Source organism: Cupriavidus sp. KB_39, assembly GCF_052114485.1.
Lineage (GTDB): Bacteria > Pseudomonadota > Gammaproteobacteria > Burkholderiales > Burkholderiaceae > Cupriavidus.
Map to the genome: position 1 here is coordinate 172,636 of NZ_JBFREV010000004.1, position 57,330 is coordinate 229,965.

The window sequence follows — 57,330 nt, forward strand, 5'->3', positions numbered from 1 at the left end:
AGTTTAGAGCAAATCTTCCGCGTGCCCTCGCGGAACGGGACGCCGCCATGCCCATTCAATCCTGCGACATCTTCTGCACGGTCGTCGATAACTTCGGCGATATCGGCGTTTGCTGGCGCCTGGCGCGCCAACTCTCACAGGAGCACGGCCACGCGGTGCGGCTCTGGGTGGATGACCTGGGCAGCTTCGCGCGGCTGGCGCCGGAGATCGACCCGGCGCGCGCCTGCCAGCACCTGGGCGGTGTGGAGGTGCGTCGCTGGGATGCCTCTCCCGGTGCCCCGTTCGAGCCGCTACCGCCGCACGACCTCGTCATCGAGGCGTTCGCCTGCCACCTGCCCGAGCCCTTCCTGGCCGCGATGGCCGCCGCGCCGCGCCCGCCGGTATGGATCAACCTGGAATACCTGAGCGCCGAGGCATGGGTCAGCGAGCACCATGCGCTGTCCTCGCCCCATCCGAAGCTGCCGCTCGTGAAGTACTTCTTCTTCCCCGGCTTTGCGCACGGCACGGGCGGGCTGCTGCGGGAGTCAATGCTGGGCGCGCAGCGCGATGCCTTCCTATCCAGCCGCGCCGCGCAATCGACACTCTGGTACCGGCTCGGCACGCAACCCCTGCCAGATGCGTTGCGCGTAAGCCTGTTCGCCTATACGAATCCCGCCCTACCCGCCTTGCTGGCCCAATGGCGCGACGGCGCCACGCCCGTGCAGTGCCTGGTGCCGCAAGGCCCGGCAGCGCAGCAGGCGGCCGCGTGGTTCGGCGCCCCGGCGGAGCAGGTGGCCCCCGGCACCTCGCTGACGCAAGGCAACCTGACCCTCCAGGTGATTCCGTTCGTGAGGCAGGAAAACTACGACGAACTGCTCTGGGCCTGCGACGTGAACTTCGTGCGTGGCGAGGATTCCTGCGTGCGCGCGCACTGGGCCGCGCGGCCCATGGTCTGGCACATCTACCCGCAGGACGACGTGGCGCACCATGTGAAGCTCGATGCGTGGCTCGAGCGATTCAGCCGGTGCGGCGTTTCGTCGGAGGCTGCCCAGGCCATGACCGCCTTTTGCCATGCCTGGAACGGCCATGGCGCCACCCCGCACGCGCCCGACTGGGCGCAGTTCCACGCACAATTGCCYGCTCTCGCTACGGCCATGGACCGCTGGCAGCGGCAATTGCAGCACTTGGGCGACCTCGCGGCAAATCTGGTGGYCTTTTGCGAAAATCGGGTAAAATAACRGGTTGATTTTGATGATGGCGAGCCAAAAAGAGCAACTGCCGGCCGCGCGCCTTCGCCATACCGCATATCGCGAATCGGGGTCATGAGCGCCCCGGATTACTTTTTTCAGGAAGATAGTTCAGATGAAGATCGCACAAGAACTCCGCGTCGGCAACGTGTTCATGATCGGTTCCGACCCGATGGTCGTGCAGAAGGCCGAGTACAACAAGTCGGGCCGTAACGCCGCCGTCGTCAAGATGAAGTACAAGAACCTGCTGACGGACGCCCCGGGCGAGTCGGTGTTCAAGGCTGACGACAAGTTCGAAGTGGTGATGCTGGATCGCCGCGAATGCACCTACTCGTACTTCGCCGACCCGATGTACGTGTTCATGGACACGGACTACAACCAGTTCGAAGTCGAGCAGGACAGCATGGGCGACGCGCTGAACTACCTCGAAGACGGCATGAACGTGGAAGTGGTGTTCTACAACGAGAAGGCCATCTCGGTGGACATGCCGACCACGCTGGTCCGCGAGATCATCTACACGGAACCGGCCGTCAAGGGCGACACGTCGTCGGGCAAGGTGCTCAAGGGCGCCAAGATCAACACCGGGTTCGAGCTGCAAGTGCCGCTGTTCTGCAACATCGGTGACAAGATCGAAATCGACACGCGTACCGGCGAATACCGCAGCCGCGCCAACTAAGGCGTCGCCGCGAGACAGCAAAAAGGGCAGCTTCGGCTGCCCTTTTTGTTTTTGCCCGCCGACGTCGACGTGTCAGGCGATCAGGTCATGCTCGCGCAGCAGGCGCAGTGCGGCACGATAGTCGGCATCCTGTTGCAGTTTGTTCCAGTCCAGCGGACGCTTGCGACCGAACAGCTTGCGGATGCGGCGTTGCGACACCTTGTCGCCCTTCAGATCGTCCAGTTCCTTCAGCAACTGGTCGGCGCGCTCCGGATGGTTGCAGATCAGCACCATGTCGCASCCCGCATCGAGCGCGGCTCGCGCGCCCTGGGTCACCGTGCCGGCCACGCTGGCGCCTTCCATGCTCAGGTCGTCGCTGAAGATCACGCCCTCGAAGCCGAGTCGCGTACGCAGTACATCCTGAAGCCAGAACGGCGAGAAGCCGGCCGGGTTCGGGTCGACCTTCGGATAGATCACGTGCGCGGGCATCACGGACGCCAGCGCATTGCCCATCCAGTCATACGGACGCGCGTCGAGGGCCAGAATCTCTTCGACGTCACGCTCGTCGACCGGCACGGCCACGTGCGAATCAGCCTCGACGAAGCCATGACCCGGGAAATGCTTGCCGCAGTTGCTCATGCCAGCCAGCAGCAGGCCGTGCGTGAGATGGTTGGCCAGCATCGTCACCACGCGTGGATCGGCGTGGAACGCGCGGTCGCCGATCACGGCGCTGCGGCCATGGTCGAGATCGAGCACCGGCGTGAAGCTCAGGTCGATGTCGCACGCGCGCAGTTCGGCGGCCAGCACGTAGCCGCACGCGATGGCGACCTTGGTGGCCGTCATCACATCGCGATCCCACAATTCGCCGAGTTTTGCCATCGCCGGCAGGTGCGTGAAGCCATCGGTCTTGGCGCGCTGCACGCGGCCGCCTTCATGATCGATGCAGATCAGCACGTCCTCGCGCACCGCGCGAATCGCCCGCGTCAACGCGGTCAACTGGGCGCGCGACTCGAAATTCCGTGCGAACAGGATCACGCCGCCCGTCAGCGGATGGGCGATGCGACGCATGTCCTCGGCGTCGAGCTGCTTGCCAACCACGTCGAGCACCACCGGGCCCGGATGCTTGCCGGAAACTTTCTTGATCATAGGAATATCTTGAGTTCAGGCTGCGTAGGTTCAGGATGCGGTGTCGGCCGGCTGGCCGCCCCGCTCCGCGATGGCGAACGCCACCGCGTACTCGTGTTCGTCACTGACACTGACCCGGATGGTCAGCCCGCGTTCCTGCACCCAGTCGGCCAGCTCACCGGTGCATTGCGGCGTGGGCTCGCCCGACGGCAGGTTCAGCAGTTCCATGGCGCGCCACGTCATCGGCCAGCGCATCCCCAGGCCGATGGCCTTCGAGAACGCCTCCTTGGCCGCGAAGCGCGTGGCCAGGAAGGCCAGCCCGCGCTTCTCCGAGCGCGCCTTGCGCGCGTGATAGACCTTCAGCTCACGCGGGCCGAGCACCTTCTCCGCGAAACGGCCGCGCGTGCGCTCCATCACGCCCTGCACGCGATCGATCTGGATRATGTCGGTGCCGATGCCGTAGATCACGCCGCCTGTCCCGGCACGGGATAGCGGGTGCCCAGGCGCGCGGCCACCATGATGGCCTTCATCTCGCGCACCGCGTTCTGCCAACCGACGAACACCGCATGCGCAACGATCGCATGGCCGATGTTCAGCTCCTTGATGCCGGGCAGTGCCGCGATCTGTTGCACATTGGTGTAATGCAGGCCGTGGCCGGCATTGACGACGAGGCCCTGGCGGATGCCTGCGTCCACGCCTTCGGACACACGACGAAATTCCGCCGCCTGCTCCTCGGGCGTATGGGCGTCGGCGTAGCGGCCGGTGTGGATCTCGATGACCGGCGCCTTGCACGCGGCCGCGGCCGCGATCTGGTCCGGATCAGGATCGATAAACAGCGAGACGCGGATGCCCGCATCCGCCAGTTGCCGGCAGGCAGCGCTGACCTGCTCGAAATGGCCGGCGACGTCGAGACCGCCTTCGGTAGTCACTTCCTCGCGCTTCTCAGGTACGAGGCAGACGTCCTGCGGACGGATTTCGCAGGCGATATCGAGCATTTCGCGTGTGATTGCGCACTCCAGGTTCATCCGGGTGGCGAGCTTCGGGCGCAGTGCGCGCACGTCCGCGTCGCGGATATGGCGGCGATCCTCGCGCAGGTGCAGCGTAATCACGTCTGCGCCGGCGATTTCCGCCTGGAGGGCGGCCTCGATCGGGTCAGGGTAGGCGGTGCCGCGCGCATTCCGCAGCGTGGCCACGTGGTCGATGTTGACGCCAAGGTCGATGACGCCGGGATTCGCGTGAAAAATCATGGCTTTACAGAAATTGCAGGTCGATAAGGATTTGCCGCGTTTTCAGCGGCGCACCCTGCAGATAATAATGCAGCAGGAAACGCATCAGGGCGCGGCTTTGTGTGGCGGTCTGGGCGCGGCCGTAGTCGTCCCGCCCCATGTCCAGCAAGGTCTGGCCGGACACCACGGGCCAACTCGACGGATCGCTCGGCTGCGCGCGGCGCACGCCGCGTTCGGGGTGATACACGTAGTCGAGGCCCGGTTGCACCGGCTCCCCGGTGCTCACGCACTGGTCGAACGCCACCGCGAACCCGGTCTCCTGCAGCAACACGCGCTCGAAGCTGCGTAGCACCAGACTGGCCGGCTCACCATGCGCGAGCCGCGTCAGCGTGATCATGTAGTGCTTGAACAGCGCCGGATGTGCATCCTCGCGCGGGCAGAAGCGCAATAGCAATTCGTTGAGATAGAAGCCCGATAGCAGCGCATCGCCGGCCAGCGGAAGCATGCCGCCCATGTATTCGGCCTTAGTCAGCGTCTTGACCTCGCCGCGGCCGGTCCAGGAGAGCGAAATCGGATGGAAGTGCTGAAGCACCGAGCGCAGCGCCGAATGCGGCCGCTTGGCGCCCTTCGCCACCATGGCCATGCGGCCGTGGTCGCGCGTGAAGACGTCCAGAATGAGACTGGTCTCACGATAGGGATAGGCGTGGAGCACGAAGCCGGACTCGTTGGTCACGCGYAGCTCGGTGCGCGCGGGCACGATCCGCATGGCCCGGTCCATCATCTCGCGGCCGGCGGCCACGGCCGGGGACAGCCCGGTACCGCCCTGCACYTCCAGCAGTTCGGCGGCCTCCTCGGCGATGGGATCGGCGCTCCGCGCGCGCCTGGGCGCGGCTCGGGGCGCGTCAGGCATCTTGCTCACTCGTAGCCGTAGGCCCGCAGTCCGGCTTCGTTGTCGGCCCAGCCGCTCTTGACCTTGATCCACATCTCCAGGTAGACCTTGCCGTCGAACAGCTTCTCCATGTCGAGGCGCGCCTCGGTGGAGATCTGCTTGAGCTTGGCACCCTTGTTGCCGATGATCATGGCCTTGTGCGCGTCGCGCTCGACCAGGATCGTCGCAAACACGCGGCGCAGCCGGCCTTCGGTCTCGAACTTGTCGATGATCACGGTGCTCGTGTACGGCAGCTCATCGCCAGTCCAGCGGAAGACCTTCTCGCGGATGATTTCCGAGGCCAGGAAGCGCTCGCTGCGGTCGGTCATCGCATCGGCGTCGTACATCGGCTCGCCTTCGAGCAGGTACGGACGGATGATGGCCAGCAGCCGCGTGATGTGATCGTGCGTCTTCGCCGACATCGGCACCACTTCCCGGAACGGGAACAGCTGTCCCATCTTTTCCAGGAACGGCATCATCACCTCGGCGCGGTTCTCGCCCAGGCGATCGAGCTTGTTGGTGACCAGTAGCACCGGCACGTTCTTCGGCAGCAACGACAGCACCTTCTCGTCATCGGCGCTGAAATAGCCGGCTTCCACGACGAACAGCACCAGATCCACCGTAGACAGCGTGGACGTGACTGCGCGGTTCAGCGAGCGGTTCAGCGCGCTGGCGTGGCGGGTCTGGAAGCCTGGCGTATCGACGAAAACGAACTGCGCGTCATCGGTGGTCTGGATACCGACGATGCGATGGCGCGTGGTTTGCGCCTTGCGGGACGTGATGCTGACCTTCTGGCCGACAAGTGCATTCATCAACGTGGACTTGCCCACGTTGGGGCGGCCAACAATGGCCACCGTGCCGCAGCGGAACGCCTTGGCATCCGAGGGTGCCTGGGCGTCCTGCTGCGGAGGGGTAGATTCGGTCATTCCTTCAACCTGAGAGACAACTGGGGATCCGGTGGCACCGGCTGCTTGCGGGTCTTGCCCGTGCGCTCGGCCCGGCTGCGCTTGAGCAGCTGGGGCACGAGCTTCTGCACCTCATCCAGCGCGAGCTTGGCCGCCGCCTGCTCGGCCGCACGGCGCGAGGCGCCGGTGCCGAACACGCGCACCTCCAGTTTAGGCACGGTGCATTCGACTTCAAACTGCTGGCTGTGTGCGGCACCGTGTGTGGCGATGACGTTGTACTGCGGCAGGGCGATCTTGTGGCCCTGCAGATACTCCTGGAGCAGGGTCTTGGCGTCCTTCCCCAGCGTACGGGGGTCCACCTGCTCCAGAATGGGGATATACAGCTTGCGGATCAGCGCCCGCGCGGCGTCAAAGCCGGCATCGAGGAACACTGCGCCGACAATGGCCTCCAGCGCATCCGCCAGAATCGACGGACGGCGGAAGCCGCCGCTCTTCAACTCGCCCTCGCCCAGGCGCAGGGCGTCGGAGAGCTGGAGCATCTGGGCGATCTCGTACAGCGCCTGCTGCTTGACCAGGTTGGCGCGCACGCGGGAAAGATCGCCCTCATCGAGCTTGCCGAACATGCCGTAGAGCATGTCGGCCACGGCGCAGTTCAGCACCGAGTCGCCCAGAAATTCCAGGCGCTCGTTGTGATGGGCGCTATGACTGCGATGGGTGAGCGCCTGCTGCAGCAATTCGGGCTTGCTGAATCGGTAGCCGAGACGTTGCTGCAAGGCGTCGAGGATCATGTCGTTACTGCGTTCCCGAATAGGTAATCAATAGACTCATCGGACCATAGACGGGAATCTCGGTCCGGTACGAAAAACCAATGCTGCGTATCCTGCCGGCTTCGTCCTCGATCACGTCGAGATCGTCGCCCTTGAGCGCCTCGATGCGATCGATCTGGGCCTGCTTGTCGAAGTTGGCCGCCACATCCTTGCGGTTGACCGACCGATCCTTCGCGTAATTCACTGCCCGCTTGACCGAGAAGTATTCGAGCATGCTGGGAATCGCCTTTACCGCCGGCAGCACCACCGCAATCACGATAATGATGACGATCAGCAACGACCCCAACGAAAATCCACGTGATCTTTCAAGCACACCCACGCGGATATTTCCCCTCTTCCCCGAAAAACCCAACTTCTGACCCATTTTGCGCTTCCCTCGTTTTTTGAGTGTATTTGCGCTGCGCGAGGCGTCCGACCGTTACTTGAACGACCCCACGCGCCCAAAATTGCCGAGGTTCATCCAGATCACGAACGCCTTGCCTACGACGTTCTTGTCCGGGACGAAGCCCCAGTAACGTGAATCCAGGCTGTTGTCACGGTTGTCGCCCATGACGAAATAGTGCCCTTCCGGCACTTTACACGTCAGCCCCTGCTGATTGTAAGTGCAGTTCTCGCGGAACGGGAAATCGGGATCCGCGCCCGCCACGAACGCCGGACGGTCGGCATCGTTCAGGATGCCATGCGCCACGCCGCCCGGCAGCGTCTCGGTGAAATGCTTCGAATAGGACAGCCGCTCCTCGTCGAGGTAGTCGGGCAAGGCGCTGTACTCGGCCGGCTTGCCGTTCACGGTCAGCTTCTTGTTCTCGTAGCGCACCATGTCGCCGGGCACCCCTACCACGCGCTTGATGTAGTCGAGCGACTCGTCCTTCGGGTAGCGGAACACCATCACGTCACCGCGCTGCGGCGTGCCAACGTCGAGGACCTTCTTGTTCACCACCGGCAGGCGGATGCCGTAGTCGTACTTGTTGACGAGGATGAAGTCGCCGATCAGCAGCGTCGGGATCATCGAGCCGGACGGGATCTTGAAGGGCTCCACCACGAAGGAACGAAGCACGAACACCGCCAGGATGACCGGGAAGAAGCTCGCCGAGTACTCGAGCCACCACGGCTGGCGCAGCTTTTCCTCGGCCAGCCGGGCGCGCGAGGCGTCCAGCTCGGTGCTACCGTGCACCGCCTGCATGTCGCCGCGGCGCGCGTCGAACTCGGCCAGGGCCAGATGCGCCACGCTACGGCGCTGGCGCTCGAAGACCAGCTTGTCGGCAACCCAGGCAATGCCTGTAATGACCACCAGCACAAAAAGGATCAGTGCAAAATTCATGACGGCTTGGCGTTGATTTTTTAGAAGATCGTCTTGTCACCCAGCCAGCGGACTTGGCGCTGGCCTGCGGCTTACTTGTCGTCCACCTGCAGGATCGCCAGGAAAGCCTCCTGCGGGATCTCCACGGTGCCCACCTGCTTCATGCGCTTCTTGCCCGCCTTCTGCTTCTCCAGCAGCTTCTTCTTCCGCGAGATGTCGCCGCCGTAGCACTTGGCCAGCACGTTCTTGCGCAGCGCCTTCACGTTCTCGCGGGCGATGATGTTCGCCCCGATCGCCGCCTGGATAGCCACGTCGTACATCTGGCGCGGGATGATTTCGCGCATCTTGGCAGCCACCTCGCGCCCGCGATATTGCGAGTTCGAGCGGTGCACGATCACGGACAGCGCGTCGACCTTGTCGCTGTTGATCAGGATGTCCACCTTCACCACGTCCGATGGGCGATATTCCTTGAACTCGTAATCCATCGACGCATAGCCGCGCGACACCGACTTCAGCCGATCGAAGAAGTCCATCACGATCTCGGCCATCGGGATCTCGTAGGTCAGCTGCACCTGCTTGCCGTGGTAGCTCATGTTGATCTGCGAGCCGCGCTTCTGCGTGCAGAGCGTGATCACGGAGCCAACGTAGTCCTGCGGCATGTACAGGTTGACCGTGACGATCGGTTCCAGGATCGCCTCGATCCGACTCGGATCGGGCATCTTGGCCGGATTTTCCACGGTCAGCACCGTGCCGTCGCGCATCTGCACCTGGTAGACCACCGTCGGCGCGGTGGTGATCAGGTCCATGTCGAACTCGCGCTCGAGGCGTTCCTGCACGATTTCCATGTGCAGCAGGCCCAGGAAGCCGCAGCGGAAGCCGAAGCCCAGCGCCTGGGACACTTCCGGCTCGTATTGCAGCGAGGCGTCGTTCAGGCGCAGCTTCTCGAGCGATTCGCGCAACGCCTCGTACTGGTTCGATTCCACCGGATACAGGCCGGCGAACACCTGTGGCTTGACTTCCTTGAAGCCCGGCAGCGGCTCGGTCGCCTTGCGCGCCATGGTGGTAATGGTATCGCCCACCTTGGCCGCCTTCAGTTCCTTGATGCCCGCGATCACGAAGCCYACCTGCCCCGCAGAGAGCGACTCGCGCGGCATCGACTTCGGCGAGAACACGCCCACCTGCTCCACCAGATGCTGCGCGCCCGTGGCCATCAGCAGGACCTTGTCCTTCGGGCGCAGCGTCCCATTGACCACGCGCACCAGCATGACCACGCCGACGTAATTGTCGAACCAGGAGTCGATGATCAGCGCCTGCAGCGGGGCCGCGGGGTCGCCCTTGGGCGGCGGCACCTTGGCAATCATCGCCTCGATCACGTCTTCCACGCCCTGGCCGGTCTTGGCCGAGCACGGCGTGGCGTCGTGGGCGTCAATGCCGATCACGTCCTCGATTTCCTGGATCGCATTGGCGGGGTCCGCCTGCGGCAGGTCGATCTTGTTGAGCACGGGCACCACTTCCACGCCCAGTTCGATGGCCGTGTAGCAGTTGGCCACAGTCTGGGCTTCCACGCCCTGCGAGGCATCCACCACCAGCAGCGCGCCTTCGCAGGCGGACAGCGAGCGGCTGACTTCGTAGCTGAAGTCCACGTGCCCCGGGGTGTCGATCAGGTTGAGGTTGTAGACCTGGCCATCGCGCGCCTTGTAGCTAAGCGCCGCGGTCTGGGCCTTGATGGTGATGCCGCGCTCCTTCTCGATGTCCATCGAGTCGAGCACCTGCGCTTCCATCTCGCGATCGGACAGCCCGCCACACCGTTGAATGATTCGGTCGGCCAGGGTCGATTTCCCATGGTCGATGTGGGCAATGATCGAGAAATTACGAATGTGGTCCATCTAGCGTTCTGGGGAGCGCCGGCGCGCCAGGTGGGACGGGGGCGCGGGAGCATAAATAAGGTGGGGCGCAATGCGTGCGCCAATCCGCGATTTTACCGGATTTTCAAGGACTTCCGGCGCGGTAAATGGTGTCGGAACCGTGATCGGCACTTTCCGTGCAGGCGCCCGAAAATGGCGTATCGCGCACCTGAAAACACATCGCGCCGGACATCGAGTCCGGCGCGATGGGTGGTTCTGGCCAGGGGACTCCCCCGGACCGTCTTACCGCGCCTGACTCGGGCGCAGCGTCAGCACCTGGGTAGCGTCGCCACGGCGCACGAACACGGCCGCCATCTTGTTCTTGTCCAGCGCCTTCACCATGTCGTTGAACTGGCGCGCGTTGGTCACGTCGGCGTCGCCCAGGCGCAGGATGATATCGCCCGGACGGATGCCGGCACGTGCCGCCGGGCCGTCTGCCGCCTCCACTTCCACGCCGGACTTGATCTTCAGCTCCTTGAGCTTGGTCTCGGCTATGTCGGTGACGATCATCCCCAGCGCGTTCGGCTTGGCGGCCGGCGCGGCTTCGTCCGCGCTACCGCCCCGCTTGTCGCCCCGGCGCGCCACGGCACGGGCATTGTCCGGCTCGAGTTCGGTCACCGTCACGGAAACGTCACGCGTCTGCCCCTTGCGCCACACCTGCAGCGGCACACGGGTGCCCGGCTTGGTGTCGCCGACCATGCGCGGCAGGTCCGACGCCTTTTCGATGTCGCGGCCGTTGAACTTCAGGATGATGTCGCCCGCCTCAATGCCAGCCTTCTCGGCCGGTCCGCCCGGCTCCACGCTGCCGACCAGTGCGCCACGCGCACGGCCCAGGCCCAGCGAGTCCGCCACTTCCTTGGTCACATCGCCGATGGCYACGGCGATCCGGCCACGGGTCACCTTGCCGGACGACTTAAGCTGCTCTGACACGCGCATCGCTTCGTCGATCGGAATCGCGAACGAAATGCCCATGTAGCCGCCGCTACGGCTATAGATCTGCGAATTGATGCCGATCACTTCGCCGCGCAGATTGATCAGCGGCCCGCCCGAATTACCGGGGTTCACGGCCACGTCGGTCTGGATGAACGGCAGGTAGTCGCCCGTGTCGCGGCCCTTGGCCGAAACGATACCGGCGGTCACGCTGTTGTCGAGCCCGAACGGCGAGCCGATGGCGAGCACCCACTCACCCGGGCGGATCTTGTCCGAATCGCCAAGCGGCAGCCGCGGCAGGTTGTTCGCTTCCACCTTGATCAGGGCCACGTCGGTGCGGCGGTCGGAGCCGATCAGCTTGGCCTTGAATTCGCGCTTGTCGGGGAGCGTCACATAGATGGTCTCGGCGTCCGCCACCACGTGGGCGTTGGTCATCACGTAGCCATCCTGGCTGATGATGAAGCCGGACCCTACGCCACGGCTCTGTTCCTCGCCCTGCGGCGGCTGGCCACGGCGCGGCGGGGTCGGCCCACCCGGTGCGCCCGGCATCGGCACGCCGAAGAAGCGRCGGAAGAACTCGGCCATCTCGTCGTCTTCGGGCGAATTGCCACCACGCGAGCGGATGCGCTCGGTGGTCCGGATGTTGACGACGGCCGGGCTGGCCTTCTCCACCAGGTCGGTGAAATCGGGCAGGTTGTAGTTCGAGGCAGCCGCCTGGGCATGCCCCACCTGGGCAACAGCCGGACCCAGCACGAGCATGGCAGCCATGACCATGGTTCGCACCAGGGCTGGGGATTTGGAAATCATCGACAACTCCCGGGAGATCAGCGAGAAACGGATGCCTTGCCGGACGTCGGAGCCGATCGACCCCGCAAGGCGGAACTTCAAGCGCTACTGGCCTGCACCAAGCGGCCGGCCCGGGGTTCGCTGCCCCGGCGCCAGCGCGCTCATGCGCTCAGTGTACCGTCTTGGGCGGGCGGTACTCCACGCCGGCGGCGAACTGCCTGACCGTGGCGGCCGGCACCTCGCCCACCACCGTGATCCAGTAGTCAGCCACGCGGCGCACCACGACCTGCGTGGCGCCGAGCGAAGCCACGCCTTCTCGGCGTGCGCGTTGTTCCGATACGGGTTCGATAAAGATCGACAACCCGGTCAGACCGTCGCTGTAGACGATCTGAAGCACCTCGAAGACCTGCCCCGGCTTGCTGCCCTGGGCGGGCGGGCGCAAATCGCCCAGCGGGCGGCGCACTTCGCGGATCTTCTGGAAACCCTTGAGCGGCGAACCGATGATCCACCCCTCGTCGGCCACATTGGCCGGCTGGTAGGTGACTTCGTAGCGGTTCCACGACTGCGAACTCTTGATGGCGGACAGGATGCGTTGCTTGTCCGACGGCACGCCGATATCGACCTGCGAGAACGCCACCTGCTCGAGCACCTTGCCGCCCTCGCCGATGGTCTGGGCGCGCATCAGCAGACCCGAGCCCTTGTCGGCCCACAGGCGCACCGCGTAGCGCGCGGCGTCGTGCGGTTCGAGCGAGAACACCTCGCACTCGACGCCCGCCACGCGCTCGCCGGGCAGCTTGCGCATGTCGTACAGCTCGAGCACATCGCTCTTGTTGGTGGCGAGCAGCGCCGGGAAGCGGTCCTTCGCCTCCTGTTTCTCCACGACCACGAGCTTGGCTTCCGGAATCAGGCTGTGCACGACGTCGTTCTGGCGCAGCACCTCGCGCGGTTTGCCGTCGAGCGTTTCCAGGCGTTCGTACTCGTTGTGGACGAGATCGCTGTAATGCTGGATTCGCGACGCATGCATGACGCTGCCCCGCTGATAGATCAGCGTGCCGACATAATTCTCGCGCTGGGCGGCACGGTGGATCTTGTTGAGCCACGCCGTGGCGTCGCGTCGGTTCAGCGTATTGTCAGACGGCTGCGCCGTTGCGGCGGCAGCGGTCAGACACAAGGCCAGAAAAAAGGACCTGCGCAGGCCCTTCCTTCTGTGTACGCCCGCTACGTCGGCGAGCGACATTCCTTTATGCATGTCCGGCATTATTCCTGCGAATTTTCCTGTGAGAAGTTTGCGCCATTCGCCACTGTGCGCATGGTCGGCACAAAGGCTTCGGTCGCGACCGACGTGCGATGGGCACGCAGGTATTCGTCAAGGCGCGGATCGCGAATCATCTGGGCGCTGTCAGCAGCCACGGTCACGATCGAACCGGCCTTGGCCGGCGTGGCGGATTGCTCGACGCGGGCCACGACGGCATCGGGCGTACCGATATCACCCGGACCACGCATCTGCGGCACCACAACCCAGCTCACGGCCGCCACAGCGGCGGCGATGGCCGTGCCCGGCATCACGCGGCGCACCCACGACGGGCGCACCAGCAGGCGTTGACGGCCAGCGGCAGCCACGGCGGGCACGAGCACATGGGGCTCGGCTTCCAGGCGTGCGGAGAATCGGGAAAGAAACGCATCGGTCGATCCAGCGTGCGTCAGCTCTTCCGAACGCAGCGTGTCACCGATCAGCTGGTAGACGGTCCAGTCCGTCATGCCGGTGTCGCTCTTCGCGAGACCCAGCACGGCGTCCACTTCGTTCGGCGCCAGCTCGCCATCCATCAAAACGGAGATTTGCTCCGATGCTTCCACTACATGAACCGACTGCTTATGAGCCTGACCCATTTCCCACCCCAAGAAATTCCATTGAACACCGATAAATCCCGTACTGCTGCTTGTCGTTTATCGATGCAGGAATTGGCTGCAACGCTGGCTGCACGACATTCTTCAACTTGCTACCTCTACCACCGCTTGCCCTCGGCTGTTCCCAGCAGGGGGCGCAACTTGTCGGCAATCGCCTCGCGGGCGCGGAAGATCCGTGACCGCACGGTGCCGATCGGGCAACCCATGGCTTCGGCGATTTCCTCATAGCTGAGGCCCTCGATTTCGCGCAGGGTGATGGCGGTACGCAATTCCTCCGGCAGCGCCTCCATCGCGCGGTTGACCGTCTCGGCCACCTGACGCGTGTGGAGCATGGACTCCGGCGTATTGATATCCCTTAGTTGCTCGCCGTCTGCAAAAGTTTCAGCCTCTTCGGCGTCAATATCGCTGGACGCCTCCGGGCGGCGGCCCTGCGTGGCCAGGTAGTTCTTGGCGGTGTTGACGGCGATGCGGTACAGCCACGTGTAGAAGGCGGATTCGCCCCGGAACTGGGGAAGCGCGCGGTATGCCTTGATAAAGGCATCCTGCGCCACATCCTCCACTTCAGCGGGATCGCGGACAAGGCGCGAAATGAGCCGGATGATCTTGCGGTGGTATTTGGCCACCAGCAACTCAAAGGCTCGTTTGTCGCCCTGCTGGACGCGTTCAACTAGAAGCTGATCGGCTTCGCGTTCGCTCACGAATGGTTCACCTGCAGTGTATCTCTTGGTTTTGTCGTCACGACAAACGTTGTATTTTACCTACGAATCGGGACCCACCGGGTGTCGCGAAGCGCATTCTGTGACCGCCCGTCCGCATGTTTGGTTCCGCATGCCGAAATGAAGCGGGGCTCGCCGTGGCGAGCCCCGTGATACCCGTCGCGGTCAGACGCGGCGGAAAACAAGCGTACCGTTGGTGCCGCCAAAACCGAAGTTGTTCTTCACGGCCACGTCGATCTTCATCTCACGTGCCGTATTCGCCACGTAGTCAAGATCGCATTCCGGATCCTGATTGAAGATGTTGATCGTCGGCGGCGAAAGCTGGTTGTGGATCGCCAGCACGGTGAAGACCGACTCGAGGCCACCGGCACCGCCCAAAAGGTGACCGGTCATCGACTTCGTCGAATTGACCACCATCTTGTAGGCGTGTTCGCCGAAGGCCAGCTTCACGGCGTCGGACTCGTTCTTGTCGCCCAGCGGCGTGGACGTGCCGTGCGCGTTCAGATACTGCACTTCGTCGGCATTGACGCCGGCGTTCTTCAGCGCGGCCACCATGCAACGGCGCGGGCCGTCGGTGTTCGGGGCGGTCATGTGGAACGCGTCGCCGCTCATGCCGAAGCCGATCAGCTCCGCATAGATCCTGGCGCCACGTGCCTTGGCCGACTCGTACTCCTCGAGCATCATCACGCCGGCACCCTCGCCCAGCACGAAACCGTCGCGGTCCTTGTCCCACGGACGCGAGGCCGTAGCCGGGTCGTCGTTGCGGGTGGACAGCGCGCGGGCCGCGGCAAAGCCGCCAATGCCCAGCGGCGAAACCGTCGACTCCGCACCGCCGGCCAGCATCGCGTCGGCGTCGCCAGCCTGGATCAGGCGGGCGGCCAGGCCGATGCTGTGCAGGCCGGTCGTGCAGGCCGTCACGGCCGCGAGGTTCGGGCCCTTCAGGCCGTGGTAGATCGACAAATGGCCCGAGATCATGTTGATGATCGAGCCCGGAACGAAGAACGGCGAAATCCGGCGCGGGCCGCGATTGGCCAGCTCCATCTGCGTATCTTCGATCATCGGCAGTCCGCCGATGCCGGAGCCAACCAGCACGCCGATGCGCTCGGCGTTTTCCTCGGTCACTTCCAGGCCGCTATCCTTCAGCGCCTGGGTACCCGCCGCGATACCGAAATGGATAAACGTATCCATACGGGGRGCTTCCTTCGCCGGAACATATTCCTCGACGTTGAAACCCTTCACTTCGCCAGCAAAATGCACGGCGAGCGCGGAGTGATCGAATTTGGTAATGGTGGCGATGCCGGACTTGCCGGCAACCAGGTTGGCCCAGCCTTCGGCAACCGTGTTTCCGACCGGAGACACAAGGCCAAGCCCAGTGACGACGACGCGACGACGGCTCACTATGATTTCCTACGAGTGCGTGAAGCGGAATTGGATTGATTCAGGATCTCGCCGATCGGGCCGTTAGTCATTGCATGCGGCGCGCAATACGGTTTGAGATCATTCCGATTCTGCTTCTTCGAACAGACGAAAGCCACAGAAAACAACCGGACAGGACCGTGACGGCCCCACCCTTGTGCCTTCTGTGGCTCGGAATACGAAGACGACGGCTTAGGCCTTGACGTGCGCGGTRGCGTAGTCGATGGCCTGTTGCACGGTCGTGATCTTTTCGGCTTCCTCATCAGGAATTTCCATGCCGAATTCATCTTCCAACGCCATCACGAGTTCAACCGTGTCCAGCGAGTCCGCGCCGAGATCGTTCACGAACGACGATTCGTTCTTGATGTCTGCCTCGGCCACGCCAAGCTGTTCAGCCACGATTTTCTTGACGCGTTGTTCGATATTGTCCATGTAACCCTCCAGGGAAGTTCGACAAAAAGTGGGCGCATTTTAGCAGGTTTGGACCACAAAAAATCCGCCTGCCATCTATTGCAAGAATCGCGCCCGTTCGGTTTGAAAAACAACTGCTTCGCCCGCCATCTTTCGGCTTCTTCGCCGAAATGTACGTCGGGTAATGCAATCAATTCATGTACATGCCGCCGTTCACGTGCAGCGTGGTGCCCGTGATGTAGGCGGCCTGCGGACCGGCCAGGAACGCCACCGCATGCGCGATGTCTTCCGGCTGGCCGAGTCGTCCCAGCGGGATCTGGGTCTTGAGCGCCGTATGCTGCTCGTCCGACAGGACCTTGGTCATGTCGGTGTCGATGAAGCCCGGCGCCACGCARTTCACGGTGACGTTGCGGCTGCCGATCTCGCGCGCCAGCGCSCGGGCCATACCCTCCACGCCGGCCTTGGCCGCCGCGTAGTTCATCTGGCCCGGGTTGCCCGTGGAGCCCACCACMGAGGTGATGTTGATGATGCGGCCGGTACGGGCCTTCATCATCGGGCGCAGCACGGCGCGCGACAGGCGGAACACCGCCGTCAGATTCGTGTCGATGACGCTCGTCCAGTCATCGTCCTTCATGCGCATCGCCAGCTGGTCCTGGGTAATGCCGGCGTTGTTCACCAGCACGGCCAGGCCGCCGTGGGCCTTCACAATCTCTTCGATCACGGCTTCGCAGCGTACGGCGTCGTTCACATTCAACACCACGCCACGGCCCTGCAGGCCCTCGGCCGTCAGGTATTCGCCGATGGCGGCCGCGCCGGACTCGCTCGTGGCGGTGCCGATCACGGTGGCGCCCTGACGCGCCAGTTCCAGGGCGATGGCCCGGCCAATGCCGCGCGACGCACCCGTCACCAGGGCGACCTGATTTTCCAGAGTCTTGCTCATGTTGCGATGCTCCTTGGCTTACTTCAGCAGCGCCAGCGTGTCTTGCAGCGATGCGGGGTCGAAGATCGCGCCGCCGACGAGGTTGCCGTCGATGCGCTTGGTCATGCCGGCCAGCACCTTGCCGGGGCCGCATTCGATCACATGGGTCACGCCTTCGGCGGCCATCTTCTGCACGCACTCTACCCAGCGTACCGGGGCGGCGGCCTGGCGCACCAGGGCGTCCTTGATCTGGGCCGGGTCGTTGGCGATGGCCACGTCCACGTTATTGATGACCGGGATCGACGGCGCCGAGAACGCCAGCCCTGCCATGCGCTCCTTGAGGCGGTCCGAGGCGGGCTTCAGCAGCGACGAATGGAACGGCGCCGAGACTGGCAGCGGCAGCGCGCGCTTGGCGCCCTTGGCCTTGGCAATCTCGCAGGCCTTTTCCACGGCGGCCTTGTGGCCGGCGATCACCACCTGCGAAGGGGCGTTGAAGTTGACGGCCTCGACCACGCCGGCGACGGACGCCTCGGCACAAGCCGCACGCACGTCGTCATCGGACAGGCCGAGAATGGCGGCCATGCCGCCCTGGCCCACCGGCACGGCTTCCTGCATCGCCTGTGCGCGGAAGCGCACCAGCGGCACCGCATCGGCGAACGGGATCACGCCTGCAGCCACCAGCGCCGAGTACTCGCCCAGGCTGTGGCCAGCCACCAGGGCCGGGGCCGGGCCGCCGCCGTCCAGCCAGGCGCGGTACACGGCCACGGCGGCGGTCAGCATCACCGGCTGGGTGTTGGTCGTCAGGTTCAGTTCTTCCGCCGGACCTTCCGCGATCAGGCGGCCGATGTCCTGGCCCAGCGCGGTGGAGGCTTCCTCCAGCGTGGCGCGGACCACCGGGTTGTCGGCGAACGCGTTGAGCATGCCGACCGATTGCGAGCCCTGGCCAGGGAAAACGAATGCGAATTTCATCGGGAATCCAGTCTTAACGATTCAGACGAGCGTGTCGGGGCGCACGCGCCCTCTCAGGCACGCCGCGCCGGACCGCATCTTACATGCGCAGCAGCACCGCGCCCCAGGTGAAGCCGCCGCCAACGCCTTCCAGCATCACGGTCTGGCCCGGGCGGATGCGGCCGTCGCGTACGGCCACGTCGAGTGCCAGCGGGATCGACGCCGCCGACGTATTGCCATGCTCGTGCACCGTGGCGATCATCCGCTCGGCCGGCAGGCCCAGCTTGCGCGCCGTGCCCTGCATGATGCGGATATTGGCCTGGTGCGGCACCAGCCAGTCGATTTCATCCGACTGGATCTCGGCCGCAGCCATGGCCTCGCGCGCCACTTTGTCCAGCACGTTCACGGCCAGCTTGAACACCGCCTGGCCGTCCATGTGCAGGAAGGCATTGCCGGTGATGGCGCCGCCCGAGACATTGCCCGGCACACAGAGGATGTCCACGTGGCTGCCATCGGCATGCATGGCCGACGACAGGATGCCCGGCTCGTCCGAGGCGGTCAGCACCACGGCGCCGGCGCCGTCGCCGAACAGCACGCAGGTCGTGCGGTCGTTGAAATCGAGGATGCGGGAGAACACTTCGGTGCCGATCACCAGCACGTTCTTGTGGGAGCCGCTGCGGATGAACTTGTCCGCCGTGGAGAGCGCGTAGACGAAGCCCGAGCACACGGCCTGCATGTCGAAGGCCGCACAATGGTTCGTAATGCCGAGCTTCTGCTGCACCAGGCAGGCGGTGCTCGGGAACACGAAGTCGGGCGTGGAGGTGGCCACGATGATCAGGTCGATGTCCTGGCGCTCGATGCCGGCCGCCTTGATCGCCTGCTCGGCCGCCTGCACGGCCAGGTCGCTGGCCGTGACGTCCGGCTCGGCCCAGTGCCGCGCCGAAATGCCGCTGCGCGAGACGATCCACTCGTCGCTGGTTTCGATGCCACGCTCGGCCAGCTGTGCTGCCAGCTCTTGATTGGTGACACGCCGCGGGGGCAGGTAGCTCCCGGTACCGATGATTTTTGCGAACTTGGTCATGTCTGTCGGATCGTGATGCTCACCCGGGCCGCCCTTGGACAGCCGCCACGGCCCCCGCCACTCAGGGGGCACGAAGCTTCAGGCGGCATGGGTATCGGGATGTGGGTCCGGTGCGTCGGTCTCCGGGCCGCCGGTCGCGGGCGCCGCGGCGCCGGACTTGTTGGCGAAGACCCTTGCTATACGTTCGATTACGCCGTTTCTGGCCGCATCATACCCGCGTTTGATCGCCCATTCAAAAGAGTGGGCGTCGGCGGAACCGTGACTCTTGATCACCAGCCCGCGCAGGCCCAGCAGCGAGGCGCCGTTGTAGCGCGCAGGGTCCAGCCGGCGCGCCAGGCGCGACAGCACGGGCATGGCCACGGCGGCCAGCAGCTTGGTGAACCAGGAGCGCGTGAACTCTTCCTTGATCATGCCGCCGATCATCTTGGCCAGGCCCTCGGTGCTCTTGAGCGCCACATTGCCGACGAAGCCGTCGCAGACCACGATGTCCGTCGTGCCCTTGAAGATGTCGTTGCCTTCCACGTTGCCGTAGAAATTCAGCTCGGAAGCGCGCAGCAACTCGCCGGCGGCCTTGACCACCTCGTTGCCCTTGATCACTTCCTCGCCGATATTGAGCAGGCCCACCGTGGGGTGATCCTTGTGATCCACCACGGACACCATGGCCTCCGCCATGCGGGCGAACTGGAGCAGGTGCCCCGGCTCGCAGTCGGCGTTGGCGCCCAGGTCGAGCACCGTGGTGCCCCAGCCCTGCTCATTGGGAATGGTAGTAGCGATGGCTGGCCGCTCGATGCCCTCGAGCGTCTTCAGCACATAGCGCGACACGGCCATCAGCGCGCCGGTGTTGCCGGCGGAGATGAGCGCGTCGGCGCGGCCTTCCTTGACCTGCGTGGCCGCCACGCGCATCGAAGAGTCCTTCTTCTTGCGCAGCGCCACTTCCACCGGGTCATCCATCGTGATGACCTCGGTTGCCGCCACCACGGTGACGCGCGGATGATCGGTGGCATGCAGCTTCTTGAGCTGCGCGCCGATGGCGTCGGGCAAGCCGACGAGGATCATCTCGGCGTCATCGTGACGGGAAAGAAAACTGATCGCCGCCGGCACGGTCACGGACACTCCGTGATCGCCGCCCATGCAGTCGATAGCGAGCTTGATCGTCATTGTTTCCAGATACGGAATGCGCACCGGCATCCGCCGCCTCGGTTTGCGGGGACGCAACCAGCCGGACGCGCGGATACGTTGCCGGGTGGGCGCCGAGCGCCCAACAAAAAAGCGGCAACGAGCTTGCCGCTTTCCTGTTTTACACCTGACAACGTGCGCGAGCGAGACACAGGGTCACGCCAGACGACCTGGTCAGTCGTTCTTGGTCTTGATGACCTTGCGGCCACGGTAGTAGCCGTTCGGGCTCACGTGGTGACGCAGGTGGGTCTCGCCCGTGGTCGGCTCAACGGCCAGGGGTGCGACCGACAGATGGTCGTGCGAACGATGCATGCCGCGCTTGGACGGCGACTTCTTGTTCTGTTGAACTGCCATGATGACTCCTTCGAGAATTTTCCGATATTAACACACGCATCCTGCGCGAGGCGTAGCCGGGGCCCGGCCGGATGCTTGACCTGCTACCCGAGGACGGGTGCGCCGGCCGCTCTGTTGCGGCGTCAGTGCTTCGTCTTCAGGCCGGCCAGCGCCGCAAAGGGCGATGGCCGCTTTTCCTCTTCGGGCGGAGCCTCAGGCTCCACCTCACCGTCCGCGCCGGTCACGAGCGACTCGTGCACGGCCGGACAGACCATATGCTTGGGTGCCGACGGCAACGCCAGCAGCACCTCGTCTTCCATCAGTTCCAGCGGCGAAAACTTCTTCGACCCGACGATCACGTCGACGTCGTCGTCATCCATGGGTGCCGAATCCGCCGCTTCTTCGCTGGCCATGACCTCGAAGCGCATCGACGTGTCGATCGGCTCCGGGTAGACCTGCAGGCAGCGCTGGCAATCGAGCCAGACCCGGCCTTGCACGGTCACGTCGACGAACAGCCGCTGCGACACCGCTGCGCCAACTTCCACAGCTTCCTCGCGCATGAAGCCGGTGAGCGTGTAGTGAAACGTCTCGTCCGGTGCCGATGCTGGCGCATCCGCGGCCGTCTCGGCTAAGATGCGCGGCAAATCGCGCGTCGCCACGTCGCCCGCCACGCTGCCACCCTTGCGGCAGAAGGCGAACAGATCGGTTTCGCGCAGATCGAATGCCGCGGCGGACGCCGCTGGCTGGGTCGGCTGACTCATGTACGCTGAATCGCTGGAAAAATGCCTTGTTTGCCACACCTGGGACGATCCACGCCATCGAGGGCGGATACGCCTGCCGCGATGGCTTCCGATCACGGCCGGGCACGAATGTGCCTGTGTGGCTAAACGCGCGATTATAAGCTGAAAAACGGGAGCCGGTCAAAGTATACAACCGACCATTCCCCTCTCCTTCCGACGCTACCTCTATATATATGTCGTCCTCCGCTATCCACCCGCCCCTGATCCTCGGGTCGAGTTCTCCATACCGGCGCGAACTGCTCGCGCGGCTGCGCATTCCGTTCGACGTGGCCGTGCCGGACATCGACGAAACCCCGCTGGCCGGCGAGGCGCCTGAAGCCACGGCCCTGCGCCTCTCGCGCCGCAAGGCCGAGGCGATCGCCGCGCGCCACCCCGGCGCGCTGGTTATCGGCTCGGACCAGGTCTGCACACTCGACGGCGCCCAGATCGGCAAACCCGGCAGCCACGAGAAGGCGCTGGCCCAGCTGCAGCAGATGCGTGGACGAACCGTCACATTTCATTCGGCGCTATGCCTGCTCGACAGCCGCACCGGCGAAGCCCAACTGGCCGATGTGCAGACCCGGGCGACCTTCCGCGACCTGCCCGATGCCGAACTCGACGCCTACCTGCGCCTGGAGACCCCCTACGACTGCGCCGGCAGCGCCAAGGCCGAGGGGCTGGGCATCGCCTTGCTCGCCCGCGTGGAATCGGACGACCCCACCGCGCTGATCGGCCTGCCGCTGATCGCGCTGACCGGCATGCTGCGCGCCGCCGGCTACCCGTTCTTCGGAGCCTGAACGATGGCYGGYACCCTGTTCCTGATYCCCAACACGCTCGGCAAGCGCGACGAATTCGATCCGCTGCCCGATGTCATCCCCGCCGGCGTGCAGCAGATCGCCGCGCGGCTCGACTACCTGGTGGCCGAGAACGCCAAGACGGCGCGCGCCTTTCTGAAGAAGCTGGGCGAAACCAGCCCGCTGGCGCACCCGATCCAACAGATCGAGATCCGCGAACTGAACGTGAATACGCGCGCCGAGGCGCTGGCCGCACTGCTGGACCCGATCGTCGGGGGCCGCGATGGCGGCCTGCTCTCCGAAGCCGGCGTGCCGGCCGTGGCCGACCCCGGCGCGGACCTCGTCCGGCTGGCCCACGCGCGCGGCGTGACGGTGCGGCCGCTGGTGGGGCCGAGTTCGATCCTGCTGGCGGTGATGGGCTCCGGGCTGAACGGCCAGAGCTTCGCGTTCAACGGCTACCTGCCCGTGGACGCCGACGAGCGCGCGCGCAAGCTGCGGGAACTGGAAGCGCATTCGCGCAAGGCGCGCCAGACGCAGGTCTTTATCGAGACCCCGTACCGCAACGCCGCGTTGCTGGAAGCGCTGCGCCAGCATTGCGCCGGCACCACGATGGTATCGGTGGCCGTCGATCTGACGCTGCCCACCGAAACCATCGTCACGCTGCCGCTGTCGGCCTGGCGGCCGGAGCGGGTTGCCCTGCAAAAGCGGCCGGCGATCTTCTCGCTGCTGGCCGCCTAGTCATGCTTACCGGAGCGACTGCGCGCCGGTCGACATCATCATGGTCTTCATCGCCGCGCTGCCCATGGCCGCGCCGAACCGCTTGGCCACGCGCTCGGCGATGTTTTCCTTGACCGTGTAGTCGACGATATCCTCGGCCTTGAACAGGTCACGCGCCACGTAGTCGGTGCTGCCCACGCCATCGGCCAGACCCAGCGCCACGGCGCGCTCGCCGGACCAGAACAGGCCCGAGAACAGGTCCGGATCGTCCTTCAGCCGGTCGCCGCGGCCTTCCTTCACCACGTCGATGAACTGCTGGTGGATCTCCTTGAGCATGGTCTCGGCATAGACCTTCTGGCGCGGCACCTGCGGCGAGAAGGGGTCGAGCATGCCCTTGTTGGCGCCCGCGGTGTACAGCCGGCGCTCCACGCCGAGCTTCTCCATCAGGCCGGTGAAGCCGAAGCCATCCATCAGCACGCCAATCGAGCCGACGATGCTGGCCTTGTCGACATAGATCTTGTCAGCCGCCGCCGCCACGTAGTAACCGCCCGAGGCGCAGATTTCCTCCACCACCACGTAGAACGGCTTGCCCGGATACACGGTGCGCAGGCGCTTGATCTCGTCGTTGATGATGCCCGCCTGCACCGGCGAGCCGCCCGGCGAGTTGATCTTGAGGATCACGCCGGCCGCATTCGTATCGGCGAAGGCGGCCTGCAGCGAGGCATTGATCGATTCCGCGCCGGCCGGCGTGCCCGCCGCGATCTCGCCTTCCAGCGACACCATCGCGGTATGGCGCCCCGTGGTGCTGGCGATACCATCGCCCTTGAAGTCGATCACCGCGTACAGGATCAGCGCCAGGATGCCCAGCCCGACCAGCCGGAAGAAGATCTTCCAGCGCCGCGCCGCGCGCTGCTCGCGCAGCGTGGCCATCAGCACCTTCTCCAGCACGTCGCGCTCCCAGCCGCCGGTGGCGCTGCCAGCGCCCACCGGGGCGGCAGTGCCCTGCCCGCTCAGCCGCGCGCGGCGCTCGTCGGCCTCGCGCCGCGCCGCGTCGTCCCCAGCGCGCAGCTCGTGCTCGAGTGGAAAATCGGCCTGCCGGGCCGTTTCCAGGCGCTGGCTATCGTCGGCCTGTTGTTCGTGTTCGTCTTGCGTTTGACCCGGTTCGACCGGCGGTTTTTGCTGTTCTGTCATGCGATGGACTCGATAAAGTCAGACGGCGGCYCGGCGGATCATTCAGGTGGCGTCGGGCGGGTAAAAAGGCGGTTCGGGGAGCCAGTAGACAGCACCCTCACGTTCCTCGGTCCGGAGCTTGGCCAGCGCGGCGCCCCGGCAAGGGCCGCCCACGCAAAGGCCGGTGTCTGGCGCATAAACCGCGCCATGTGTCGCGCACATCAAGTATAGGCCCGCGCTATCGAAAAACTGCCCCTCCTGCCAGTCCAGTTCCATCGGCACGTGCGCGCACTGGTTTAGGTAGGCATGCGCAACGCCGTCGAAACGGACCACGAACGCGCCGATCTCGCGCGCTTCCACGCGCACCGAGAACCGCACGCCGGCGCCGCCATCGACGAGTTCGTCGCTGGCGCACAGGCGGTGCGGCGGCAGGCTGGCCTCAGGCATGCGTGAGCAGCCATTCCTGGAGATCGGCGATCGACGTGGCGCAGTGCACCGGCGCCATCGCGCGCAGCGAATCGGCCGGATGCGCGCCGTAGCAGACGCCCAGCCCGTGCGCGCCGGCGTTGACCGCCATCTGCAGGTCATGGGTGGTATCGCCCACCATGACCGTGCGCGCCACGTCCTGGCCCAGCTCTCGCGTCAGTTCCTGCAGCATGGCCGGGTGCGGCTTGGAGAACGTCTCGTCGGCGCAACGCGTGCCATCGAACAGCTTGCCGAGGCCGGTGGCCGCCAGCGCCCGCTCCAGGCCCACGCGCGTCTTGCCCGTGGCCACGCCGAGGAAGTAGTGCTCGCCATGCAGGGCCTCGAGCATCTCGCGCACGCCATCGAACAGCACGAGGTCCGCATCGCGCGTGAGGAAGTGGTAGCGGTAGCGCTCGGCCAGGCGCGGATAGTCGGCCGGGTCGAGCGTGGGCACGGCATAGGACAGCGCGTCCTTCAGCCCAAGCCCGATCACGTGGCTCGCAGCGCTGTCATCCGGCACGGGCAGGCCCAGGTCGCGGCTGGCCAACTGGATGCATTTGGCGATGGTCGGGGTGGAATCCATGAGGGTTCCATCCCAGTCGAAGACGATCAGGTCGAAGCGCTGCCTGGCCATTGAGGTCCTTGGTCGATGCGGAAAGTGGTGTGGCGGCTGCAGAGGCGGCGATGCGACGCGTCAGTCCGCAGCGCGGTGTTGACGCAATTGTTGCAGAAAATCAACACACTCGGCGGGTAAYGGCGCCGAAACGGTCAGCGGCTCGCCCGTGGACGGGTGCGCCAGCGTCATTCGGTGCGCGTGCAGGAACATCCGCTTGATGCCAGGCTTGGCATTGCTGCGCGAAAGTGCCTTATTAAGCGCAAAATCRCCGTACTTCTCATCGCCGACGATCGGGAAGCCGGACGCCTGCAAGTGCACGCGGATCTGGTGCGTGCGGCCGGTCTTCAGTTCGGCCTCGAGCAGGGTGTAGCCCGGGAAGGCCTCCACCTTGTTGAAGATGGTGTGCGCGGTCAGCCCATCGGCCTGCACGCGCACGCGCCGCTCGCCGTCGGGCGTGCTGTATTTATATAGCGAGAGCTTGACGTGCTGCCGCGTGTTCTGGAATTCGCCGGCCACGCACGCGAAGTAGCGCTTGTCCATGCCCGTGCCGCGCATCTGCTCGTGCAGGTGCACCAGCGCCGAACGCTTCTTGGCCAGGATCAGGATGCCGGACGTCTCGCGGTCCAGCCGGTGCACCAGTTCCAGGAACTTCGCCTCAGGCCGCGCGCGGCGCAATTGCTCGATCACCCCGAAGGCCACGCCCGAGCCGCCATGGACGGCCACGCCGGCCGGCTTGTCGATAATCAGCAGCCAGGCGTCCTCGAACAGGATCGGGAATTCCGACGAAGGCACGAAAGCATCGGCATCCTGTGCCTTTTCCGCCACCCGCATGGGCGGGATCCGGATCACATCACCCAGCTTCAGCCGGTAAGTGGCGTCGATCCGGCCCTTGTTCACGCGTACCTCGCCCGAGCGCAATACCCGGTAGATATGGCTCTTGGGCACACCCTTGGAGACCTTCAGCAGGAAGTTGTCGATGCGCTGGCCCTCGGCACTTTCGTCCACCGTGACGTACACCACCTGGAGCGCGCCGGGCGCGACGCGCGGCTCCTTTTCAATTTGATGGCGTAACTCATTCATTTTCAATATAATTTCCCGGCTGTTCCGGCCAAAGACCGGCAGCGCACGACCTGTGTAAGCGATTCTGTGAGCAATATAGGCGCGGGCCCACGTTGGGCTGGCGGGTGGCGAGMCCGATGGGGATTGCCACCAATATCCGCGCAGGATCACGCATTTTACACTTCGGGTTGCCATCAACCCGGCCCGTCTCCCGCATTTTGCGTACCCCGCAGGCGCCAGATGGGCAAATGGTGGAAATCAGCAGCACGCACGCGCCGCGCCGGCGCGCAGGAAGTTGCCCAGAGGCAGCTTCGGCGAGAAACGGCGGGCACGTGGAAACAGAGTGATCCAGGTAGAACAGAATTCAATGTGGATGCCCGACAGGCATCCACATCGGTGAGAGAAGACCGCCCGCACCGGGAACTCGGTGCCGGCCGGCAGGCGAGCCTGCCAACCGACCTGCAATATCGGCTAGTCGTATTACCGGCGCCCGGTCGCAGAACTCCAAGAAGCAGCGGCGCGCCCGCCAGGAGACAGGTCAGGTTGACATTCGGCCCCGCTTGCCGCGTCCGGAAAACTTGCTCTTTGACGCGTCTTGGCCATTCCCGGCCGGCCGCGATGCCGCGAAGCCAGTGCCGTTTGCATTGTGCGTTGCCGCATCGCCCCCGGCCATTCCGGGCATCCGCCGCAAGTCGCTGTATCAGGAGCAGTGCCATGGCGCTCTCCCCGACCCAGCGGACGCCTGCCTAGACGTCGACAGCCTCTCTCTTTCACCCGCGCCCCGCCCGGCCGCGTCGTATTGCGCGCCGGCGACTCCGGCAATTCTCCCGCCCCCGCTCTATTTCCTCGCGTGCTCCATGGATCGTCGCGGACACCTTTCGTGTGACTTCCGCGACACTGGAATGAGGTATTGCGATGAAACGCATGCTGTTCAACGCGACGCAACAGGAAGAATTGCGCGTCGCGATCGTCGATGGTCAGAAACTGATCGATATCGACATCGAAACCGCCGGGCGCGAGCAGCGCAAGGGCAACATCTACAAGGGCGTCATCACCCGCATCGAGCCCTCGCTGGAAGCCTGCTTCGTCAACTACGGCGAAGAGCGCCACGGCTTCCTGCCGTTCAAGGAAGTGGCCCGCGCGTTCTTCAAGGACGGCGTGGACGTGCGCAACGCGCGCATCCAGGACGCCCTGCACGAAGGCCAGGAACTGATCGTCCAGGTCGAGAAGGAAGAGCGCGGCAACAAGGGCGCCGCCCTGACCACCTTTATCTCGCTGGCCGGCCGCTACCTGGTGCTGATGCCGAACAACCCGCGTGGCGGTGGCGTATCGCGCCGCATCGAGGGCGAGGACCGCCAGGAACTGCGCGAGACGATGGGCCAGCTGACCGTACCGGACGGCATGAGCATCATCGCCCGCACCGCCGGCATCGGCCGCGCGGCCGAGGAACTGCAGTGGGACCTGAACTACCTGCTGCAGCTGTGGAAGGCCATCGACGGCGCCGCCGGCGACAACAAGGCCCCGCTGCTGATCTATCTGGAATCGAGCCTGGTCATCCGCGCCATTCGCGACTATTTCCAGCCCGATATCGGCGAGATCCTGATCGATACCGACGAGATCTATGAACAGGCACGCGCTTTCATGAGCGTGGTCATGCCTGACAACATGAACCGCGTGAAGAAGTACCGGGACGACGTGCCCCTGTTCTCGCGGTTCCAGATCGAACACCAGATCGAGTCTGCCTATTCCCGCATGGTGATGCTGCCGTCCGGCGGCGCCATCGTGATCGACCATACCGAAGCCCTGGTTTCCGTTGACGTGAACTCGGCCCGCGCCACCAAGGGCGCGGACATCGAGGAAACGGCGCTGCGCACGAACGTGGAAGCGGCCGACGAGATCGCCCGCCAGCTGCGCCTGCGCGACCTGGGCGGCCTGATCGTGATCGACTTCATCGACATGGAGTCCAGCAAGGCCCAGAAGGACGTGGAAACGCGCCTGAAGGACGCCCTGCGCCACGACCGCGCCCGCGTGCAGATGGGCAAGATCAGCCGCTTCGGCCTGATGGAACTGTCGCGCCAGCGCCTGCGTCCTTCGCTGTCGGAAGGCTCGCACATCACCTGCCCGCGTTGCAATGGAACAGGTCACATCCGCGATACCGAATCGTCCGCCCTGCAGGTGCTGCGCATCATCCAGGAAGAGGCGATGAAGGAAAACACGGCCGCCATCCACTGCCAGGTGCCGGTGGAAGTGGCCGCTTTCCTGTTGAACGAAAAGCGTCAGGAAATCAACCTGATCGAGCTGCGCTTCAAGGTGAACGTGCTGTTGATCCCGAACAAGCACCTGGAGACGCCGCACTACAAGCTGGAGCGCCTGCGCCACGACGATCCGCGCCTGGAGGAATCCACGGCCAGCTATCGCATGGCCGAGGCCGCCGCCAAGGAACTCGAGGCGGACACGAGCTACAGCAGCCGCAAGAAGGAAGATGCRCGTCCGCGCCAGGAAGCCGCAGTCAAGGGCATTACGCCCGACGCGCCGGCCCCGGTGTCGGTGCCCCGCCCCGAGCGCGCTCCGCGCCCGGAAGCCGCTGCGGCAAGGCCGGTACCGGCCACGCAGCCCGTGGCAGCCGGCGGTTTCATCGCCTGGCTGAAGGGTCTGTTCGGCGCACGTCCGGCCGCCGCCCCGGTGGCCGAGCCGGCCAAGCCGGCCGCTGACGCCCAGACACGCGGCGACGGTCGTCGCGAACGCGGCCAGCGTGGCGAAGGTCGCGGCGAAGGCCGTGGCCAAGGTCGTGGCGAACGCGGTGAACGTGGCGAACGCGGTGATCGCGAACAACGTGGTGAACGCGGCGAGCGTGGTGAACGCCAGGGCCGTGGCCAACGCGGTGAACGTGGCGAGCGCGGTGAACAACGTGGCGCCGAGCGTGGTGAGCGCGCGGAACGCGGGGATCGTGCAGAACGTGGCGAGCGGACTGAGCGTGGTGAACGCACCGAGCGCACCGAGCGCACCGAACGTGGTGAGCGTCCGGCACGCGCCCCGCGCGACGGCCAGCAGGCCACGCCGGCCATCGCCCGTCAGCCCGAAGGTGGCGAAGCCCGCCAGGAAGGCAACCGCCGCGAGCGCAACCAGGAACGCCGCGAGCGTCAACGCGAACGTCAACGTGAGCGTGGCGATACCCGCGAGACCGAGGAAGCCCTGAACGCCGAAGGCGCGCCGCAGACCGCATTCGAAGCGGCGCAAGCCGCTCCGGCCGTGGCCGTGGTGGCAGCCGCCGCCGCGACGGAACTGCCGGAAGGCGTGGAAGCCGTGGCGACGGAAGGTGCTGAGGGCGAAGAACGCCGCCGCCGTAACCGTCGTGGCCGTAACCGCTATCGCCGCGAGCGCGAAGATGGTGTGCAAGGCGCCGATGGCGAAAACGGCGAGAATGGCGACGCCAACGACACGTCCAACCTGGCCGAAGTGGCCGCAGGCGTGACCGAGACGGAATTCGCCCCGGTGGCCGCCCAGGCTGCACCGCAAGTCGTGGCCCAGCCGGAACCGGTTGCCGTGGCCCAAGTGGCTGAAGTCCCCCGCGTGGCCCACGTGGCGGAAGTCGCCGAAGTCACCGAAGCCGTGGAAACGCGTGAGACGGTGGAAACCGTGGCCCGTGTGGAACCGGCCGCCTACGCCCAACCGAGCCAACCGGCCCAGCCCGTGAGCCCGGCCCCGGTGGCCGAACCGGTGTTCGCACCGGTCAGCGCCCCCGAAGCCGCGCCGGTCGTGACGCCCGCACCGGTCTACACCGCCCCGGCGGTGGAAGCCCCGGCACCGGCGCCGGTCGAAGCTGCGCCGGTCGTGGCAGCCCCGATCGTGGCCGCCCCGGTTGCCGAGCCGGTCATCGCGACGSCTGCCGTCGCGCCGACCCCGGTGGCAGCACCGGCCGCCGCCCCGCTGCGTGCCGATGCCCTCGAGCCGATGCTGGCTTCGGCCGGCCTCCAGTGGGTGCACACGGACACCGCCAAGCTGCAATCCGCCCAGGCCGCCGCCGCCAMCGTGGCACCGGCCCCGCGTGTGCAACGCGAGCGCAAGCCGCTGCCCCCGCTGCCGGAAGGTCCGATGGTCATGGTCGAAACTGACGCTCAGCGCGACCAGCAGCAGCAACAGCAGTAAGGTCGGCCAGCGCAAGCTGGCAGCCCAAAAGGGAAAAGGGACGGCCGAAGCCGTCCCTTTTTTCATGGGGCGCCACATATGATGCGGGCATCACACCGCTGTACTGGCGCCGCCACCGCCCCACTGTGCCCCTGCGAAGTGCACGGTCGCCGCCGGCGCGTCAGCCACCTCGGCTAGAATGGCAGACAGAACCGCCCCGGATGCACACATCGCGCCGGAGAGCGGCGTCGCCACCCCCAGGCCATGACCGACACCGTCATTCCCATCCTCGACCTGCGCGACCATCGCTATCGCTCGATGGTGCCAAGCATTCCGTCCCGCCTCGACACACCCTCGGGCCTCGTGGCGGACACCCGCGGCCGGCCGCTGCACGATCTGCGTATCTCGGTGACGGACCGCTGCAACTTCCGCTGCGTGTATTGCATGCCCAAGGAGGTGTTCGACAAGGACTACACCTTCCTGCCGCATTCCGAGTTGCTGAGTTTCGAGGAGATCGAACGCACCGCGCGCCTGTTCGTGTCGCAGGGCGTGGAAAAGATCCGGCTGACCGGCGGCGAGCCGCTGCTGCGCAAGAACATCGAAAAACTCGTGGAAATGCTGGCGCGCATCGAGACCGTCTCGGGCAAGCCGCTGGACCTGACGCTGACCACCAATGCGTCGCTGCTGGGGCGCAAGGCGCAGTCGTTGCGCGATGCCGGCCTGTCGCGCGTGAGCGTGAGCCTGGACGCCATCGACGACGCCACGTTCCGCAAGATGAACGACGTTGACTTCGCGGTGCGCGACGTTCTGGACGGCATCGAGACCGCCCAAGCCGTCGGCCTGGCGCCGATAAAGGTCAACATGGTGGTCAAGCGCGGCACCAACGACGCCGAAATCGTGCCGATGGCCCGCCATTTCCGTGGCAGCGGCATCATCGTCCGCTACATCGAATTCATGGACGTTGGCGCCAGCAACCACTGGCAAATGGACGAAGTATTACCCTCCGCCGACGTGGTGCGGCGGATTGACGAAGTATTTCCGCTCGAGGTGATTCCCGCCAACTACTCGGGCGAGACGGCCGAGCGCTGGCGGTATCGCGACGGCGCCGGCGAAATCGGCGTGATCTCTAGCGTGACGCACGCGTTCTGTGGCGATTGCAGCCGCATCCGGCTGTCCACCGAGGGCCGCCTGTACCTGTGCCTGTTCGCCACCGAGGGCTACGACCTGCGCGCGCTGCTGCGCGGCGGCCATAGCGACCTGGAAATCGCCAATGCCATCGCCCAGGTCTGGCAAGGCCGCACCGACAACTATTCCGAGCAGCGGGGCGATCCGGCCGTGCGCCTGGCGCGCGCCGAACGCAAGATCGAGATGTCCTACATTGGCGGCTGACCCGGGCCATCCCGGCCCCCGGCGCCGCCTCACAACTTTCCGAAAGTCATGATCGCACGCGAAGACATCACGGGCCTGATCCTGGCCGGCGGCCGGGGTAGCCGCATGGGTGGCACCGACAAAGGCCTCCAACCGCTGCGCGGCGTGCCGATGGCGATGCACACGCTGATGCGCCTGACACCGCAGACCGGCGCGATGCTGATCAACGCCAATCGCAACCTCGCCGCCTACGAGTCGTTCGGGGTGCCCGTGGTCACCGACTCCGTGCCCGATTTCGCGGGCCCGCTGGCCGGCATGATGGCCGGGCTCGAGCAGTGCAGCACCGGCTGGCTCGTCACGGCGCCGTGCGATACGCCGTTCCTGCCCACCGACCTCGTCGAGCGGCTGGCGCAGGCGATCGAGGCCGAAGGTGCCGAGATGGCGATTCCGGTCACGGTGGATGCCGACGGGCACCGGCAAACCCAGCCGGTGTTCTGCCTGATGCCGGTCACTGCGCTCGATAGCCTGATCGCCTACATCAATGGCGGCGGGCGCAAGATCGAAACCTGGGCGGCCAGCCACCGGCTCGCGGAGGTGCCGTTCGCCGACGCCGACGCGTTCGCCAACATCAATACGCTGGACGAACTACGCACACACGAGGCCCGCTGAGCGCATCGCRCGGGTTAGACTCGGGCATCCGCCCTTAMCCGCGTTTTCMCCCGCGTTYTCCGCCATTTTTCGCTGTTTTCGCTTCTTTTCRCCGCAGACTGCTCATGCCATCCCTGCAATCCGTCATCTCCTGCCTTTCTGACTACGACCCGACCGCCCTGCCCGTGGCCCAGGCCAACGCGATCATCGGCCAGGTGATCGAGCCGGTGCGCGGCACCGAGCAACTGGCGATTCGCACCGCGCTCGACCGCGTGCTGGCCGAGGACGTGATCTCCTCCATCGACGTGCCCGCTCACGACAACTCGGCGATGGACGGATACGCCTTCCAGAGCGCTGCGCTGGCAGCCGGCGGCGACGTGGTCCTGGAAGTCATCGGCACGGCCTACGCCGGCAATGCGCTCGACGCGGCGCCCACGGCGGGCCAGGCGGTGCGCATCATGACCGGCGCGATCATGCCCGATGGCTGCGACACTGTGGTGCCGCAGGAATTCGTGGATGTGCAGGCRGGCGGCAACCAGATCCGTTTTGCGGCCGATGCCGTGCGCCCCGGTGACAACCGCCGGCTGCGCGGCGAAGACCTGGCCCGCGGTCAGGCGGCACTGGCCGCCGGCCGCATTCTCCAACCGGCGGACCTCGGCCTGCTGGCATCGCTCGGCGTGGCCGAAATCAAGGTCCGGCGCCGGCTGCGCGTGGCGTTTTTCTCCACCGGCGACGAACTGCGCTCGATTGGCGAGCCACTCGGCCCCGGCTGCGTCTACGACTCCAACCGCTACACGCTGCACGGCATGCTGCGGCGGCTCAATGTCGAGTTGATCGACATGGGCGTGGTCCGCGACGACCCCGCCGCGCTCGAAGCCGCATTCCGCAGTGCCTGCGAAAACGCCGATGCGGTGATCACGTCTGGCGGCGTGTCCGTGGGCGAAGCCGACTACACCAAGCAGATCATGGCGCGGCTGGGCGATGTCACTTTCTGGAAGATCGCCATGCGTCCGGGCCGCCCGATGGCATTCGGACGCATTGCATCGAACGGTCGGGAGGCCCTGCTCTTCGGCCTGCCCGGCAACCCCGTGGCCGTGATGGTCACCTTCTACCACTTCGTGCGCGGCGCGTTGCACCGACAGATGGGCGCCAACGTGCCGCCGCTGCCGCTGATGCGCGTGCGCAGCGCGGCAGCCATCCGCAAGAAGCCCGGCCGCACGGAATACCAGCGCGGCATCCTGGCGCCGGCGGCCGATGGCGGCTGGGAAGTCCGTATCACCGGCCAGCAAGGCTCGGGCGTGCTGCGGTCGATGAGCGAGGCCAACTGCTTCATCGTGCTGGGCCACGAGCAGGACGCCGTCGCGGCTGGCGATCTGGTCGAGGTGATGCTGTTCGACGGGCTGATGTAATTCGTTGCAATCCGCCATGCGGAACACCCAAGGCATAGGTGCGCCGCATTGATGAGCGGAATCAATGACCGAATCGGCGGTCGTCGTATGACAGCGCACGTTGCGGTGTCGTTTTTTGTGCGCCCCCGCGAGTGACGGACTATGCGTCGCAAGCCCCAGTCGCTACACTTGCAGCACGAAAAATCAACTCCCCAATATCTTGTCTGTCGTCATGAATCAGGAGATCGCGTACCTCCACCCCGTCAAGACCGCGCGCGCACTGGTCCTGGTCTATTTGTGCTTCTCGGTGCCAATCGTGGCGATGGGCCTGTTCGTGGCCTTTATCCGCTATGGCGACCTGCCGGGGATTACGGTTTTCACCGCGCTGATCCTGAATGCACTGATTGGCTTCGGCCTGTTGTGGCTCGGCTGCAAGGCCTACAACTGGGTGGCCGCCCGCTTCGGCGGTATCGAAGTGCACGTGCGCGAACTCACGCCCGAAGATCACCAGTAACGTCGCCGTTGGCGGCTTGCGCCCCGCCGGCATCCTCCTGGGACGGAGGTGCTTGCACTTCCTCCGGTGATCCCGCCGTTGCGGCGGTTCCCAAAAGCTGTTCGGCGAGTTCCCCGGGCAGCGCCTCCACCGTGCGCAGCTTGCGCTCCATCTGACGGGTCCGCACCTCGGCCTGTTCGATATTGCGCGCCGCGCGCACCAGCGTATCGCGCGTCTTGGCCAGCACCTCGCCAAACTTGCCGAATTCGGTCTTGACGGCACCCAGCACTTCCCACACCTCGCTGGAACGCTTTTCCAGCGCCAACGTCCGGAAGCCCATCTGCAGGCTGTTGAGCAAGGCGGTCAGCGTGGTCGGCCCGGCCACGGTTACGCGGAAATCGCGTTGCAGCAGGTCCGTCAGGCCCGGGCGGCGCAGCACCTCGGCGTAAAGCCCCTCGGTCGGCAGGAACAGGATCGCGAAGTCAGTGGTGGCCGGCGGCGCCAGATATTTCTCGGCAATCGACTGTGCCTCCCGGCGCAGCGCCACCTCGAGTTCACGGCCGGCCACGGCCACGCCGTCAACGTCACCGTGCTCCTGGGCATCGACAAGGCGCTCGTACTGCTCCTTCGGAAATTTCGCATCGATCGGCAGCCAGACCGGTCCGCTGGACGGGTCACGGCCCGGCAACCGGATCGCGAACTCGACCCGCGCCCCCGAGTTGCGCACGGTCTCGACATTCTTGCCGTACTGGTCTGCCGTGAGGATCTGTTCCAGCAGCATCTCAAGCTGCACCTCACCCCACGTGCCGCGCGACTTCACGTTGGTCAGCACCCGCTTGAGATCGCCCACGCCCTGCGCCAGCACCTGCATCTCGCCCAGCCCACGATGCACCTGCTCCAGACGGTCCGACACCAGCTTGAACGACTCGCCGAGCCGCTGCTCGAGCGTCGCATGGAGCTTCTCGTCCACGGTGCGTCGCATTTCCTCCAGTTTCGCGGCGTTATTTGCCTCGATGTCGCGCAGCTTCTGCTCAAGCGTGGCCCGCACCTCGGCCAGCCTGCGATCGTTGGACTCGGACATCTGCGCGATTTGCTGGTTCTGCACCGTGGCAATACTGGTCAGGTGCGCCGACAAGGTCTGCTGGAAGCGCAGCATCTGCCGACCAGACTCGTCGCGGCCATCCCGGGCGGCCGCGCTCACTTCGCCACGCAACACGCGCTCGAGCCGGTCGAGGCCATCAAGCAGTTCCGCGGATGCCGCCCCGGCGCGCGCGCGCCACAGCAGCACCGCCAGCAGGATTACCGCCACGAGGGTGGCGGCAAGCGTCAGGACGGAAATCAACGTCATCAATTCAGGAATATCCGATTCAGCGGCGGCGCGCCATGACCTCTGGGTTGATCACCGAAGGCGGGTTGCCTGCCTTGGGGCCGGCATCGAGTGCCGCGATCAGGTTGTCGGCGGCCAGATTGGCCATCGCGCGACGCGTCTTTTCCGATGCGCTCGCGATATGCGGCGTCAACACCACGTTTGGCACGGTCAGCAGGTCTGGGTGGACGCTCGGCTCGCCCTCGAACACGTCCAGGCCGGCCGCGAAGATCTGGCCATCGCGCAATGCGGCGGCCAGCGCGGCGTCGTCGACGATGCCACCGCGCGCGAGGTTGATCAGGGTGGCGGTCGGCTTCATCGCCGCCAGCTCTGCCGCGCCAATCGCGTGATGGCTCTCCGGGCTGTACGGCAGCACCAGCACGAGGTGATCCGTCTGAGCAAGCAGCTCCGCCTTGCTGACGTAGCGCGCATTGAGCGCGCGCTCGGTCTCCGCCGGCAGCTGGCTGCGGTTGTGATACAGCACGTTCATGCCGAAGCCGGCCGCGCGGCGGGCCAGCGCCTGTCCGATACGACCCATGCCAAGGATGCCGAGCGTGCTGCCGTAGACGTCCATGCCCACGAGCATGTCGTAGCTCCAGCGCTTCCACTTGCCGGCCCGCAGGTAATGCTCGGACTCCGTCACGCGGCGGGCGGTGGCCATCAGCAATGCCCAGCCGAAGTCGGCCGTGGTTTCGGTCAGCACGTCGGGCGTGTTGGTCGCCACCACGCCAGCGGCGGTCAGGGCCGGTACGTCGAGATTGTTGTAGCCGACCGCCATGTTGCACACCGCGCGCAGCTGCGGCAGCGCGGCAACGACCGCGCCGTCGATCTTGTCCGCCGCATTGGCCAGCACGCCGGCCTTGCCCGCGAGGCGGGCCTTCAGTGCGGCGGCGTCCAGCACCAGGTCTTCCTGGTTGCTGTCGACATCGAAATATTGCGAAAGACGTTCGATGACGTCGGTGTAGATCGCGCGGGTAACGAGGACGGAGGGCTTCATGGCAGTCACACGTGGAAAAAGAGGAACGTCATCACCAGGAACAGCGGCAGCAGCACGGCGCCGGACCATGCCATGTAGCCGAAGAAACTCGGCATGCGCACGCCGCGGCTTTCGGCAATGGCCTTCACCATCAGGTTGGGGGCATTGCCGATATAGGTATTGGCGCCCATGAACACCGCGCCGGCCGAGATGGCGGCGAGCGTCGAGGCGTCGCGCGTCATCAGGGTGGCGGGGTCGCCGCCGGCGGTGTTGAAGAACACCAGGTAGGTCGGCGCGTTGTCCAGGAACGAGGACAGGATACCGGTCGCCCAGAAGTACATGCTGTCGATGGGCTGGCCGGAGGAATCGCTAACCGCGTGGATCACCGCCGCGAACGCGCCGTCGGTGCCGGCCTTGAGCATCGCGATGACCGGGATGATCGTCAGGAAGATGCCCGCGAACAGCTTGCCGACTTCGAGGATCGGCTCCCAGTTGAACTCGTTGCCGCTGCGCGCGCTATGCGGCGTGGCGACCAGCGACACGATGGTAATCCCCACCAACAGCACATCACGGATCAGCGCCGGCAGCGTGACCTCGGTGCCCATCACGTCGAACACGATGCCCGGCTTCCACAGCCCGCTCATCAGCACCAGTGCCAGCACGCCCACCAGCAGCAGGAAGTTGATCTTGCCGTCGATCTGAAGGCGCGTGGAATCCGGCGTGGGGTCCTGCGCCCGCGGCAGTTCCTCTTCCTTGTTCAGGAAGTAGTGGCGGTCGACCACATAGAACAGCGCCAGCAGCGCCACGCACAGGAACACCGTCTCGGGGAAGATGTTGCGCAGCGTCCATGTGAACTCGACGCCCTTCAGGAAGCCCAGGAACAGCGGCGGATCCCCGAGCGGCGTCAGCGAACCGCCCGCGTTGGCCACCAGGAAGATGAAGAACACCACSACGTGTGCCACATGGCGGCGGTTGTCGTTGGCGCGCAGCAGCGGCCGGATCAGCAGCATGGCCGCACCGGTGGTGCCCATCAGGCTGGCCAGCACGGTCCCGAGCGCGAGGATGCCGGTGTTCAGCCGGGGCGTGCCGTGCAGGTTGCCACGCACGCAGATGCCGCCGGCCACCACATACAGCGACCCCAGCAGCACGATGAACGGGATGTACTCGCCTAGCAGCGCGTGCACCGTGTTGGCCACGGCGGCATGGACGCCGAACTGCATGGCGAACGGCACCAGGAACAGCGCGCCCCAGGCCGCGGCCACCTTGCCGTAATGGTGGTGCCAGAAGTGCGGGGCCAGCAGCGGGAACAGCGCGATGGACAGCAGAACGCCGGCGAACGGCACGCCCCAGAGCGGCGACAGCGTGGCGCCATCRATCTCGGCGGCACCGGCCATGGACGGAAACAGGGCGATGACCGCAAGCATCGCGGTGGGCCACGGTGCCAGGGCACGTCGTGCGCGTCGCATCATCGGGCAGGTTCTCCTTGTCTCGAAAGCGGCCAGTGTAAAGCAAACCCCTTTGAGACTGGTCTGAAAATGCTGCTGGAATTACCCGGAATGTGACGCCCGGCGGCCCTCGGATTGGACCTGCGCTGTCCCTCAGTCCTGGTCGACGAGGATCACGTGCACGCGGTACGGGCCATGGGCGCCGAGGACGATGGTCTGCTCGATGTCGCCCGTGCGTGACGGGCCGCTGATGACATTGGTGGCGCGCGGCAGCTGGCCATGCTCGGCACGCATGCGCGCGAAGGCTTCCTCGAGGTTCGCCACGATGCGCGAAATCGGCACYACGGCGATATGGGTCTCGGGCAGCAGCGCGGCCGASGCGAAGGTCTGCGGCCCCGACAGCAGCATCAGCGAGCCGGTCTCGGCAATCGCCACGAAGCAGCCGGTGATGCCGACGAGGTCGCCATGATCATGATCGACCTGCGGATCGCGCGCCGGCGGCCGGCATGCCACGTCCAGCCCCTGCGCCTGCCACGGCAGGTCGCCCAGGCTGTCCCACGCCACGGCGCGGCGCACGAGGCCCAGGCCATCCAGATAGCGCGAGACGGCGCCCGGCACGTCGGCCAGCGTGGCCACGCGCTCCACGGTGGACGCCATCTTCTGCGCCTGCAGGCTGAACGCCTCGATGCGATCGGCGGCGATGTCCGGCTGTGGGCCCTGCGGATGGCGTGCGAGATAGTCGTCCACGGCCTCGCGCTCGCCGGTGGTCACCTTCGCCCCCCTGCCCTGGGCGGCGCGGATGCGGGCGAAGATGCGGTCACGGGCGGCGTTRGTTTCCATGGCGTAAGGGGTTGGTTCCTGRGGCTGGCCGATTATAGAAGGCCGCGCCGGCACGCGGGCGCCGCCGGGCGTGAATGTTGTTAAGCCGGGGGCTGAATCGCGAACACCTGGCGCAGGTAGGCCAGGTAGCCGGGGTCGTCGCACATGGTCTTCTCGGGCGTGTCCGAGAGCTTCGCCACGGGCTGGCCGTTGCATCGCACCATCTTGATGACGATCTGGAGCGGCGTGTAGCCGAGGTCGTTGGTCAGGTTGGTGCCCACGCCGAACGCCAGCTTGCAGCGGCCGCGGAAGCGCTCGTACAGCTCGATGACCTTGGGGATGTTCAGCGCATCGCTGAAGATCAGCGTCTTGCTGCGCGGATCGACGCGGTGGGAGGCGTAATGCGCGAGCATGCGCTCGCCCCACTCGAGCGGATCGCCCGAATCGTGCCGCACGCCATCGAACAGTTTGCAGAAGAAGAGATCGAAATCGCGCAGGAAGGCATCGAATCCATAGGTATCGGACAAGGCGATGCCCAGGTCGCCGCGATACTCCTGCGCCCAGTGGTCGAGCGCGTAGACCTGCGAGTCGCGCAGGCGCGGGCCGAGCGCCTGGCAGGCCTGCAGGTACTCGTGGGCCATGGTGCCGAGCGGGGTCATATTGTGCAGCCGCGCGAAGTGGACGTTGCTGGTACCGGCGAGCTGCGCGCCAAGGACGCCGCGCGAGGTCAGCAGCACCTCYTCCTGCCAGCCGCCCGAGAAACGCCGGCGGGTGCCGTAGTCCGCAATCACGCAGTCGGCGTACGGTGCCGCCTTCAGCAGCGCGAGCTTGGTCTCCAGGCGCCGACGACCCTCGGCCAGATCCGGCTCCGGTTGGGTACGGCGGAAATAGACCTCGTTGACGATGGCCAGCAACGGCACCTCGAACAGGATCGTGTGCAGCCACGGGCCGCGGATCGTGATSTCGATTTCGCCGCCGCCCTTCTCGGACGCCGTGATCGCGACGTGCTTYTCGCTCAGGTGGAACAGGGCCAGGAAATCGACGAAATCGCTCTTGATGAAGCGCATGCTGCGCAGGTAGTCGAGCTCTTCCTCGGTGAAGCGGAGCTGGCAGAGGCTGGCCACTTCGGCGCGAATTTCGTCGATATACGGGGTCAGGTCGACGCCCGCGTTGCGGCATTTGAACCGGTACTCGACCTGGGCCTGCGGGAAGCGGTGCAGCACCACCTGCATCATCGTGAACTTGTACAGGTCGGTGTCTAGCAGGGAGCGGATGATCATAGCGTGGCGCAAACGGCATGCCGGGGACGAGGTCCACATGCTAACCGAAACTGGCCGAATSGCCAGGGAAGGCCCGGGATGGACTAGCTGCCATCGAGCCAGCGCAGGCCCGGCTGCGTGCCCGTCGGCACCCCCGGCTGCGCGCCCGACTGCAGGCACCAGAGCGGCGCGCCGCCGCCATCGGCGCAGGTGACCAGCGTGGCCCGCGCGCGGGTGACCGCGGAGGGCAGCGGATCGGCAAAATTGCCCAATGGCACCATGATCCGCTCCTGATAGACCTGCTGGCCGGCCCGGTCGAACCGCAGCACCTGCACCTGCGTGCCCGGCGGCGGATGCAATTCCGGCCCGCACGGCACCAGGCCCTCGCGGCTGCAGTTGGCCATGCTGTCGCCGGCCGGGGCCCGCACCACGCTGAAACTGTCCCAGTCGAAGGCGGTCAGCGCGGCCAGCGCCACGGGCTGGTCGGTGCGCGCCCGCCATGCCACGAGCCGCGAGACAACGCTGTCGGCCATATTCCCGCCGCCTCCGCCCATCGGCTGCGCGCCGGCGGCCGGCGCCAGCGAAATGGCGATCAGCAGGCAGGTCAGGCGGTACGAAATCGGCATGGCGCGTCCCGAAAATCGAGCTAGAAGGCGAAAAAATGACCCGAAAGCCCCCGGGCCACACAGGGGAATACTAGTCCGTTGCGGGCCTTTCGTGGCGCAACAGGCGGTTGCGAGGCCGATTCTGGGCCATTTTTGGCCGGTTCGCGCCCAAAAGCACATAAAGAAATAAGAAAACTATCTGACCCGGCTATATAGACTCGCTATCCTTGCGGGAAGGCTCGGATACAATATCGGTCTTTGAAAGGCCACGGCCCCCGTGCGCCCCGACTTCCACCGATTGACATGCGCGTGCGCGCGTGTCCGGCGGCCGGGCGCGGCGGCATCACAAGTGGCCTGAACTGTTTCCCATCGAAGACCGATCCGCTTTTTGGAACCGAAATGACTCACGTTGTCACCGAATCCTGCATCCGTTGCCGCTACACCGACTGCGTTGATGTGTGTCCGGTCGATTGTTTCCGCGAAGGCCCGAACTTCCTGGCCATCGACCCTGACGAATGCATCGACTGCGCCGTGTGTGTGGCCGAGTGCCCGGTCAACGCGATCTATGCCGAGGAAGACGTCCCCGGCGATCAGCAGAATTTCATCGATCTGAACGCCGAACTGGCCCGTTCGTGGCCGTCCATCACCAAGACCAAGGCCCCGCTGGCCGAGGCCGAGGAATGGAAGGACGCCACCGACAAGCTGCAATACCTGCAGCGCTGAGCCCGGCAACACCACAACAAGAAAGCCGCCCCACGCGCTTTCCGCAATACCGGGCACAGCGTGCCCACAAACGTATCAGGACGAATATGGACTTGAGCATTCCAAATCCCGTGGCCGACGCGACCCAGCAGGCCGGCGGCAATCCCGGCGGCCAGCCGCTGGAAATCGACGCGCTGATCGTTGGCGCCGGCCCCGTTGGCCTGTTCCAGGTCTTCGAACTGGGTCTGCTCGAAATCAAGGCGCACGTGATCGACTCGCTCAAGGTAGTGGGCGGCCAGTGCGTGGAGCTGTACCCGGACAAGCCCATCTATGACATCCCGGCCGTGCCCATCTGCACGGGCCAGGAGCTGACCGACAACCTGCTCAAGCAGATCGAGCCGTTCGAGCCCACGTTCCACCTGGGCCAGGAAGTCGCCGTCGTGGAGCGCCGCGAGGACGGCCGTTTCTTCGTCGAGACCTCGACCGGCACGCGCTTCATCACCAAGACCATCTTCATCGCCGCCGGCGTGGGTTCGTTCCAGCCGCGTACCGTGAAGGTGGAAGGCATCGACAAGTTCGACGGCAAGCAGTTGTTCTACCGCGTGAAGGATCCGAGCCGCTTCCACGGCCGGAACCTGGTCATCGTGGGCGGCGGCGATTCCGCGCTGGACTGGACGCTGGACCTGGTTGGCAAGGCTGAATCGGTGGTGATGATCCACCGCCGCGACGGCTTCCGCGCCGCGCCGGCATCGGTCGCCAAGATGAAGGAACTGTGCGAAGAGATGGAGATGCAATTCCTGGTGGGCCAGATCAGCGGCTACGAGGAACGCGACGGCCTGATGACCGAAATCAAGGTCACGGGTGCCGATGGCGTCACSCGCCGCCTGCCGCTGGACGACCTGCTGGTGTTCTTCGGCCTGTCGCCGAAGCTTGGCCCGATCGCMGAGTGGGGCCTCGAGCTCGAGCGCAAGCAGATCAAGGTGGATACCGAGAAGTTCCAGACGAACATCCCGGGCATCTTCGCCGTGGGCGACATCAACACTTACCCGGGCAAGAAGAAGCTGATTCTGTCGGGCTTCCACGAGTGCGCGCTGGCCGCGTTCGGCGCCGCCCCGTACATCTTCCCCGAGAAGAAGATCCACATGCAGTACACGACGACTTCGCCGAAGCTGCACAAGATCCTCGGCGTGGAATCGCCGGTGTTCGACTAAGCTTGTCGAGTGCCGATGCAGAAAGACCGCCCTCGGGCGGTTTTTTTGTTTGCACAAATCRAAAAGCTCGCTATAATGCGGCCTCGCTGTCGAACACGAYACGCAGMAATCGGCGGAAACGCCCGCTGCAGGCCGGTTTCGAGGCGAACCAGAGTTTTTGCAGCAGCTTTCGATGGATAATAAAACGTTGAAAAGTTGTTGACGAAACSAAGAGAGGCTGGTTATAATTTCCYTCTCAGCTGTTCCCCGATAGCTCAGTTGGTAGAGCGCCGGACTGTTAATCCGTAGGTCCCTGGTTCGAGCCCAGGTCGGGGAGCCAAGAAATACAGAAGCCAGCAGGTTAGCGCCTGCTGGCTTTTTTGTTTTCTGCTTGCCCTTCGCAGCACCCTCCCCTCTCAGTAGTTTCCCAAACCCCGGACCCGCACGACCTCGGTGCCGCTGAAGCGCCTGGCGACGAGTTCATCGATCGCGCGCGCCTGGGCCTCCGGCGCGAGACTGCTGTCCGCGCGTATCGCATCCCGCTCTGCCTGATAGCTCACCAGACGTTGCTTCCAGTGGGCCTGCTGCTGGTCGAGCGCGCGGAATCGCTCGGCGGCCTCGGGGCCGAAGCGCTCGGTTCGCAGGCGGTCGATCGCMTCCTGGCTGGCACCGCTTGCGCGCAGTGACTCGGTGTCCTGCGCCAGCTGCGAAATCTTGCGCGTTTGTGCCAAAGGCCGGGACAGCGACTCGGGTAACTGCTGCGCCAGCGCATCGAGGCGCTGCTTGCGCTCATCCGGGCTCAGCGTGTCATCCGCCAGGACCCGGCGCTGCTCGACGGTATAGCGATCCAGCGATTCCTGCTCGGCGAAGAAGCCCTCGGCCATCACTTGACCCAGATGCTGACGGCGCAACAAGGCGAGGGTCTGATAGACGCGTTCAAGATCGCCGGGCGATTGCGACGGTAGTTGCACGTGGGACGCCGCCTCGAGATAGGTCATATAGCGATCGAACGCCGCCATGACTTCGTCTCGCGCGGTTGCTGGCGTGGCCTGCTCCAGCAGCCACGTCCGGAGGCTCTCCCGCACGCCAGACAGCCGCGCGGGATCCCCCTCGGCCATGCCGATCATGTGGTGAAACAGGTTCTTGAGCTTGCGATTGAAGATCAGACTGCCGTTGCGATCGAGGTCGACCCCACCGTCGACTGCCACGCCCCGCAGGTGGGACGGAATCGGCAAGGAAGCAGCCGTCGCGTCATCGTCCGATGCCACCTGCCCCATCGCTGGGGGCACGGCGGCATCCGTCGTCGCAACGGGTGTGGCGGGCGGCGATGCCGGGTCGCCTGGCAGCGACCGGATCGCCACCACGGCCACCACCGCAACGACGACCCCAGTCATAGCGCGCGTACGGATGCCCATACCGATTACAGCCCTGCTTGCTGCAGCCGGTTGGCGTGCTGGCGATAGATGGTGATCGGATTGGTCTCGAACACGTTGCTCAGCCCTGCCAACTGGTTGATCTCGTCGAGGTGGTTGAGGTGATAGGCCTTGATGAACTGGCCGAGGTGCATGCTGCAGGTCGGGATCGCGCCGTCACTCGTCTCGGTGTTCGCCGCGTTGAGGGCGATCAGTGCGGCGTCGCTGGCATCCGCGCCGTTGGTCACCACGCGGTCCCCACCCCACGAGTAGTAGCGCACCCCGTTGGCGACGGGCGCGCCGGTGCCGCAGTATGTGCTGGGAAGCCCACCCGGGAACTGGGCGTTGAGCGCGCTCATGCCGGGCGTCGACAGGGAGGCCAGCGCCGCTGCCGAACTCTGTGGCTGGCCGCCACCCGACAGCAGGTCGATCAAGGTGCCGACAGCCGTCGTGACGCTGTTCACCACGGACTGGCTGAAATTGCCGAGGCCATTGGCGGCGTCGGCGAACGGCACCCCCCAGTTCGGCGCGCCGACCGCCGTGACCGACGCCACCAGATCGGGGCGCACGCCGGCCACATAGCGGGAGGTCGGCCCGCCATGGCTGTGGCCGATCAGGTTGACCTTCTCGGCGCCCGTCGCGGCCAGGATCTGCTGGATCTGCTCGAGCGCCTGCTCGCCGCGCGTCTCGGTGCTGTTGACCGCCGACACCTGCAAGACATACACGTCGGCGCCATCGGCCTCCAGCGCCAGCGGAATGCCGTAGAAGTAGCTGTAGAAGCCGGCGAGGCTGTCCCAGCCGCCCCAGCCGTGGATCAGGACAATCGGATACTTGGTCGTGGTGTAGCCGGCATGTGCCGGGCTGGACACCGTGAACAGGCACCCGAGTATGCCCAGCGCGCATGCGCTCTGACGCAGCAACTTGCGAATCATGGCCCTTCTCCTCGTCTTGTTGTGGTTAGCGAGAATCCATGAAAGCACAGCGGCAGCCTTCGCCTGCCCCCTCGCGGCGGGTGGACTGGAGGTGGCCGGSGCCCCTCCATCGGCGCCATCCATCCCACCTTCGCACGTCCTATCGGGCACTTTTCCACGCATTTTTCGCGGATATGCGGCCCGTGCGCGCCTTGRTCTTGACTCCGGGCTCGTATACCTGTAAAAGCTTACCGGCGTATCATTTGCGCAATATCCAAGGAAACAGGTATCTCGCCAAGTTTTTTACTACGTAGGAAAATTTGGCCCTTCACCCCTGACACTGGCAGTCCGGACCCCGGTCCAAGCTTGCAGGTTCGACGGGGGCGCACCTCGGCATTCGCCGCAGCGTGCAATACCACCGTCGCAGAAGGCTCCGGAGCCCCACAGCGACGACGTTTCCCCCTCGTATGAACCCGCCGCCCCGCGGCATTCCCTCAAAGGACTGAGTTGACTAAGATCGTTCTGAAGCCGGGTGAACCCGTTGAAGTTGCAATGCGTCGTTTCCGTCGCGCCATTCTGCAGACTGGCCTGATCGTGGAACTGAAGAGCCGTACCGCCTACGAAAAGCCGACGACCGAGCGCAAGCGCAAGAAGAAGGCTGCCGAGTCGCGTCTGCGTAAGCGTCTGCGCATGCAAATGCTGCCGAAGAAGCTCTACTGATTCGCGCATTGCATAAAAAACCGCCAGCATGCTGGCGGTTTTTTTTCGTCCCAATTCAACCCATCAAGTGCGCGTGGCGATCAGCGCGCCGGCCCCGATCAGGGTGATGCCGCCGGCACGTTGCACATTGGCCTGCGCACGGCGCGTGGTCAGTCGGGTGGCCAGSGAGCGYGCSAGCAGSGCGTAGATCATGGCGTTGGCGCTGGCCAGCACCACGAAGGTCGGGATCAGCACCGCAGCCTGCGGCCAGAACGCCTGATGCGCGTCCAGGAACTGCGGCACGAATGCCACGAARAACACGATGCTCTTCGGGTTCAGCGCCGTCACCAGCCACGCCTTGGCGAAACGCTGCCCCGCGCTGCCTGCCTGCGCCGGCACGTCGAGCGCGCTGGCACGGCTGGCCGAGCGCAACGCCTGCACACCCAGATAGACCAGATAGGCCGCCCCGGCCCACTTCAGCGCCGTGAACAGCGTGGCCGAAGCCGCCAGCACCGCGCCCAGTCCGGCCATCGACAGCGTGAAAGCCGTCAGATCCCCCGCCGCTACCCCGGCCACCGTGGCAAACGCGCTGCGGCCTCGGTGGGCGAGTGCATCGCCAATCACAAGCAAGATCGTCGGCCCCGGAATAACCAGCAGCACCAGGCTCGTCAGCGCGAACGCCAGCCAGTGTTCAAACGTCATGATGTTCTCCTTGTTGTTGGATCTGCGTCGCGCCCCGCTCAGACCGGCAGCGGAAATACCAGGCACGTGGTGGTGGCGTAGGCGTAGAGCTTGCCCTGCGCGTCCGTGAGCCGCCCTTCGGCAATGCCGATCTGGTTGGTCAGGCTCACGACGTTGCCCTCCGCGCGCACGGGGCCGGTGCTGCTGGTCAGCGGGCGCACGTAGTTCACCTTGAGTTCCAGCGTCGTATAGCCCTTCCCGGCCGGCAACATGCTGTGTACGGCACATCCCACGCAGGAATCGAGCAGCGTGGCCGCGTAGCCGCCATGCACGGTGCCGAGCGGATTGTAGTGCTCCGGCCCCGGCGTGCCCTGGAACACCACGCGGCCCGCCTCGAACGCCACCGGCACAAAGCCGACCAGATTGCCGATGGGGATGCCCGGCAGCTTGCCAGACAGGATATCGTCGAAAAACTCCGCCCCGGAGCGCGCGCGCAGCTGGTCGCGCGTAATCAGCCCCACCGGTGCCAGTTGTGCCCGAACACGCTCCTCGTCGGCCTGCCACTGGGCCAGCACTTCTTCCACACTCATCTTGTCTCCCCTGTCATCGCGGAGGATTGGCCCCGCACTCCGGAACGATACCCGCAAACCGGCATAATGGCGGGATCGCACTCACCGGGCCTTCGCCTTGACTGCTGCTACCCCTCCCATCCTGCAGATGCGCAACGTGCGCAAGCTGTATGGCGACACGGTCGTCGTCGACAACCTCGACCTCGAAGTCCAGCGCGGCCAGTGTTTCGGCCTGCTCGGCCCCAATGGCGCCGGCAAGACCACCACGCTGCGCATGCTGCTGGGCCTCACCACGCCGGCCTCCGGCACGCTCATGCTGTGCGGGGAGCCGATTCCGCAGCGGGCGCCACAGGCGCGCATGCGCGTGGGSGTGGTGCCGCAGTTCGACAACCTCGACCCGGATTTTTCCGTGATCGAGAACCTGCGCATCTTCGGGCGCTATTTCGGCCTGTCATCSGCCGAGATTGCACGGCGCGTGCCGATGCTGCTGGAGTTCGCGCGGCTGGAGAACCGGGCCGACGCGCAGGTACGCGACCTCTCCGGCGGCATGCGCCGCCGCCTGACCGTGGCGCGGGCACTGATCAACGATCCGGACCTGCTGGTCATGGATGAGCCCACCACCGGCCTGGACCCGCAGGCGCGCCACCTGATCTGGGAGCGATTGAAGTCGCTGATCGCGGCGGGCAAGACCATCCTGCTGACCACGCACTTCATGGAAGAGGCCGAGCGCCTTTGCAATCACCTTTGCGTGATCGACGGTGGCCGCAAGATTGCCGAAGGCAAGCCCCACGAACTGATCGACCGGGAAATCGGCTGCGATGTGGTGGAGGTCTACGGCGACGAACTGGAGCCGCTGCGCCAACGCGTGACGCCGCTAGCCGAACGGACGGAGATGCGGGGCGAGACGCTGTTCTGCTACGTGCGCGAACCGGGCCCACTGCTGGCCGCGCTGCACGGGAATGGCAGCGTGCGCTACCTGCACCGGCCGGCCAACCTTGAGGACGTGTTCCTCAAGCTGACCGGCCGCGACATGAGAGACTGAAATGAGCGAACAGGACCCCCGCACGCCCGACGTGGCGGCCACCGTGCCACGCCCCGCGCCGCCACCCCGCCAGCACTATCCCCAACCGCTGCTGCCACGCAATGCGCGCAACTGGATGATGGTCTGGTATCGCAACTACATGGTGTGGAAGAAGCTCGCCATTCCGTCGATGATCGGCAACCTGGCCGACCCGATGATCTACCTGTTCGGCCTCGGCCTGGGGCTGGGCCTGCTGGTCGGGGAGGTGCACGGGGTGTCGTATATCGCCTTCCTGGCGGCGGGCACCACGGCGTCAAGCGTGATGATGTCGGCGAGCTTCGAGTCGATGTATTCCGCGTTCTCCCGCATGCACGTGCAGCGCACGTGGGAGGCCATCATGCATGCCCCGCTGACGTTGGGCGACGTGGTACTGGGCGAGATCCTCTGGGCGGCGAGCAAGGCCGTGCTGTCCGGCGTGGCGATCATGCTGGTGGCGGGCGCGCTCGGCTACGCGCAGTTCCCGGGCGCGCTGGCGGCGCTGCCGGTGATCGTGCTGGCGGGCATCGCCTTCGCGAGTCTGGCGATGATCGTCACGGCACTGGCGCCGAGCTACGACTTCTTCATGTTCTACCAGACGCTGGTGATGACGCCGATGCTGCTGCTCTCGGGCGTGTTCTTCCCGTTGGAGCAATTGCCGGCCGGCGCCCAGGCCGCGACGCAGGTCTTGCCGCTGGCCCACGCGGTGGCGCTGATTCGCCCCCTGATGCTGGGTCGTSCGGTGGAACATGGGGGATTGCACCTGGCCGTGCTGGCGGTGTACGCCGTGGCCGCGCTGCTGGTGGCGCTGGTGCTGCTGCGGCGCAGGATGCTGCGCTGAGGGGTACGCCCTCTCCCGGCACCGGGAGAGGGGTTAAAACGATACGACTTACTGGCTTACTGGCCGAGCCCGCGCAGCAGGTCGGCCTTCAGGTCGACCACCGATTCCAGTCCCACGGACAGGCGGATCAGCCCTTCGGTGATGCCCGCCGCCGCCTTCGCTTCCGGCGCCACGCGGCCGTGCGTGGTGGTGTACGGATGCGTGATGGTCGTGCGCGTGTCGCCGAGGTTGCCCGTGATCGAGCACACCTTCGTGCTGTCGATCACGCGCCAGGCATTGGCGCGCTGCTGCTCGGGCGTGGCGCCCTTCAGCTCGAACGAGACGATCGCCCCGCCGCCGCTCTGCTGGCGCATGGCGATGTCGTACTGCGGGTGGGACTTCAGCGCCGGGTGGTACACCTTGGCCACGGCCGGGTGCGACTCCAGGAACTCGGCCACCGCCAACGCGCTCTGCGAATGCCGCTCCATGCGGATGGCCAGCGTCTCCATGCCCTTGAGCATCACCCACGCATTGAACGCGGACAGCGTCGGGCCGGCCGTGCGCACGAACGGGAAGAGCTTGCCCATGATGTAGTCGTGCTTGCCGACCACCGCGCCGCCCAGCACCCGCCCCTGGCCGTCGATGTGCTTGGTGGCCGAGTGCACCACCACGTCCGCGCCGAACTTGATCGGCTGCTGCAGCGCCGGCGAGCAGAAGCAGTTGTCTACCACGAACAGCGCGCCCGCATTGTGGGCGATGTCGGCAATCGCCGCGATGTCCGAGACCTCGGTCAGCGGATTCGACGGCGTTTCCAGGAAGAACAGCTTCGTATTCGGGCGCACGGCGGCGCGCCACGCGGACAGGTCGCCCGTGTCCACGTAGGTCGTCTCCACGCCGAACTTGGCCAGGATCGTGTTGAACAGCGTCATGGTCGAGCCGAAGATCGACCGCGAGCTGACCAGATGGTCACCCGATTGCAGCGACGCCAGCGCCACGGAGAGGATCGCGCTCATGCCCGATGCCGTGGCCATGCACGCCTCGCCGCCCTCCAGCGCCGCCAGCCGCGACTGGAACATCGACACCGTGGGGTTGGTGAAGCGCGAGTACGTGTAGCCCTCTTCCGAGTTGGCAAACCGCTCGGCCGCCTCTGCGGCGCTGTGGAAGCAGAAGCTCGAGGTCAGGTACATCGCCTCGGAGTGCTCCATGAACTCGCTGCTGCGCAGCGTGCCGGCGCGCACGCCGAGGGTATCGATGCCGAGGGACTCTGGTTGGAACGGTTCGCTCATGCTGCTGGCTGTCTTCTGATCGGATTAATCGTGGTTGCCCGAGCGCTGCAGATGCAGTTGCGAGCGCTCCGTGTCGGCATTGGTGCCGTCGCGGTCAGCCTGGCTGCGCGCCGTCTCCAGGCGCACCAGGTATTCCTCGTCGATATCGCCGGTGATGTAGCGGCCATCGAAGCACGAGGCGTCGAAGTCGCGCAGCGCCGGATTGATGTCGCGCACGGCCTGCTTCATCGCTTCCACGTCCTGGTACACGAGCTTGTCGGCGCCGATCATCTGCGCCACTTCCTCGTCGGTGCGGCCGTGGGCCACCAGTTCGCTGCGCGTGGGCATGTCGATGCCGTACACGTTCGGGTACTTCACCGGCGGCGCGGCCGAGGCGAAGATCACCTTGTTGGCGCCRGCGTCGCGGGCCATCTGGACGATTTCGAGCGAGGTGGTGCCGCGCACGATGGAATCGTCGACGATCAGCACGTTCTTGCCCTTGAACTCCACGCCCATGGCGTTGAGCTTCTGGCGTACCGACTTCTTGCGCACGGCCTGGCCCGGCATGATGAAGGTGCGGCCCACGTAGCGGTTCTTGAAGAAGCCCTCGCGGTAATCCACGCCGAGCGAGTTGGCCACCTGCATGGCGGCCGGGCGGCTCGAGTCGGGAATCGGCATGACCACGTCGATGTCGCCGGAGGACACTTCGCGGCGGATCTTCTCGGCCAGGTAGTCACCCATGCGCAGGCGCGCGTCGTAGACGGGCACGCCATCGATGCACGAATCCGGGCGGGCCAGGTACACGTACTCGAAGATACAGGGCGTCAGCACCGGGTTCTCGGCGCACTGCTTGCTGTAGAACTTGCCGTCCATGTCGATGAAGATGGCCTCACCGGGCGCCACGTCGCGCTCCATGCGATAACCCATGCCTTCCAGCGCCACGGATTCCGACGCGATCAGGTATTCCTTGCCCGTCGGGGTGTCGACGCTGCCGATGCAGAGCGGGCGGATGCCGAACGGGTCGCGCACAGCCAGCAGGCCGTAGCCGGCGATCTGGGCGGTAATCGCATAGGCACCCTTCACGCGGCGATGCATGCCGGAGACGGCCTTGAAGATCGCCTCGGGGTCCAGGGACAGGCCGTCGCTGCCGCGCTGGAGTTCGTCGGCCAGCACGTTCAGCAGCACTTCGGTGTCCGAATGCGTGTTGATGTGGCGACGGTCGCGGCGGAACATCTCCTCGCGCAGCTGTTCCGAGTTGGTCAGGTTGCCGTTGTGGGCCAGGATGATGCCGTACGGCGCGCTCACGTAGAACGGCTGGGCTTCTTCCTCGCTCGAGGCGGAGCCGGCCGTCGGGTAGCGCACCTGGCCGATGCCGGACGTGCCCGGCAGGCCGCGCATGTTGCGGGTGCGGAACACATCGCGCACGAGGCCGTTGGCCTTGTGCATGTGGAAGGTGCTGCCGTTGGCCGTGGCGATGCCAGCTGCATCCTGTCCGCGGTGTTGCAACAGCAGCAGGCTGTCATAGATCAATTGGTTGACAGGGCTGGTGGAAACCACGCCGACGATACCGCACATGCCGCACTCCCAGGAAAGGCAACTTTGATTCAGGGGCGCGGTCCCGGCTGCAATCCGGTAGGAGGCGTCGGGACCCGCGTTGACTTCAGGTCTTTACATACTTGGCCAGGTCCGGCGGCAGCCATTGCCGCAACTCGTCCATGGCCTGCATCACATAGGGGCGCGACACCGCGTCGCGCCAGAATTGTTCTTCCGGCAGCTTGGTGAGCCCGGCCAGCACCACGACCAGCATCACGATCAGCACGCCGCGCGCGAGGCCGAATACCAGCCCCAGGCCGCGATCCGCGGGCTTCAGGCCCGTGGTTTCCAGCAACTGGCCGAGGATGGCGCCGGCCAGTGCCGACACGATCCAGGTACCCAGAAACACTGCGAGGAAGCCCAGCGCACTGCGCGTGAGCTGCCCGCCGGGCAGCGTTTCCGGCATCCACTGGGCTGCCATCGCGCCGAAGTGGTAGGCCAGCAGGAAGGCCACCACCCAGCCCACCAGGGCCAGCACCTCGCGGACCAGCCCGCGCAGGATGCCGATCAGGCCCGAGGCCACGAGGATGAAGGCAACGCCGTAATCGAAAAAAGTAAAAGCCATGCGTCTGGCGCTTGTTCCTGGCAGATGACCCGTCAGATGGGGGCGATTTACAGTTCCACCACCTTGGAGGTCAGGCCCACGGCCTTGACCTTCTTGTCGGCCGCATCGGCGGCGTCACGATCGGTGAACGGGCCGGCGCGCAGCAGGATCCGCTCGCCGTCGGCAAGCGTCTTTTTCTCCACATAGGCCGGCACCTTGCTCGCCTTGAGCTTGGCCAGCCAGTTCTTCGCACGCTCTTCGGACGAGAACGCGCCAATCAGGATCATGAACTTGCCGCTGCCGGTGGCCTTGTCAGCCGGCTTGTCGGCGGGCTTGGTCTCGGCRACCTTGGTATCGGGCCTGGCTTCTGGCTTGGCATCGGCACGCGGCTTGTCGGCCGCGGCTGGCGCGCTGACGAGTTCCTCGCCGGCGTCCAGCGCGGCGTCATTGCGCGTGGCGGACGGCGTGGGTGGCAGCGGATCGGCCTTGCGCGCCTCCACCTTCGGCTTCTGCGTAGCGCCCTGCCCGTTGGCTACCTTGACCGCCACGTCCTCCGATACCGGACGGGGCTTGTGTTCGAAGACGATAGGCAGCACGATGACCGCCGCCACGAGCAGTACCACGGCGCCAATCAGGCGGCGCCGCGCGCGTTGCTTCTGCGGGAAGTCGGGGTCGAGGGTGTCGTCGGCGTATTCCTCGTTCAACCGGCGCGACGCGCCGACGCCAGCGCCCACATCCGCGCGCGTACGACGACCGCGCTCCGGTGCCGGATCAGAGCCCTTGCGGGACGAGAACAGCGAAAGCAGGCCCATGGATGCCGATGCCTAGAGAGTGATTCGGTGCGATGTCATTCCGGCGGCGATCAATTCGCCTGCGTGGCGCGATACGCGAGCACGCCGGCCACCGTATAGAACGACCCGAAGACCAGGATTCTATCATTCTCGGTCGCTCTCTCGATGGCATCGCGATACGCCAATTCCGGACTGGAGAAGCACGCGGCCGTATTGTCCGGGCCCTCGCGGAAGCCGCCTGCCTCAAGCTGCTCGCGCAGGTCCGCCGCGCTGGCGGCGCGGTCGGTGGGCAGGTCGCAGAAGCACCAGTGGTCCACCTTGTCCGCCACGTGGCTTAGTACGCCGGCAATGTCCTTGTCTGCCATCGCCCCGAACACCGCGTAGGTGTAGCGAAAGAAGCCCATGTTCTCGAGGTTCTGACCCAGCGTGGCGGCTGCATGTGGATTGTGCGCCACATCGAGAATCACCGCCGGACGGCCCGGCATCACCTGGAACCGGCCCGGCAATTCGACGAAGGCGAGCCCGTTACGCACCTCCTGCGCGCTCACCGGCAGGCGCGGACGCATGGCCTGCAGCGCCGCGAGCGCCGCCGAGGCGTTCAGCAGTTGGTTGGCGCCGCGCAGCGCCGGGTAGCCCAGGCCGTTCAGCTTGCGGTCCGGACCAATCCAGTCCCATTGCTGCCGTTCCTGCCCCTTGGCCGCCTGATGGTGGAAATCGCGGCCCACGAGCCACAATTCCGCGCCGATGGCTTCCGCATGGTCGATCAGCGATTTCGGCGGCATCGGGTCGCCGCAGATCGCCGGCACGTTCGGGCGGAAGATGCCCGCCTTCTCGAAGCCGATTTTCTCGCGCGTGTCGCCGAGGTACTGGGTATGGTCGATGTCCACGCTGGTGATGACCGCGCAGTCCGTATCGATCACATTCACCGCGTCCAGCCGTCCGCCGAGGCCCACTTCGAGGATGATGGCGTCGAGCCCGGCCGCCGCGAAGGCGTGGATGATGGCCAGCGTGGTGAATTCGAAATAGGTCAGGCTGACCGGATCGGCAAAGCTCGTGCGGGCGCGCTCGACGGCTTCGAAGTGCGGCAGCAGCTGCGCGTCCGTGGCCATCTCCCCGTTGATGCGCGCGCGCTCGTTGAACGTGATCAGGTGCGGCGAGGTATGCATGCCGACCTTGTAGCCGGCCTCGAGCAGGATGCACTCGAGCATCGCGCACGTCGAACCCTTGCCGTTGGTGCCGCCCACGGTGAAGACCACMGCGTCGATGCGCAGGCCCAGCGCTTCCTTGACGCGCGTGATGCGGGTCAGGCCCATGTCGATGCCCACGGGGTGGGCGCTTTCCAGATGGGTCAGCCAGTCGGGGAGATTGTGGAAGATGGGCATGGGAAAACCAGATTCAAAACTGGAAAAACAAAATGGCGCGGGTGGGGGCACCCGCGCCATTGTCCTGCATTCACACGAATCGCGTCAGGCTACCGCGTCCGCCGGTTGCTTCTGCAGCAGCGCCAGCAGTTGCGCCAGCTCGGCGCGCAGCTTGCGACGGTCGACGATCATGTCGATCGCGCCCTTCTGCAGCAGGAACTCGGCACGCTGGAAGCCTTCCGGCAGCTTCTCGCGCACGGTCTGCTCGATCACGCGCGGGCCGGCAAAGCCGATCAGCGCCTTGGGTTCGGCAATCACCACGTCGCCCAGGAAGGCGAAGCTGGCCGAGACGCCGCCCATGGTCGGGTCCGTCAGCACGCTGATGAACGGCAGCTTGGCGTTGGCCAGCTGGTTCAGCATGGCCGTGGTCTTGGCCATCTGCATCAGCGACAGCAGGCTTTCCTGCATGCGCGCGCCGCCCGTGGCGGTAATGCAGATAAACGGCACCTTCTGCTCGAGCGCCGCCTGCGCGCCGCGCGCGAAGCGCTCGCCCACCACGGAGCCCATCGAACCGCCCATGAACTCGAACTCGAAGCAGCTCACCACCACCGGAATGGTGTGGATGGCACCGCCGATGACGACCATCGCATCGGTCTCGCCAGTCTCTTCCATGGCGGCCTTGATGCGGTCCGGGTACTTCTTGGTGTCCTTGAACTTCAGCGCGTCCACCGGCACGATTTCCTGGCCGATTTCATAGCGGCCTTCGGCGTCCAGCAGCGCGTCCAGCCGCTCGCGCGAGCGGATGCGCATATGGTGGTCGCACTTCGGGCAGACGTGCAGATTGGCCTCGACGTCGGTCCGGTACAGCGTGGACTCGCACGCCGGGCACTTGACCCACAGCCCTTCCGGAATGCCCTTGCGGGTGGAGGGGTCGGTCTGTTGAATCTTGGGAGGCAGGAGTTTATCCAACCAGCTCATGAAAGCTCCTTACGGATAGCCGCCGTCCGCGCGCCAGCCTGCATGCGCAGGCGCTGACGGTGAGACGACAGGGAATCAGGCCGCGAATTTACCATGCCGGGCCGGTCTGGCCGAAGCAAATCGCATCGATTGTGATACATCGATCACAATCAAGCCATGTCGATGTCGGCATGGCGTCACGTTTTGCCGTGGCTCAGGCGTCCAGGGCCCGGCGGATTTCGGCGATGAAGTCGCGCAGCGCGGTCACTGCCTGGTCGCGCGGGGCGTCTTCCAGCAGTTGCACCAGACGGCTGCCGATCACCACGGCGTCCGCCACGCTGCCGATGGCGCGCGCGGTCTGGGCATCGCGGATGCCGAAGCCCACGCCCACCGGCAGGTTGGCGTGGCGCTTGATCAGTGGCAGGCGGCTCGCCACGCTTTCCAGGTCGATCGTGGCCGAGCCGGTCACGCCCTTCAGCGACACGTAATAAAGATAGCCGCTGGCGACCTTCGCCACCGCCTCGATGCGCGCATCGGTGGAGGTCGGGGCGAGCAGGAAGATGGGATCCATCTCATTGGCGCGCATCAGGGCGGCAAACGCCTCGCACTCCTCGGGCGGATAGTCGACCACGAGCACGCCGTCCACGCCAGCCGCGCGGGCGGCCTTGGCGAAGGCCTCGTCGCCCATCCGCTCGATCGGGTTGGCGTAGCCCATCAGCACGACGGGCGTGCTGGCGTCGGTTTTTCGGAATTCTGCGACCCAGGCGAGCACCTGCGTCAGCGTCACGCCCTGCGCGAGCGCCCGCTCGGATGCGCGCTGGATCACCGGGCCGTCGGCCATCGGGTCCGAGAACGGCACGCCGAGTTCGATCACATCGGCGCCACCGGCCACCAACGCGTGCATCAGGTCCACGGTCAGGCCGGGCGCCGGATCCCCGGCGGTGATGAACGGAATCAGGCCCTTCTTCTGCTGCGCGGCCAAGGCCGCGAAAGTCTTCTGGATGCGGGACATGTCAGGAATTAGATAAGGCGTTGGACGGCGGCATCGGCTTCCGCGGCATCGTCATTGGCGGCGGGTACTGCGGGTTGAACCGGATCCGGCACGGCGGGCGTGACCAGSGGGATCGCCGCCTCCACCCGCTGGCGCACCAGTTGCGCGTACTCAGGATTCATCTCATAGCCGACGAAGCGCCGGCCATGGCGCACGCAGGCCACGGCGGTGGTGCCGCTGCCCGTGAACGGATCGAGCACGAGCCCGCCCGGCGGGCAGCTCGCCAGCACCATCCGCTCCACGATCTCGAGCGGCTTCTGGGTCGGATGGTCGGCGCGCTCGGGGTCCTGGCGATGGATGCGGGACACGCTCCACAGGTCCTTCGGGTTGTATCCCACCTCGAGCCACTTCTTGCCCTCGAAGCGCGGCCGGCTGCGCGCCTTCTTGGTCTCGGCRTCGTACGGAATCCGTACCGGGTCGAGGTCGAAGTAGTAGTCGCGCTGGCGGGCGAAGAAGCCGATGTTGTCATGCACCGACGAATACTTGCGCGTGGTGCCTCCCATGCTCGGCACGCGGCGGTCCCAGATGATCTCGTTGATCATGGTCAACCGTTGCTTGAGCATCACGAACAGCTCGGGCGAGTACTGCCACGTGCAGAACAGGTAGAGCGAGCCGCGCGGCGCGATTTTCGGCACGATGGCGTCCATCCACCGCTCGGACCATTCCAGGTAGGCCTGGCCCGAGAGGCGGTCGGAATCGTTGCCGTAGTCCTTGCCCAGCCCATAGGGCGGGTCAGCCACGACGAGATCGATGGAGCCGTCGGGGATCTTGGAGATCCCTTCCAGCACGTCTTCCTGATAGAGCCGCAACGCGGAGGAGTCCAGCAGGTCGGATTCGGGAGGCAGCACTTGCATCAGAGCTTCAGCCCCGCACGTTCGGCCACRGTGTGCATGTCCTTGTCGCCCCGTCCGGAGAGGTTCA

58 protein-coding genes and 1 tRNA gene (1 of these 59 only partly in view) are annotated in these 57,330 nt (G+C 65.5%); 15 read left to right on the top strand and 44 right to left on the bottom strand.

All coding sequences use genetic code 11. The features are described from left to right. Positions 1 to 47 precede the first annotated feature (47 nt). Together earP and efp are read left to right on the top strand one after the other, a co-directional pair. Complete coding sequence (gene earP, locus AB4Z27_RS04760) at positions 48 to 1,217, top strand: elongation factor P maturation arginine rhamnosyltransferase EarP (protein WP_441643993.1); 1,170 nt, start codon at positions 48 to 50, stop codon at positions 1,215 to 1,217. Between the two features lie 124 nt (positions 1,218 to 1,341). Next, the gene (efp, locus tag AB4Z27_RS04765) at positions 1,342 to 1,902 is read left to right on the top strand and encodes an elongation factor P (protein WP_092290000.1); all 561 of its coding nucleotides are present in this window, start codon (positions 1,342 to 1,344) and stop codon (positions 1,900 to 1,902) included. A gap of 72 nt (positions 1,903 to 1,974) precedes the next feature. Here efp and nagZ read toward each other — a convergent pair whose 3' ends face one another. From nagZ to AB4Z27_RS04870, 21 genes are all read right to left on the bottom strand, one after another. Further along, entirely contained in the window at positions 1,975 to 3,027 is a 1,053-nt protein-coding gene (gene nagZ, locus AB4Z27_RS04770; protein WP_092290005.1) for a beta-N-acetylhexosaminidase, read from the bottom strand. Between the two features lie 30 nt (positions 3,028 to 3,057). Continuing rightward, a complete protein-coding gene (acpS, locus tag AB4Z27_RS04775; protein WP_092290011.1) occupies positions 3,058 to 3,474 on the bottom strand; it encodes a holo-ACP synthase in 417 nt (138 codons plus the stop codon). Then, positions 3,471 to 4,253, bottom strand: a complete 783-nt coding sequence (gene pdxJ / locus AB4Z27_RS04780) for a pyridoxine 5'-phosphate synthase (protein ID WP_092290012.1) — start codon at positions 4,251 to 4,253, stop codon at positions 3,471 to 3,473. The genes acpS and pdxJ overlap by 4 nt, the downstream gene beginning before the upstream one ends. Positions 4,254 to 4,257: 4 nt before the next feature. Next, positions 4,258 to 5,142, bottom strand: coding sequence for a DNA repair protein RecO (gene recO / locus AB4Z27_RS04785; RefSeq protein WP_441643994.1), 885 nt, complete (start codon positions 5,140 to 5,142; stop codon positions 4,258 to 4,260). Positions 5,143 to 5,147: 5 nt separating this feature from the next. Beyond that, complete coding sequence (gene era, locus AB4Z27_RS04790) at positions 5,148 to 6,086, bottom strand: GTPase Era (protein WP_092290013.1); 939 nt, start codon at positions 6,084 to 6,086, stop codon at positions 5,148 to 5,150. After that, a complete protein-coding gene (gene rnc, locus AB4Z27_RS04795; RefSeq protein WP_092290014.1) occupies positions 6,083 to 6,853 on the bottom strand; it encodes a ribonuclease III in 771 nt (256 codons plus the stop codon). Before rnc ends, era begins: the two co-directional genes overlap by 4 nt. 4 nt (positions 6,854 to 6,857) lie before the next feature. Then, positions 6,858 to 7,256 carry a DUF4845 domain-containing protein gene (locus AB4Z27_RS04800; protein WP_092290015.1) on the bottom strand — a complete coding sequence of 133 codons (399 nt, stop codon included), beginning with the start codon at positions 7,254 to 7,256 and terminating at the stop codon, positions 6,858 to 6,860. 54 nt (positions 7,257 to 7,310) lie between these two features. Then, positions 7,311 to 8,210 carry a signal peptidase I gene (gene lepB / locus AB4Z27_RS04805; RefSeq protein ID WP_092290018.1) on the bottom strand — a complete coding sequence of 300 codons (900 nt, stop codon included), beginning with the start codon at positions 8,208 to 8,210 and terminating at the stop codon, positions 7,311 to 7,313. 71 nt (positions 8,211 to 8,281) lie between these two features. Beyond that, a complete protein-coding gene (lepA, locus tag AB4Z27_RS04810) occupies positions 8,282 to 10,075 on the bottom strand; it encodes a translation elongation factor 4 (RefSeq protein ID WP_441590530.1) in 1,794 nt (597 codons plus the stop codon). 261 nt (positions 10,076 to 10,336) lie between these two features. After that, complete coding sequence (locus AB4Z27_RS04815) at positions 10,337 to 11,830, bottom strand: DegQ family serine endoprotease (protein ID WP_092290847.1); 1,494 nt, start codon at positions 11,828 to 11,830, stop codon at positions 10,337 to 10,339. Positions 11,831 to 11,978: 148 nt separating this feature from the next. Continuing rightward, positions 11,979 to 13,058 (bottom strand): MucB/RseB C-terminal domain-containing protein, encoded by a 1,080-nt coding sequence (locus AB4Z27_RS04820; RefSeq protein ID WP_092290849.1) that lies wholly within the window; start codon positions 13,056 to 13,058, stop codon positions 11,979 to 11,981. An 8-nt stretch (positions 13,059 to 13,066) separates the two neighbouring features. Beyond that, positions 13,067 to 13,696 (bottom strand): sigma-E factor negative regulatory protein, encoded by a 630-nt coding sequence (locus AB4Z27_RS04825; RefSeq protein WP_092290027.1) that lies wholly within the window; start codon positions 13,694 to 13,696, stop codon positions 13,067 to 13,069. Between the two features lie 116 nt (positions 13,697 to 13,812). Beyond that, on the bottom strand, positions 13,813 to 14,412 hold the full coding sequence (rpoE, locus tag AB4Z27_RS04830; protein WP_092290028.1) for an RNA polymerase sigma factor RpoE: 600 nt from the start codon (positions 14,410 to 14,412) through the stop codon (positions 13,813 to 13,815). A 183-nt stretch (positions 14,413 to 14,595) separates the two neighbouring features. Beyond that, positions 14,596 to 15,828: a beta-ketoacyl-ACP synthase II gene (gene fabF, locus AB4Z27_RS04835; RefSeq protein WP_092290029.1), complete on the bottom strand. Its 1,233-nt coding sequence runs from the start codon at positions 15,826 to 15,828 to the stop codon at positions 14,596 to 14,598. Between the two features lie 210 nt (positions 15,829 to 16,038). Continuing rightward, positions 16,039 to 16,278 carry an acyl carrier protein gene (gene acpP, locus AB4Z27_RS04840; RefSeq protein ID WP_008644813.1) on the bottom strand — a complete coding sequence of 80 codons (240 nt, stop codon included), beginning with the start codon at positions 16,276 to 16,278 and terminating at the stop codon, positions 16,039 to 16,041. 169 nt (positions 16,279 to 16,447) lie between these two features. Next, positions 16,448 to 17,197, bottom strand: a complete 750-nt coding sequence (gene fabG / locus AB4Z27_RS04845; protein WP_441643995.1) for a 3-oxoacyl-ACP reductase FabG — start codon at positions 17,195 to 17,197, stop codon at positions 16,448 to 16,450. Between the two features lie 18 nt (positions 17,198 to 17,215). Next, positions 17,216 to 18,145, bottom strand: a complete 930-nt coding sequence (fabD, locus tag AB4Z27_RS04850) for an ACP S-malonyltransferase (protein ID WP_092290035.1) — start codon at positions 18,143 to 18,145, stop codon at positions 17,216 to 17,218. Between the two features lie 79 nt (positions 18,146 to 18,224). After that, positions 18,225 to 19,205 (bottom strand): beta-ketoacyl-ACP synthase III, encoded by a 981-nt coding sequence (locus AB4Z27_RS04855; protein WP_092290036.1) that lies wholly within the window; start codon positions 19,203 to 19,205, stop codon positions 18,225 to 18,227. Between the two features lie 78 nt (positions 19,206 to 19,283). Then, positions 19,284 to 20,363: a phosphate acyltransferase PlsX gene (plsX, locus tag AB4Z27_RS04860; protein WP_092290037.1), complete on the bottom strand. Its 1,080-nt coding sequence runs from the start codon at positions 20,361 to 20,363 to the stop codon at positions 19,284 to 19,286. 192 nt (positions 20,364 to 20,555) lie between these two features. Beyond that, the gene (rpmF, locus tag AB4Z27_RS04865) at positions 20,556 to 20,735 is read right to left on the bottom strand and encodes a 50S ribosomal protein L32 (protein WP_008644820.1); all 180 of its coding nucleotides are present in this window, start codon (positions 20,733 to 20,735) and stop codon (positions 20,556 to 20,558) included. Positions 20,736 to 20,857: 122 nt separating this feature from the next. Next, positions 20,858 to 21,475, bottom strand: a complete 618-nt coding sequence (locus tag AB4Z27_RS04870; RefSeq protein ID WP_092290038.1) for a YceD family protein — start codon at positions 21,473 to 21,475, stop codon at positions 20,858 to 20,860. Positions 21,476 to 21,687: 212 nt separating this feature from the next. Between AB4Z27_RS04870 and AB4Z27_RS04875 the strand changes: the two genes are divergently transcribed. Next, entirely contained in the window at positions 21,688 to 22,290 is a 603-nt protein-coding gene (locus AB4Z27_RS04875) for a Maf-like protein (RefSeq protein ID WP_092290040.1), read from the top strand. A 3-nt stretch (positions 22,291 to 22,293) separates the two neighbouring features. Continuing rightward, complete coding sequence (locus AB4Z27_RS04880) at positions 22,294 to 23,025, top strand: SAM-dependent methyltransferase (RefSeq protein ID WP_092290043.1); 732 nt, start codon at positions 22,294 to 22,296, stop codon at positions 23,023 to 23,025. 6 nt (positions 23,026 to 23,031) lie between these two features. Here the strand turns inward: AB4Z27_RS04880 and AB4Z27_RS04885 are convergent, their stop codons facing one another. From AB4Z27_RS04885 to AB4Z27_RS04900, 4 genes are read right to left on the bottom strand one after another with little or no spacing between them, the layout of a single operon-like run. Further along, a complete protein-coding gene (locus AB4Z27_RS04885) occupies positions 23,032 to 24,195 on the bottom strand; it encodes a S49 family peptidase (RefSeq protein ID WP_092290046.1) in 1,164 nt (387 codons plus the stop codon). A gap of 42 nt (positions 24,196 to 24,237) precedes the next feature. Next, the gene (locus AB4Z27_RS04890; RefSeq protein ID WP_092290048.1) at positions 24,238 to 24,621 is read right to left on the bottom strand and encodes a Rieske (2Fe-2S) protein; all 384 of its coding nucleotides are present in this window, start codon (positions 24,619 to 24,621) and stop codon (positions 24,238 to 24,240) included. Continuing rightward, complete coding sequence (locus AB4Z27_RS04895; protein ID WP_092290052.1) at positions 24,614 to 25,273, bottom strand: HAD-IA family hydrolase; 660 nt, start codon at positions 25,271 to 25,273, stop codon at positions 24,614 to 24,616. The genes AB4Z27_RS04890 and AB4Z27_RS04895 overlap by 8 nt, the downstream gene beginning before the upstream one ends. A gap of 60 nt (positions 25,274 to 25,333) precedes the next feature. Continuing rightward, positions 25,334 to 26,335 (bottom strand): RluA family pseudouridine synthase, encoded by a 1,002-nt coding sequence (locus tag AB4Z27_RS04900; RefSeq protein WP_092290055.1) that lies wholly within the window; start codon positions 26,333 to 26,335, stop codon positions 25,334 to 25,336. 894 nt (positions 26,336 to 27,229) lie between these two features. Here AB4Z27_RS04900 and AB4Z27_RS04905 point away from each other — a divergent pair. From AB4Z27_RS04905 to AB4Z27_RS04925, 5 genes are all read left to right on the top strand, one after another. Continuing rightward, positions 27,230 to 30,460, top strand: a complete 3,231-nt coding sequence (locus tag AB4Z27_RS04905; protein ID WP_441643996.1) for an Rne/Rng family ribonuclease — start codon at positions 27,230 to 27,232, stop codon at positions 30,458 to 30,460. A 243-nt stretch (positions 30,461 to 30,703) separates the two neighbouring features. After that, positions 30,704 to 31,828, top strand: a complete 1,125-nt coding sequence (gene moaA / locus AB4Z27_RS04910) for a GTP 3',8-cyclase MoaA (RefSeq protein WP_092290059.1) — start codon at positions 30,704 to 30,706, stop codon at positions 31,826 to 31,828. A gap of 48 nt (positions 31,829 to 31,876) precedes the next feature. After that, complete coding sequence (mobA, locus tag AB4Z27_RS04915) at positions 31,877 to 32,476, top strand: molybdenum cofactor guanylyltransferase MobA (RefSeq protein ID WP_092290065.1); 600 nt, start codon at positions 31,877 to 31,879, stop codon at positions 32,474 to 32,476. Positions 32,477 to 32,580: 104 nt separating this feature from the next. Beyond that, on the top strand, positions 32,581 to 33,864 hold the full coding sequence (gene moeA, locus AB4Z27_RS04920; protein ID WP_092290067.1) for a molybdopterin molybdotransferase MoeA: 1,284 nt from the start codon (positions 32,581 to 32,583) through the stop codon (positions 33,862 to 33,864). Between the two features lie 211 nt (positions 33,865 to 34,075). After that, positions 34,076 to 34,357, top strand: coding sequence for a hypothetical protein (locus AB4Z27_RS04925; RefSeq protein WP_092290069.1), 282 nt, complete (start codon positions 34,076 to 34,078; stop codon positions 34,355 to 34,357). On the opposite strand, the gene rmuC is transcribed toward AB4Z27_RS04925, so the two are convergent. From rmuC to AB4Z27_RS04955, 6 genes are all read right to left on the bottom strand, one after another. After that, entirely contained in the window at positions 34,335 to 35,684 is a 1,350-nt protein-coding gene (rmuC, locus tag AB4Z27_RS04930; protein ID WP_441590534.1) for a DNA recombination protein RmuC, read from the bottom strand. The two genes, AB4Z27_RS04925 and rmuC, sit on opposite strands and share 23 nt — an antisense overlap. Positions 35,685 to 35,703: 19 nt before the next feature. Then, on the bottom strand, positions 35,704 to 36,699 hold the full coding sequence (locus tag AB4Z27_RS04935; RefSeq protein WP_092290073.1) for a 2-hydroxyacid dehydrogenase: 996 nt from the start codon (positions 36,697 to 36,699) through the stop codon (positions 35,704 to 35,706). A gap of 5 nt (positions 36,700 to 36,704) precedes the next feature. Further along, positions 36,705 to 38,144: a sodium:proton antiporter gene (locus tag AB4Z27_RS04940; protein ID WP_092290851.1), complete on the bottom strand. Its 1,440-nt coding sequence runs from the start codon at positions 38,142 to 38,144 to the stop codon at positions 36,705 to 36,707. 132 nt (positions 38,145 to 38,276) lie between these two features. After that, the gene (locus AB4Z27_RS04945) at positions 38,277 to 38,963 is read right to left on the bottom strand and encodes a LutC/YkgG family protein (protein ID WP_092290077.1); all 687 of its coding nucleotides are present in this window, start codon (positions 38,961 to 38,963) and stop codon (positions 38,277 to 38,279) included. Between the two features lie 80 nt (positions 38,964 to 39,043). Further along, a complete protein-coding gene (gene pncB, locus AB4Z27_RS04950) occupies positions 39,044 to 40,222 on the bottom strand; it encodes a nicotinate phosphoribosyltransferase (protein ID WP_441643997.1) in 1,179 nt (392 codons plus the stop codon). An 83-nt stretch (positions 40,223 to 40,305) separates the two neighbouring features. Further along, entirely contained in the window at positions 40,306 to 40,827 is a 522-nt protein-coding gene (locus AB4Z27_RS04955) for a hypothetical protein (protein WP_092290082.1), read from the bottom strand. 378 nt (positions 40,828 to 41,205) lie between these two features. Between AB4Z27_RS04955 and fdxA the strand changes: the two genes are divergently transcribed. The 3 genes from fdxA to AB4Z27_RS04970 all read left to right on the top strand — a co-directional run bounded on the left by fdxA (position 41,206) and on the right by AB4Z27_RS04970 (position 43,038). Beyond that, positions 41,206 to 41,529 (top strand): ferredoxin FdxA, encoded by a 324-nt coding sequence (gene fdxA, locus AB4Z27_RS04960; RefSeq protein ID WP_092290086.1) that lies wholly within the window; start codon positions 41,206 to 41,208, stop codon positions 41,527 to 41,529. Positions 41,530 to 41,615: 86 nt separating this feature from the next. Further along, entirely contained in the window at positions 41,616 to 42,719 is a 1,104-nt protein-coding gene (locus tag AB4Z27_RS04965) for an NAD(P)/FAD-dependent oxidoreductase (protein ID WP_441643998.1), read from the top strand. Positions 42,720 to 42,962: 243 nt separating this feature from the next. After that, positions 42,963 to 43,038: transfer RNA gene (locus AB4Z27_RS04970), tRNA-Asn, on the top strand. A gap of 76 nt (positions 43,039 to 43,114) precedes the next feature. On the opposite strand, the gene AB4Z27_RS04975 is transcribed toward AB4Z27_RS04970, so the two are convergent. Both AB4Z27_RS04975 and AB4Z27_RS04980 read right to left on the bottom strand, forming a co-directional pair. Continuing rightward, entirely contained in the window at positions 43,115 to 44,113 is a 999-nt protein-coding gene (locus AB4Z27_RS04975) for a lipase secretion chaperone (RefSeq protein WP_441643999.1), read from the bottom strand. A gap of 5 nt (positions 44,114 to 44,118) precedes the next feature. After that, the gene (locus AB4Z27_RS04980; protein ID WP_092290091.1) at positions 44,119 to 45,042 is read right to left on the bottom strand and encodes an esterase/lipase family protein; all 924 of its coding nucleotides are present in this window, start codon (positions 45,040 to 45,042) and stop codon (positions 44,119 to 44,121) included. A 486-nt stretch (positions 45,043 to 45,528) separates the two neighbouring features. Between AB4Z27_RS04980 and rpsU the strand changes: the two genes are divergently transcribed. Continuing rightward, positions 45,529 to 45,741, top strand: coding sequence for a 30S ribosomal protein S21 (rpsU, locus tag AB4Z27_RS04985; RefSeq protein ID WP_029044331.1), 213 nt, complete (start codon positions 45,529 to 45,531; stop codon positions 45,739 to 45,741). Positions 45,742 to 45,804: 63 nt separating this feature from the next. Here rpsU and AB4Z27_RS04990 read toward each other — a convergent pair whose 3' ends face one another. Together AB4Z27_RS04990 and AB4Z27_RS04995 are read right to left on the bottom strand one after the other, a co-directional pair. Further along, a complete protein-coding gene (locus tag AB4Z27_RS04990; protein ID WP_441644000.1) occupies positions 45,805 to 46,422 on the bottom strand; it encodes a LysE family translocator in 618 nt (205 codons plus the stop codon). Positions 46,423 to 46,460: 38 nt separating this feature from the next. After that, positions 46,461 to 46,991: a PaaI family thioesterase gene (locus AB4Z27_RS04995; protein ID WP_092290095.1), complete on the bottom strand. Its 531-nt coding sequence runs from the start codon at positions 46,989 to 46,991 to the stop codon at positions 46,461 to 46,463. A 127-nt stretch (positions 46,992 to 47,118) separates the two neighbouring features. Here AB4Z27_RS04995 and nodI point away from each other — a divergent pair, with 127 nt between their 5' ends. Together nodI and AB4Z27_RS05005 are read left to right on the top strand one after the other, a co-directional pair. Continuing rightward, positions 47,119 to 48,012, top strand: coding sequence for a nodulation factor ABC transporter ATP-binding protein NodI (gene nodI / locus AB4Z27_RS05000; protein WP_369823373.1), 894 nt, complete (start codon positions 47,119 to 47,121; stop codon positions 48,010 to 48,012). Position 48,013: 1 nt separating this feature from the next. Further along, on the top strand, positions 48,014 to 48,868 hold the full coding sequence (locus AB4Z27_RS05005; protein WP_441644001.1) for an ABC transporter permease: 855 nt from the start codon (positions 48,014 to 48,016) through the stop codon (positions 48,866 to 48,868). 56 nt (positions 48,869 to 48,924) lie between these two features. Here the strand turns inward: AB4Z27_RS05005 and AB4Z27_RS05010 are convergent, their stop codons facing one another. From AB4Z27_RS05010 to trpB, 9 genes are all read right to left on the bottom strand, one after another. Continuing rightward, on the bottom strand, positions 48,925 to 50,133 hold the full coding sequence (locus AB4Z27_RS05010) for an O-succinylhomoserine sulfhydrylase (RefSeq protein WP_092290101.1): 1,209 nt from the start codon (positions 50,131 to 50,133) through the stop codon (positions 48,925 to 48,927). Between the two features lie 24 nt (positions 50,134 to 50,157). Continuing rightward, positions 50,158 to 51,687, bottom strand: coding sequence for an amidophosphoribosyltransferase (gene purF, locus AB4Z27_RS05015; protein WP_092290103.1), 1,530 nt, complete (start codon positions 51,685 to 51,687; stop codon positions 50,158 to 50,160). 85 nt (positions 51,688 to 51,772) lie between these two features. Continuing rightward, complete coding sequence (locus tag AB4Z27_RS05020) at positions 51,773 to 52,270, bottom strand: CvpA family protein (RefSeq protein WP_092290105.1); 498 nt, start codon at positions 52,268 to 52,270, stop codon at positions 51,773 to 51,775. A 47-nt stretch (positions 52,271 to 52,317) separates the two neighbouring features. Then, entirely contained in the window at positions 52,318 to 53,061 is a 744-nt protein-coding gene (locus AB4Z27_RS05025; RefSeq protein WP_092290107.1) for an SPOR domain-containing protein, read from the bottom strand. Between the two features lie 50 nt (positions 53,062 to 53,111). After that, the gene (folC, locus tag AB4Z27_RS05030) at positions 53,112 to 54,422 is read right to left on the bottom strand and encodes a bifunctional tetrahydrofolate synthase/dihydrofolate synthase (RefSeq protein WP_092290109.1); all 1,311 of its coding nucleotides are present in this window, start codon (positions 54,420 to 54,422) and stop codon (positions 53,112 to 53,114) included. A gap of 84 nt (positions 54,423 to 54,506) precedes the next feature. After that, a complete protein-coding gene (accD, locus tag AB4Z27_RS05035; RefSeq protein WP_092290111.1) occupies positions 54,507 to 55,379 on the bottom strand; it encodes an acetyl-CoA carboxylase, carboxyltransferase subunit beta in 873 nt (290 codons plus the stop codon). Positions 55,380 to 55,572: 193 nt separating this feature from the next. After that, positions 55,573 to 56,370: a tryptophan synthase subunit alpha gene (gene trpA, locus AB4Z27_RS05040; protein ID WP_441644002.1), complete on the bottom strand. Its 798-nt coding sequence runs from the start codon at positions 56,368 to 56,370 to the stop codon at positions 55,573 to 55,575. A gap of 8 nt (positions 56,371 to 56,378) precedes the next feature. After that, positions 56,379 to 57,263, bottom strand: a complete 885-nt coding sequence (locus AB4Z27_RS05045) for a DNA-methyltransferase (RefSeq protein ID WP_092290121.1) — start codon at positions 57,261 to 57,263, stop codon at positions 56,379 to 56,381. Beyond that, positions 57,263 to 57,330 carry the 3' end of a tryptophan synthase subunit beta gene (trpB, locus tag AB4Z27_RS05050; protein WP_092290124.1) on the bottom strand. The gene runs 1,126 nt beyond the window's last position, so the window shows 68 of its 1,194 coding nt (coding positions 1,127-1,194); its start codon lies beyond the right edge, outside the window; its stop codon occupies positions 57,263 to 57,265. Before trpB ends, AB4Z27_RS05045 begins: the two co-directional genes overlap by 1 nt.

Coding starts and splice junctions, on each gene's coding strand:
- lepB (WP_092290018.1), bottom strand. CDS start 8,210: ATGAATTTTGCACTGATCCTTTTTGTGCTGGTGGTCATTACAGGCATT.
- AB4Z27_RS04800 (WP_092290015.1), bottom strand. CDS start 7,256: ATGGGTCAGAAGTTGGGTTTTTCGGGGAAGAGGGGAAATATCCGCGTG.
- AB4Z27_RS04855 (WP_092290036.1), bottom strand. CDS start 19,205: ATGACCAAGTTCGCAAAAATCATCGGTACCGGGAGCTACCTGCCCCCG.
- AB4Z27_RS04820 (WP_092290849.1), bottom strand. CDS start 13,058: ATGCATAAAGGAATGTCGCTCGCCGACGTAGCGGGCGTACACAGAAGG.
- AB4Z27_RS04875 (WP_092290040.1), top strand. CDS start 21,688: ATGTCGTCCTCCGCTATCCACCCGCCCCTGATCCTCGGGTCGAGTTCT.
- pdxJ (WP_092290012.1), bottom strand. CDS start 4,253: ATGATTTTTCACGCGAATCCCGGCGTCATCGACCTTGGCGTCAACATC.
- rnc (WP_092290014.1), bottom strand. CDS start 6,853: ATGATCCTCGACGCCTTGCAGCAACGTCTCGGCTACCGATTCAGCAAG.
- moaA (WP_092290059.1), top strand. CDS start 30,704: ATGACCGACACCGTCATTCCCATCCTCGACCTGCGCGACCATCGCTAT.
- AB4Z27_RS05010 (WP_092290101.1), bottom strand. CDS start 50,133: ATGAGCGAACCGTTCCAACCAGAGTCCCTCGGCATCGATACCCTCGGC.
- era (WP_092290013.1), bottom strand. CDS start 6,086: ATGACCGAATCTACCCCTCCGCAGCAGGACGCCCAGGCACCCTCGGAT.
- AB4Z27_RS05020 (WP_092290105.1), bottom strand. CDS start 52,270: ATGGCTTTTACTTTTTTCGATTACGGCGTTGCCTTCATCCTCGTGGCC.
- efp (WP_092290000.1), top strand. CDS start 1,342: ATGAAGATCGCACAAGAACTCCGCGTCGGCAACGTGTTCATGATCGGT.
- accD (WP_092290111.1), bottom strand. CDS start 55,379: ATGAGCTGGTTGGATAAACTCCTGCCTCCCAAGATTCAACAGACCGAC.
- mobA (WP_092290065.1), top strand. CDS start 31,877: ATGATCGCACGCGAAGACATCACGGGCCTGATCCTGGCCGGCGGCCGG.
- fdxA (WP_092290086.1), top strand. CDS start 41,206: ATGACTCACGTTGTCACCGAATCCTGCATCCGTTGCCGCTACACCGAC.
- AB4Z27_RS04955 (WP_092290082.1), bottom strand. CDS start 40,827: ATGCCGATTTCGTACCGCCTGACCTGCCTGCTGATCGCCATTTCGCTG.
- AB4Z27_RS04925 (WP_092290069.1), top strand. CDS start 34,076: ATGAATCAGGAGATCGCGTACCTCCACCCCGTCAAGACCGCGCGCGCA.
- fabD (WP_092290035.1), bottom strand. CDS start 18,145: ATGAAATTCGCATTCGTTTTCCCTGGCCAGGGCTCGCAATCGGTCGGC.
- AB4Z27_RS04995 (WP_092290095.1), bottom strand. CDS start 46,991: ATGAGTGTGGAAGAAGTGCTGGCCCAGTGGCAGGCCGACGAGGAGCGT.
- AB4Z27_RS04870 (WP_092290038.1), bottom strand. CDS start 21,475: ATGAGTCAGCCGACCCAGCCAGCGGCGTCCGCCGCGGCATTCGATCTG.
- rpmF (WP_008644820.1), bottom strand. CDS start 20,735: ATGGCAGTTCAACAGAACAAGAAGTCGCCGTCCAAGCGCGGCATGCAT.
- AB4Z27_RS04885 (WP_092290046.1), bottom strand. CDS start 24,195: ATGACAGAACAGCAAAAACCGCCGGTCGAACCGGGTCAAACGCAAGAC.
- AB4Z27_RS04890 (WP_092290048.1), bottom strand. CDS start 24,621: ATGCCTGAGGCCAGCCTGCCGCCGCACCGCCTGTGCGCCAGCGACGAA.
- AB4Z27_RS04935 (WP_092290073.1), bottom strand. CDS start 36,699: ATGAAGCCCTCCGTCCTCGTTACCCGCGCGATCTACACCGACGTCATC.
- rmuC (WP_441590534.1), bottom strand. CDS start 35,684: ATGACGTTGATTTCCGTCCTGACGCTTGCCGCCACCCTCGTGGCGGTA.
- AB4Z27_RS04825 (WP_092290027.1), bottom strand. CDS start 13,696: ATGGGTCAGGCTCATAAGCAGTCGGTTCATGTAGTGGAAGCATCGGAG.
- AB4Z27_RS04895 (WP_092290052.1), bottom strand. CDS start 25,273: ATGGCCAGGCAGCGCTTCGACCTGATCGTCTTCGACTGGGATGGAACC.
- plsX (WP_092290037.1), bottom strand. CDS start 20,363: ATGACGATCAAGCTCGCTATCGACTGCATGGGCGGCGATCACGGAGTG.
- trpA (WP_441644002.1), bottom strand. CDS start 56,370: ATGTCCCGCATCCAGAAGACTTTCGCGGCCTTGGCCGCGCAGCAGAAG.
- AB4Z27_RS04980 (WP_092290091.1), bottom strand. CDS start 45,042: ATGATTCGCAAGTTGCTGCGTCAGAGCGCATGCGCGCTGGGCATACTC.